The following is a 54754-nucleotide window of genomic DNA, read 5'->3' as shown; positions in this document are numbered from 1 at the left end:
GACCTCGGGCCCGGGCGCGACCAACCTGGTCACCCCGATCGCCGACGCGCAGATGGATTCGGTGCCGCTGGTCGCCATCACCGGCCAGGTCGCCCGCTCGCTGATCGGCACGGACGGCTTCCAGGAGGCCGACATCTCCGGCATCACCATGCCGATCACCAAACACAACTTCCTGGTCAACGACCCGATCGACATCCCCCGCGTGCTCGCCGAGGCCTTCCACCTGGCCTCGACCGGCCGCCCGGGCGCCGTGCTCGTCGACATCCCCAAGGACGTGCTGCAGGCGAACACCACGTTCACCTGGCCGCCGGAGATGCGGCTGCCCGGCTACCGCCCGGTGACCAAGCCGCACGGCAAGCAGGTGCGCGAGGCCGCCCGCATGATCATGGAGTCGAAGTCCCCGGTGCTCTACGTGGGCGGCGGCGTGATCAAGGCCGAGGCGTCCGCGGAACTGCTGGAACTGGCGGAGCTGACCGGCATTCCAGTGGTCACCACCCTGATGGCGCGCGGCGCGTTCCCCGACAGCCACCAGCTGAACATGGGCATGCCCGGTATGCACGGCACCGTGGGCGCCGTTGCGGCCCTGCAGAAGTCGGACCTGCTGATCACCCTCGGCGCGCGCTTCGACGACCGCGTCACCGGCCAGCTCAACTCGTTCGCCCCGAACGCCAAGGTGATCCACGCCGATATCGACCCGGCGGAGATCGGGAAGAACCGGCACGCCGATGTCCCGATCGTGGGCGACTGCCGCGAGGTGATCGCCGAGCTGATCGAGACCCTGAAGGCCGACCCGGCCTCCAAAGGTGCCCCGCTGCTGAACCTTTCGGACTGGTGGACCTACCTCGACGGCGTCCGCAAGCAGTACCCGCTGGGCTGGACCCCGCCGACCGACGGCTCGCTGTCGCCGGAATTCGTCATCGAGAAGCTGGGTGAGCTGGCCGGTCCCGACGCCGTCTACGTCGCGGGCGTCGGCCAGCATCAGATGTGGGCCGCGCAGTTCGTGAAGTACGAAAAGCCGCGCACCTGGCTGAACTCCGGCGGCCTGGGCACCATGGGCTACGCCGTCCCGGCGGCCATGGGCGCCAAGATGGGCGCGCCCGACAAGGAGGTCTGGGCGGTCGACGGCGACGGCTGCTTCCAGATGACCAACCAGGAACTGGCGACCTGCGCCGTCGAGGGCGTGCCGATCAAGGTCGCGCTGATCAACAACGGCAACCTGGGCATGGTCCGCCAGTGGCAGACCCTGTTCTACGAGCAGCGCTACTCCAACACCGATCTGGGCACCCACACCCTGCGCATCCCCGACTTCGTCAAGCTCGCGGAGGCGTTGGGCTGCCACGGGATTCGGGTGGAGAAGGAGTCCGACGTGGAGGCCGCGATCCGCGAGGCGCAGTCCATCAACGACCGCCCCGTGGTGATCGACTTCATCGTCGGCAAGGACGCCCAGGTGTGGCCGATGGTGGCCGCCGGGACGTCCAACGACGAGATCATGGCCGCCCGCGGCATCCGCCCGCTGTTCGACGACGACGAGGCGGTCGCCGAACCCGCCGTCATCCACGAGGCGATGTCACACGAGAAGGCCACGCTGACCGCCCACGAGAAGGCCGCCCAGAAGGGGACCGAAGAGGCATGAGCATGCGAATCGACAACACAGCCACCTTGGTGGTCATGCCGGAACCGAGCGCCAGCGAGGTGGAGGCATGAGCACGACCCACACCTTGAGTGTGCTGGTGGAGGACAAGCCGGGCGTGCTCGCCCGCGTGGCGAGCCTGTTCTCCCGGCGCGGGTTCAACATCGAATCGCTCGCGGTCGGCGGCACCGAGGTCCCGGAGATCTCGCGCATGACCATCGTCGTGACCGTCGAGGACCTGCCGCTCGAGCAGGTCACCAAGCAGCTCAACAAGCTGGTCAACGTCATCAAGATCGTCGAGCAGGACTCCGACGGTTCGGTGGCCCGCGAGCTGATCCTGGTGAAGGTGCGCGCCGACGCCAGCGTGCGCACCCAGGTGATCGAATCGGTGAACCTGTTCCGGGCTAAGGTCATCGACGTGTCGCCCGACGCGCTCACCATCGAGGCGACCGGCACCCGGTCGAAGCTCGACGCGCTGCTGCGGATGCTGGAACCGTACGGAATCCGGGAGATCGTGCAGTCCGGTGTCGTGGCCGTGGGACGCGGACCCAAGTCCATCACGGCGACTCGCTAGCGCTCGCCGCGGTGCCCGCGCTGTGTCCAATGGGCACTCCGCAAGCTCCGTGCCGGGCTGGCGCTCGCGCGGGTAACAACCGCCATACCGGCGGACAACAATATCCCCGGCGCGCTGCGTAGCAACCCAACATCCCCGGCGCGCTGCGTAGCAACCCAACAACCCCGGTACGTTGCGTAGCAACCCAACATCCCCGGCACGCTTTTCGCCGGGGCCAACGCTTAATACAGAGAAATCCGAGAAGGGATAGCAAAAGTGGCAGTCGAGATGTTCTACGACGACGATGCGGACCTGTCGATCATCCAGGGCCGCAAGGTCGCCGTCATCGGCTACGGCTCCCAGGGGCACGCGCACTCGCTGAGCTTGCGTGACTCGGGCGTCGACGTGCGCATCGGCCTCAAGGAGGGCTCGAAGTCGCGGGAGAAGGCGCAGGAGGCCGGTCTCACCGTCGGCACCCCGGCCGAGGTCTCGCAGTGGGCCGACGTCATCATGCTGCTCGCCCCCGACACCGCGCAGGCGTCGATCTTCGCAGGCGACATCGAGCCGAATCTGAAGGACGGCGACGCGCTGTTCTTCGGCCACGGCCTGAACATCCACTTCGGCCTGATCAAGGCCCCGGCCAACGTCACGGTCGGCATGGTCGCGCCGAAGGGCCCGGGCCATCTGGTCCGCCGCCAGTTCGTCGACGGCAAGGGCGTTCCCGCGCTCATCGCCATCGACCAGGACCCGAAGGGCGAGGGCCAGGCGCTGGCGCTGTCCTACGCCAAGGGCATCGGCGGCACCCGCGCCGGCGTCATCAAGACCACCTTCAAGGAGGAGACCGAGACCGACCTGTTCGGTGAGCAGGCCGTGCTCTGCGGTGGCACCGAGGAGCTGGTCAAGACCGGTTTCGAGGTCATGGTCGAGGCCGGTTACGCGCCGGAGATGGCCTACTTCGAGGTGCTGCACGAGCTGAAGCTGATCGTCGACCTGATGTACGAGGGCGGCATCGCGCGCATGAACTACTCGGTCTCCGACACCGCCGAGTTCGGCGGCTACCTGTCGGGCCCGCGCGTCATCGACGCCGACACCAAGAAGCGCATGCAGGCGATCCTGAAGGACATCCAGGACGGCACCTTCGTCAAGCGCCTGGTCGCCAACGTCGAGGGCGGCAACAAGGAGCTGGAGTCCCTGCGCAAGCAGAACGCCGAGCACCCCATCGAGGTCACCGGCGCCAAGCTCCGCGGCCTGATGAGCTGGGTCGACCGCCCCATCACCGAGACCGCCTGAGTCGCAACCATATTCGAAGGCCCACGCCACCGCGGCGTGGGCCTTCGTCGTTCCGGTGCGCTCAGGCGACCTGCTCGACCCTGTGGTCGGGGAGGGGAAAGTAGCTGTCGGACAGCAGGACCGGGCGGAGGTCGCCGGCGAGGGCGGCGGCCAGGAATTGGGTGCAGGAGTGGGGGATGTGCTCCCAGCGGGGGCCGCGGCCCTCGTTGATCAGGACGGTCCAGTCGTCGGGCCGCTCGCCGGGGCGGATCAGCCAGTAGAGCATCTCACCGTTGTCGGTGGTGGCCCAGGGGACGATCCGGGTGCCCGCCTCCGCCAGTTCGGCGGGCTTCGGCTCGAACTCCCACAGGTCTTCCATCTCCTCGGACTGCCAGTCCTTCCAGGTGAACAGGTCGTAGCTGCCGTTGGGGCAGCCGGGCGCCATGACGGAGAGGTAGTCCTCCCAGCGGCTGCCGCCGTAGGTGTCGATGAACTCCTTGTAGTCGGTCGGCAGGCCGAACCCGAGCGCGCGCTCCACGGTGTCCCAGTCCGTATCCGGAGCGGGCGAGGGTGGCGGGACGAGTTGCCGGAGTCGATCCATGGAGGTAGTCACCGGGTCGATTCTGCAGGAGCGGCGACGATCGCTGGCCGGAACGCCGGAAGCGAATCGTATTCGAGCACAACAGATCCAGGACTATTCGACCTCGTCGGGCAAACCGCCCACCCGGTGCGTCAGGGGTTGCCGTAGAGGGCGGCGATGTCCTGCGAGGAGCTCCATCGGCTGTAGGTGGGCGATTGCGGCCAGCCGTCGGGGGAGTCCTGCCACTGCTCCTGCCGACCGTAGGGCAGCAGGTCGATGAGCGGGAAGGTGTAGCTGATCTGTTCGGTGCCGCGGCCGTCGGTGTGCCAGGTGCGGTAGACGGTGTCGCCGTCGCGCAGGAATACGTTGAGCGCGTAGCCCTCTCCGGGTGGCGCGCCGACGTCGGTGCCGAACGAGCTGTTCGCCGTGGAGTACCACGTCATCGTGTTCCCGACCAGCTGCCGATAGGCGAGCGCCTCCTCGATCGTGCCCTGGGTGACGATGACGAACCGGGCGTCGTAGTTGTGCAGGAAGTCCAGCCGGGTGAACTGGGTGGTCAGTCCGGTGCAGCCGGGGCACTGCCACTTCTTGCCGGGCGACCACATGTGGTTGTAGACGATCAGTTGCGAATGATCGCCGAAGATCTCCGCCAGCCGGATCGGCCCGTTCTCGCCCTCGAGGATGTAGTCGGGCATCTCGACCATCGGCAGGCGGCGGCGCTGCGCGGCGATCGCGTCGAGTTCCCGGGTCGCGGCCTTCTCCCGGATGCGCAGGGCTTCGAGCTCCTTGCGCCAGGTCTCCGCGTCGACGACGGGCGGCAGTGCGGTGGTGCTCATGCGGTCCTCCCTGAGGATGTTTGTGGTCCGCAGGTATAGACCGCGTGCGGCGGCCGAGTTCATCGGTTCGTGTCGAGGACACGACAACGGCCCGGCACCCCGTGCGGTGCCGGGCCGTCGCACGGCCAGGATCAGCTGCTTCCGAACCAGCCCGGAGGCACGACCTGCCGCCAGCCATTACCCGGATGATGGTGGCGGCGGTCCCACGGATCGCAGTCATCGTCCCAGCGGTCGTGGCGATTCCATTTGTTGTCCCAGAAGTCGTCCCGGTCCCACTTCCCGTGCCGGTCCCGAACCTCGGTGGTGATCTGATCGCCGACCGTCTCGGCCTGCGCCGGAATCGCAAGAACAGCAAGCGGAGCGGCCACAACGGCCCCCGCAACAGCCACCCGCGCCATGGTGCGCTTGGTGGCATGTTTAGTCATCGAGAACAAGGTGAATCCTTCCAACTCAACTGCACCGCCTGCAGTCTCGCGCATCGCGAGCAGAAGGTCACGGGTGTTGGCACCAGTATCGGGAACAAATACCTCCGAAGGATGAGGCCCCCTGGGTGAACCCCCTGAGCCAGGGCTCCTTAACACCGATGGCTCGCCTACCGGTCGGCAGAGCGCACGTTCCCGCACCCTCTGCACGTTCCCGCACCCCCTACAGGACCCTGTAGGGGGTGCGAGAACACGGAGGGGGTGCGGGGATTCGAGCTCTGCCGACCGGTAGGCGCGCACCTCGCCGACGACGTCCTACCCACCGTTGACGTTACGAGACTCCCCATCCGGATTGCCCGGATCGATATGCCAACTGTGCACCCGCCGAGGATGAATCCTGATCACCTCGTTCGAAAACCACTCCGGCGCAACAGGAATATCCTCAACAGTCACAATCTCCGCGGTCCCCCGGATCTCGACACCCCGCCCCCACCCAGGCTTCACCTCCCGCGGATCATCGGGAGTCATGTCATCCACGACAAAGCTCACGTTCGGGTTCTTCCTGACGTTCCGATACCGCCGAGCATTCGCATGGGCCCACCGATGTCGATGGTGTGGTCGGGATTGAGCCGGAACCCGACGGGAACCTGGTTGGGCTGCTGAGAGGGAGTCACGGTAGCCAGCCGCCCCAACCGCTGAGTCTTCAGGTAGGCAACCTCGGCGTCGTTGAAGGTCATGGTGCGAGGGTAGAAGCTCGAGCGAGGTTGAGGTCAAGGGCGGGAGGGCTTCTGGGTGCGCAGTCTGGTCAGGGCGGCGGTTCACGCGTCGGTCGGTGGCTGCGGTTTGGTCGTAGCCACCTGCAAGTTGTCGATGTCGTCGCTTCCACCGAGCTCTTGCGGAATACGGTGGCCGGTGACATCACAGCCGTACCTGGCGGTGGGTCCGGATACGGTTCTCCGTTGGCTACACCGCAGATCACACACCTATGGCCGCACGTTCGAGCGCGCTCCTCCGCAACGCTCCGCTGATCCTGTTTGTTCGCCAGATTTCAGTGCTGATCCCCTCGCGAAGCTCACGGAGGATAAGCCGGCCGCCGACGTCGCCTTCTTGAACCTGGAGCGTACTCGAGTGACCACCAGGGCTCGCCGTTAGGCGCGTACGCCCCAGCCGGAAGTGCTCGACTGCTGCTCATCTGGTAGCCACCACGCCTTCTTGCTTGCCGTTGACGGTGAGCAGAGTTGTCGAAATGGTGGCAGGCAGATCGGAGTAGACGTTAGTCACTGTGGATACCAAGATCATCTCCTAGTCGGTACGCCTTCTTGATCGAAGTGAGCCTCCGATCAAGACAACACAAAGGACATCACATGGCACCGACAGATTGGCAGGGCTGTACGTCTCACCGAGAAGGAGTCCCGATCCAAGGCCCGCCAAGCTGCCGTGCGTATGCCCTAATCTGATGCTGGCACTGCGGAAAGGTTGGGGGTGGTCTGCGACTGGGGTGGAGGTGCTCCGGGCTCGGTGCAACGCAATTGTAACCATGCTGCGCGCCCCCACCGAAAGAGAAGTGAGTCAGTTTGGGATAGTTTCGCAGCGTGACAAACATATTGGATCAGTCCGATTCATGCGATAAGGCTCTGGAAGAGGTTGCCGATGCGATCAAGAGTATGGATCCTGACGGCAGTCGATGGGCCGATGTCTTCCGCCATACGTACGACATGATCTACAACGGCTCCGAGACCGGCAGGTTCCGCTGGGCTCAGCTTATGAAAACCGAGAAGACTCACTTCGGAACACTATTCGAAATCAATGCTCAGAGAGAGTTTGAGTTCGAGGGTGGAGAAACTACTGACTATCGGATTGCTGGCCATCAGGTCGATGCTAAGTGGAGCCAGGCTGACGGGGGCTGGATGTTACCCCCAGAGGTCTTCGATGAGCTTGCACTGGTCGCCACCGCGAGCGATATTGACGCTCGTTTCTCGCTAGGCCTCGTACGCGTTAAGCCAGAATACCGCCGAGAAGGTGCGAATCGCGATAAGAAGAGTAGCCTCAACTCCGCTGGACGAGCGGCGGTGCGCTGGCTGTGGAGAGACGCTCCCATGCCCGCTAATATCTTGCTGCAACTACCAGGCCCTGTGGTCGATCATATCTTCGCTAATCGCTATGGAACCCAGCGAGTCAACCGGTTGTTTCGCGCTGCGGAAGGGAAGCTCGTCCACCGCAATGCTGTCCGGACCGTTGCGATGCAACTCGATGACCAGAAACGAGTTCGGACGAACGGCGGAGCGCGAACCGCATTGAAGCCGGAAGGGTACATCATATTGAGCAGTTACTACGCTCATATTGCTGAGGGGCTCGGGGTGCCGGTGCCCGATAGCAAGCACTATATATCGGTGCGGGTGGTCCCCGGTGGTGATGGCGACCCGCTAATCGGCGGCACACGATGGAGGCGAGCCAGAGCCGATGAGGTGAGCGGCAATGCGCCGGACCTACCTGACCGTGGTATCCGAGAAGAGTGAGGTAGCCCTAGCCCTGGGTGCAGCGAGCTTCCGCTGCACCCAATCAGGCTGACTCAGCTCACCTTCGACTGGTTCTTCTTGAAATATTCGTGCCGCGTATGGTCATCCTGCCCAACAAAAGCTCGGAAGCGGCCGAGCTTGTATGCCACTGAGCCATCTCGCGCTTTCTCGTCGATCTCGAAGTCGTGGCCTAAGAGTCGGATTCGCCGAATGACTTCAGTATCCTCCAGGGCAAGTCCCGACTTTTCTGATATGTCAGCCGCCGTCATATAGTCCCGGCTGTCGCGCAACGCCCTGTAGATGGGGTCGACGGCCGATTTTTGCTCGCTTGTTTGAAGGATGAAAGAATTGCCTGGCAAATGATTTAGTGCAGCAGCAATTGCCATACCAAGAGCTTTGGCTACAGGGGGAGGAAAAGCATTTCCGATCTGTCGGTATTGGGTGGTCTTCTTGCCGGTGAATTTCCAGCTGAATTCGCTGTCATTCCAACCCTGTATGCGGGCGACCATCTCGGGGGTTAGCTTCGGTCCTCGGTTTGTGAACGAACGGTCGTTTGGGGAGTATGGCTTATCGTCATCGTGTAGTCCATAAGCATCCACCCCCATCTCCTCCCAAGCTCGCTTGGCCCGCGTTGGTCCAAGATCTGCACCACCGTGCTTTTTCGAACCGCCTACGATCGTTGGCGCAATTTTGTTGGCGCGCTTTACCCATTCTTTCAATGATTTGTTATCGCTGAAGACCTTCTTGCGCTCCATCAGATCGTATAGGGTCTCGCCAACTGTCGGTGTGTGCTCAACAGGATCAGGCCATTGGAAGAATGCGAACTCTTCGGGGTGCAGGGCGACAAGTACGAACCGTGGGCGCAATTGAGGAACTCCGTAATCGGAGGCCTGGATAAGCTTCCATTCTGCTTCGTATCCGAATTCCCGTAGCCTGTCGAGAACATGCTGACGATAACCGGCGAAGCGAGGCATACTGAGTCCGCGGACGTTTTCCAGTAAGAGAGCGCGCGGCTTAATGATATCGACCTGTTCGACTGCCCACGCGAAAAGATCGCGTTCGTCGTTCGCGCCCAGTTGCTTTCCTGCGATCGAGAACGGAGGGCACGGAACGCCGCCAGCCAGCAGGTCTATCGGTCGCCGCCCGGCGGTCGGAGCGTAGGTAGCAGGGTTCCACACCGACGTGCTGGCTACATCCCCCCTGAGCACCTTCCACTGGGGGCGGTTGGCCTCCAACGTGTTGGCGGCATTGTCGTCCAGCTCGATTGCGAGCTCGTGCTCAAAGCCGGCGCACTCCAGGCCTAGGGCCTGACCGCCTGCACCCGCGCAGATCTCGATGACACGAAGTTCGGTCACAGCGATACCTTTCGGTGTTGTGGCCGGCGGCGTCCGGGCCAATCGTCAGGAGTATCTTTCCGCAAGGCAAGGTTCCTCGTACAACCGGTGTGGACGTGACTGAGAGCAAAGCAGAACGAGCTCGACGGATAGCCCATGAGCGCGGCGTGTACCCGGCTCCGATGGATGCCGGGCGGTCGCGGAACATGCGAGCGAACCGGCGAGCTGACACCAAACCAGAGGTAGTGCTTCGCCGTGCGCTCCACCGGTTGGGGTATCGCTATCGCAAGGATCTTCGCCTGGATGTCGGCTCGATGAAGGTCCGTCCGGACATCGTGTTCACCGCCCGCAAAGTCGCTGTGTTCGTTGACGGCTGTTTTTGGCATGTCTGCCCCGAGCACGGTCGACAGCCGACGACGAACGAGTGGTACTGGGCGCCAAAGCTTCGCCGGAACGTCGAACGCGACAGAGCTGCCGATGCTGCGTTGACAGGAGCGGGCTGGAAGATTGTCCGCCTCTGGGAGCACGAGCAACTCGAGACCTCGGTGGAGGCGGTTGTGCGTGCGTTGGAGGGTGGACCCGAACATGTGAGCGATAGTAGGGCAGCGGACTGACAAGTTGCCGCTCTTGCCGATTGGTGTCGCAGGAGCTGTCGTCGGCACCTGAGGGCATGTGCCCATGCGAGGCCGAACTCGCGATCGCGCGCTCGGCATCTCGTCCCGTCTATCCCGTGGATTGTCGGAGCCTCGTCCTATCGTCTGTCCAGCACCTGAAAACATTGAGGCCCAAGGAGTTGGGGGCGAGTACATGGAAACCACTACGAACAGCCGTGAGGTTGTGGAGCACTTCACATCGGAGGGGCAGATCGCGCGGGATCAACTGGACTGGTGGACACATCGGCAAGGCTGCGAAACCGTCGCGGAGAAGGTGCTGTCGCACATCACGCGGGTTCCGTACCTGATCGCGGATGATGAAGTTCCGGAACTGAGGACTGAGCATGCGCTGGGCAGGGTGAGGAAGGCCGATGCCGAGCGAGTAGTGCTGATTCGCGATTGGTTCCCGGACTTCGCCTTCACGCACGTATTCAACCTTATGCTCGAAGAGGTGGGGCGGCTCTACAAGTGGGAGGAGTTCTACGAGTGGTGCCAAGGCAGCGCCACGCGGCCCTGGTTGTGGGAGCCGGCTCAGGAGATGGTGGAGAAGGCCCAGTTGCAAGGCTTCTCGCAGCACCAGGCATTGGGTGCTATGAGATGGCGTGTAGGTAACGCTTACTACTCGTTTCTGCGCGAGCTGCATGTGCTTGCCGGGTTGCGGAAGCGTGGCCTGCCGATGCTGTTCCATCCGCTGGCCGATGCCTTGTTTCGCGCTGACGCATGGTGTGAGAACGTTCTGTTGGAACTATTTATCGGCAACCGAACCTTCAAGACTGGCGATGATGGGCGTAAACCCAAGACGGAGGACTATTTCACCGATCAGCCCAAGTTCGAGGTTGTGCGGTTCGAGATGCAGCTGCAACGTACGTTCGGGACGGTTCACGTGCCCGCAGATACAGCGATCGACCGGTGTGCCAGGTTGATTCAAAGCACGATCGACGGCAATAGAGATCCAGAAGTGTGTCGACAGATCGGTAGCTAGTCACAGATTCGCGATGTCGAAACCGTAGATCCGCCAGCCACATACGCGCGCGCCCGATCAAGTATGAGGGAGGAACCGTGAGTTGCCGGATCAACGATCACACCGGCGTCGAGATGGATTCGGCGTGCGGCTGGCATGTGGTGTGGTCGATGCTTGCGGTGGTGGGTATAGCGGCCACGGTCGCCGTCGTCGCAGCGTGCCTTTGGCCGACGATTTCGGTGCGAACTACGGGGCTGACCGGGAGCAACCGGGTGGACGTCGACAGACCACGAAACCTGTTGTACGCCAAGGTCTGTCACAATGCGGGTGGACTCACAACCGACGAGTAGTCCCGCCGACGCTCACTGAGGCGCACGCGGACATGCAACTGCACCTCTGATGTCGTCCCGGCGACTGTCTGCGCAAGGCGGGCTCTCGAGGCGGCAGGCGGCCTGACGCGGGATCGGTCGCGGTGCTGTGATCCGGCGGACAGGCCCGAACCTGGTCCGTGGCCGATGTCGCGAAGAGTGTCGGGAGGGCGGTGGTGCGGTCTGGCCGATCGGGATCAAGCCCCGTCACTTGACCTCATGGCGACCTGAAGCGGCAAGGTGGGGGTAGGAAACCATGAGGAGGTTCGGATGAGTGGGGAGTCGGGGGCTGTTGTCAATCATCATGCTGGGCGGGCGGGGTTTGCTGGGCCGGTTGGGCTGGTGGTGGGGGTGGTCATGTTGGTTGCGGGGCGGCGGCGGGCTCGGGTGGTGGCCGATCTTGTTGGGGTGACGGGGGAGGATCATGTTGTCGATATCGGGTGTGGGCCCGGGGGTGCGGTGGCGGTGGCCGCGCGGCGCGGTGCCCGGGTGACGGGGGTGGATCCGGCGCCGATGATGTTGTGGTTGGCTCGAATCTTCGTGCGCGGGAGGGGGATTCGGTGGGCGGAGGGGAAGGCGGAGAGCCTGCCGGTACCCGATGAGTCCGCCACTGTGGCCTGGGCGATCGCGACGGTGCATCACTGGCCCGAGATCGAGTCCGCTCTGACGGAGGTCCGGCGCGTGCTGCGCCCCGGCGGACGATTCGTGACCGTCGAGCGGCATTCGCCCGCCGATGCGACCGGGCTGGCCAGCCATGGGTGGACCGAGGAGCAGGCGCACATGTTCGCAAACCACTGCCGCACAGCGCATTTCACGGAGGTGCGTGTCGATCGCCACCGCACAGGCCGGTACGCCTTCTGGGCGGTGCGGGCTACCCGCCCATGAGCGATGAACTTTCAAGGAGGAGCGCGGGCCGGTTCATGCCCCACCCCCGAGGCTGCTCACCATCAAATCGGCGAGCGCGGTGACGGCATCGGCGGATGTTGTTCGCCCCCTGTTCAATTCGCCCGCGATCGCCTCAGCCGCCCCCAGGATGCCGACGCAGCGCAGCCGGACCATCTCGGGATCGAGGTCCGAGTGTGGCTGTAGCGAGCCGACCATCAGGTCCACATACCTGTCGTACATCTCCCGCTGCACCGCCTCCATCTCCGGATCTCCTTTCAGCGCAGCGGAAATGGCGGCGAACTCGGGCATGTCGGTGGCGCACTCGAAGTAGACGGAGCTGGCGACGCGGGCCGTCTGCGTGAGGTTCGGTGCGGCGTCGCGCAGTGCCTGGGCGGCCGCCGTCCGGTGGCGTTCCTCGAGCTGCCGGTACAGGGCGATCAGCAGCCCGGGCCGGGTGGCGAAGTGGTCGTAGACGATCGGCCTGCTCACTCCCGCGGCCTCGGCGAGGGTGACCAGGGTCAGGCCGTCGGCGCCCTGGGTGCGCACGATCGCCAGGGCGACGTCGAGCAGTTGCTCGCGCCGGGCCTGCTTGGACAAGCGGGTCATCGATCCTCCCTTGCGGTATCGCCCCCAGTTTAGCTACAAAGTGTAGGTTACAAAATGTAGCTTTACGGACAGGGAGTGGACGTCATGCAATCAGTCCTGGTGATGGGTGGTTCGGGGCAGGCGGGCGCGGGCACGGCCGCCCTGTTGCGGCGCTGGCATCCGACGCTGCCGCTGACCATCGCGGGCCGCGATCTCGGCCGCGCGCAGCGGGTGGCCGACGATCTGGGCGCCGCGACGGCCGTGGTGATCGACCTGGACCGCGGCGATCTCGGGCTCCCGTCGGACGGCGGATACTCGGCGGTGGTCGCGGCGCTGTGGGACCGCAGACTGCACGGGCTCGGCTACGCGCAGCGGCACGGGGTGCCGTACCTGAGCATCTCCAACGGCCTCGTGGACCTCGCGCCGGAGGTTATCGCGGGCGCGCAGCGGGCCGCAAACGCGCCAATTCTGTTGGCCAGCCACTATTTCGCGGGTCTCGTGGTCCTGGCCGCGATGGACTCGGCCGCGCAGTTCGGCCGGGTCGACTCCATCCGGGTCGGTAGCGTGCTGGACGAAACGGATGCCGGTGGGCCCGCGGGGATGGCGGATCTGGATCGGCTGGCGGTCGCCACCACGGCGGCGCTGATCCGCCGAGACGGCGTCTTCACGTGGCTCGCGGAGGCCGACGCGCGGGCCGAGGTGCGCAGCGCCGACGGCATCCTGATGCCCGCCCAGGGCATCGCCCTCCCCGACGTGCCGAGTCTAGGCCTCGCGACGGGCGCATCGAATGTCCGCTTCGACTTCGCGGTGGGCGAGTCCGCGGGCCGCCGCCGCGGTGCGCACCCGTCCGTGGAGGTGCGTATCGAGATCGAAGGACTGGATCACGCGGGTGCACCGCTGCGGGCCGGGCGCCACCTGGAACACCCGCAGGGCCAGCGTCCTCTGACCGCGCTCGGCGTCGCCCTCGGTGTCGAGCGATTGATCGGCCTGCGCGGTGATCCCGTGGCACCCGGAATCCACACGCCCGAAACGATTCTCGATCCGGCGGATGCGGTCGAGCGGATGCGCGAGATCGGCACCCTCGTCACCGATACGCGCGGCGACGGCTGACGCCGACCGTGGTGCATCTCACCCGATGTGGCAGGCAAACCGCAAGCAAAGGCACAATGAGCGAAATGAGAGCCTGGCAGCCGACCCACAGCGGCGACGCGGAGGCCCCCGGCAACGGGGGCCCGGTCACCATCGATGACGTCCGCGCGCTGCGGACACAGTTCCTCGACTTCATGCTCGGCTACAAGTTCGCGATCGATGAGATCACAACCAAGATCAACATCCTGCGCGAGGATTTCAACAACACCCACGAGTACAACCCGATCGAGCATGTGGGATCGCGGCTCAAGTCGCCCGAAAGCGTCTTGGAAAAGGTCCAGCGCAAGAACTACGCGATGAACCTCGCCTCCATTCGGGAGAATGTGCTCGATATCGCCGGGGTCCGGGTCGTCTGCAGCTTCCTCTCCGATATCGCGGTGATCAAGGACATGCTGATCGGCCAGGAGGACATCACCCTGCTGGAGGAGCGCGACTACATCACCCATCGCAAACCGAACGGCTACCAGAGCCTGCACCTGATCGTGTCGATTCCGGTGTTCCGCTCCAACCGCACCGAGCGGATGCCGGTGGAAATCCAGATCCGCACCATCGCGATGGACTTCTGGGCCAGCCTCGAACACAAGATCTATTACAAATATCGCGGCGAGGTCCCCCCGAACCTCCGGGCCGATCTGACCCAGGCGGCCGAGGTGGCCGCCCAGCTGGACGAAAAGATGGAAGCCCTGCACCGGCAGATCGACCACACACTGCGCACCCCGCCCGGCCCGCTCGACTCGATAGACCTCAGCGAGCTGTACAACACCCTCGCGGCACGCCATCCGAACGGTTTGTAGCAGGGCCCGGCGGGACACTGTATGTGTTGTGCTTCAGCGATGAGGGCCCGGATACCGGACCGCACCCCGTCAGCAAGGAGGAGCTGACCGCGGCCTTCATTCCCGCCGCCGGATGGAATATCGTCGGCATCGAACCGGACCGAATTCGGACCGGATTCCACGACGACAACGGCGGACCCGCCTGGTTCGCGACGATCACACGGACAGCGGGGATCCGACGATGACCGACCTGAATTCCTTCGCCGACCTGGTGGCCCTCGACCACGGCCTCAGCGTGGTCGTCACCCTCCGCGCCGACGGCTCACCGCAGTCGACCGTCGTCAACGCGGGAGTCCTCGCCCACCCGCTGTCCGGCGGCCATGTCGTCGGGTTCGTGGCCCGGGGCGGAACCGCGAAACTTGCTCACCTGCGCCACAATTCGACCATCGCGGTCACGGTCCGGGGTGGTTGGCAGTGGGCTACCGTCGAGGGCTCGGCGCAGCTGATCGGACCCGACGACCCCCATCCGGACATCGACAGCGAGCGGCTGCGCCTGCTGCTGCGCGAGATCTTCACCGCGGCCGGTGGCACGCATGACGATTGGGACACCTACGACCGCGTCATGCGCGAGGAACGCCGCACCGCCGTACTCGTCACGCCTGCGCGCGTCTACTCGAATCCGGTTTGAGTCAGCGGCCGATTCCGATGGAGCTCGAGAATGTCGACAGGTTGCAGGGGATGTTGCCCGGGTAGTTGACGCACGGTGGTGGCGCGTCGACGGCGGTTGCCGTATCGGTCGCCTCCGGGGTCAACGGCAGGTGCTCCGCCGCGGCGGGAGCGCTCATCACCAGTGGTGCAGCGATGAGTCCGAGAGTGGAGACCCAGAGTCGCAGGCCGGGTTTCGTCATCGGGCACCTCTCAGCTGTTCGAGTCGGCATGAGCGTTTCATCTTAGGCGCGGCGCGCGGAGCGTGACTGTGCTTCGTCCGTACTCGTCACCGCATCCTCGTAGGCGCGCAGGGTGTCGATGAACGTTCCCCGCTGTTCGGGCGTCAGGGGTTCGAGCGCCACGCGCCAGGCATCGGCGCCGCGCGCCAGCCACCCTCGAATCGACGGCAGCATCTCCGCGGTGACGCTGATGATCTTGCGACGGCGGTCGGCGTCGTCCTCCCGGCGTTCGAGCACGCCCTGCTGGGTGAGATCGCTGACCATCAAGCTGACCGTGGTCGGCGCGAGATCGAGACGGGCCGCGAGGTCGTTGACCGTCATCGGGCCGTCGAACAGCAGATACGACAGCAGCGACAGGTGCCGGGGCGCGAGCGACCGCAGATTCTCGGGCGGCTGCATGCGCTTGGCCCGGCCGACCAGCCGGGGCATCAGCAGCAGCAGCGCGCGGATCGCGTCGTCGGTATCCGGTCCCGTCGTTGACACCCGCACCTCCTCGGATTACCTTTGCCCTCAAAGGTAATTTGCTTTGATTGCAAAGGTACTTTATCGCCCTTTCGCGATCGCTCACCGTAGGAGGCACCGTGCCCGACGCCGGGGAAATCACGAGATGGATTCATGAGTCGGCGCTCCCGCTGGATGTCGTCGGCGCCGACGCGCCACTGCCGGACCCGGCGCTGCTCGCCGATCGGATCGGTGGCGCCGTGGTGGCCGGAATCGGGATGACGGTCCGTGTGGGCCACGAAGTTTCGGTGCTGGCGCATCGCGTGTTGCGGGTGCTGGTGGAGCAGAAGGGATTTCGGGCACTGGCCTTGCTCGATGACGAGGTCGTCGTCGCGGCCATGGACGAGTTCGTCCGCGCCGGTGCCGGTGATCCACGAAAACTGTTGCAGGAGTGCTGGGTTCCCTGGCGCAACACCGAGACCCTCGCGGTGCTCGAGTGGGCGCGTGCCTTCAATCGCGAGCATCCGGACGATCCCCTGCGCCTGTTCGGCCTGACGCCGGAAGCGGCGAGGCCCGAGCACTATGCGCGGGTGTCGCGGTTCGTGGAAGCCGTTGCGCCGCAGCGCCTCGCGGAGCTGAACTCGCACTACGCGCCGATCATCACCGCGCATCGGCTGGGTGAGCATATTCAGCTGGCCGACGGCACGCATCCCGGACGCCCGTTCGCCGACCATGCCGGAGACGCACTGGCACTGGTGGAGTCGCTGCCCGGCTCCCCGGATGTGCTGCGCGCGGCGCGGCTGATACTGCGCTACCACGAGTTCGGCACCGCCTCCGGCCGCCGTGATTTCGCCGCCGAGGCCGCGGATGCCGCGAGCCGGATCATCCAGTGGCACAACAGCACCGGGCACCGGATCGCGTACTGGGAAGGCGTGTCGAATACGGCGGTCGCCGACCGGCTGACCCTCGCGGCGATGTCACAGGAGTTCCCGACCACGGGCTCGCTGCTTCGCGAGCGATTCGGCACCGGCTACCTCTCGATCGCCCTGGCCTTCCACCACGGCCAGCTCCGCGCCGACCTCTCCGTCCCCGCTCCCGCACCGGATTTCGCCGACACCGTCCTCGACATCCCCGAACCCCGGAACTACCTGCTCGATCTGCGAGACGCCCCACCGGGCCCGGTCCACCAATGGCTCCATCACCCCACCAAACTCCGCCTCGTGATCGGCACCTACACCCCCACCCGCGACCCCGACCACCACATCGCAGGCTCCGGCCTGGCCGACTGGTTCGACCTCCTCCTCCGAACCCACACCGTCACCCCCACAACCCCCCTCACCGATCCGCGCTGAGCGTGACAGTGTTACGCACCTACGCCCGGAGGAGTCCGATGAGTCGCTGTTTCCCCGGACCGGCCAGCTCGTCGAGGGTGGTGGCGCGCCCGGCCATCGCCATGAGCAGGGCCTCGCCCGAGCCGCGGACCTGTGGGCCGACGCCGTGGGCCCATGCCAGATCCGTTGCGGTCAGGTGGACGCCGCGGACGCGCCAGGCTCCTCGGATGAGGGGTGCGTAGCGGGTGAAATCCAATGCCGCTCGCAGCCTTCCGGGCGGGATCTCCCGAGGGATGCTCAGTGACCGGCGGATGTCCTGCTGATGAATCATCGCTTCGGCCAAGGCAACTCGACCCCCGAACCGGGCGGTCAATCCCGACGGTTCGAGGTTGTCGCGAATCAGGTCGGACAACTGCCGAGGTGTGCGGTCTCTGTAGTGCGCGATATCGATCTCGTTGCTGTGATGCAAGGACCGGCCTCGGGCCAGCCGGGTGGCGAATTGTACGGGAGTCAGTAGACCGTAGCCGAGCACATGCGCCGCTACCTCGCGCACACGCCATGGCGCACATAGGCTCTCGGCGTTCCACTGGTCGTCGGACAAGCTCGCGATCAGATCGGCGAGTTCGGTGCGCTCCGCCCGCGCCATCGCACGCACATCCATGCGTACCAGTACACCAGCCGACAACGTCGACGAACTCAGCGAGCGGCGGTCGGCTGGGTGGTTGGGGGCTGTGGCATTGCCGGTGTGGTCGGTTGCCAGTTCGGGTTGCGGCCGAGGAGGGCGACGATGTTGTCGATGGTGGGGAGTGCGGGGTCTTGGGGGAGGGGGGTGTGGTAGGCGCCGCCGGGGGCGTTGAGGCGGCTTCCCGGGGCGGTGATTCTCTGGGCGATGGGGAGGGCTCGGGCGGTGAATCTTTCCGGGATCCAATAGGTTCGGTCGAGGGCGCGGGTGAGGTCCCAGCGGTGCACGAGCATGTCGACGTAGTGGATCGACAGCACCTCCTCGGTGGGCATCGGGCCCAGCCACGGCAGCCGCACGATGTCGCCGGTCTGCTCCATGGCCGCCACCCATCGCCCGGCGGTGCGGGCGAAGCTGTCGCGGGGATCGTCGCCGGGGTCGGCGAGCGGTGCGAGGACGGTTTCGATGATCGCCTCGTGCCGTTCGTTCATGTGCCGGATCAGATCCGCGACCGTCCAGCCGGTGCACGGGGTCGGCCGATCGAGGTCGGCATCGTCGAGCACGGTCACGTCGTGGCCGATGAGTGCCAGGGCCATCGCATCCCAGCGCAGCAGCTCGGTCATATTCCACCTCCGATATAACGTACGATCGTTCGCTAACCATAGTATGGCGAACGGCCGTACGCTATAGTTCGGTGCATGTCTCCTCGAAATTCGCGCGCCGAGGCGGCTCGCACCCGGGAGCGGATCGTGGGCGTCGCCGTCGAGGAAGCGTCGCGTATCGGCCTGGAAGGGTTGACGATCGGCGCCCTCGCCGAGCGGCTCGCCATGAGCAAGGCCGGTGTCGTCGGCCCGTTCGGATCGCGGGAGGAGCTGCAGTACGCCGCGCTGGAGCGGGCCGGTGGGATCTTCCGGACGATCGTCATCGACCCGCTGGCCGATACGCCGCCGGGAGTTGCGAGGCTGACCCGGCTGATCGACCGCTGGATCGACTATCTGGCCGAATGTCCCTTCCCGGGTGGATGTTTCGCTACCGCGGCCTCGGCGGAGCTCGACGGCCGCCCGGGTCCGCTGCGCGATCGGCTCCGCAGTGCGGTCGTCGACTGGCGCGCCCTGCTGGCATCCGAAATCGCTGCGGCACAGGCGGAAACCGGTACCGCGCACCGCCCGCCGTCGGAAATCGCCACCGTCCTCGTCGGCATCTCGATGGCGGTCAATCAGGAGATCCAGCTCCTCGACGACCCATCGGCGGCCCGCCGCGGCCGTGCGGCCATGCGCACCGCCGCGGGACTGCCGACATAGTTCCGGCACAGCGAAAGTGGAGGAGCGCGAGTGGAACTGCGTCAGTTGCGATACTTCGTCGCCGTGGCGGAGCGGCGGCACCTCACCCGTGCGGCGGAGGAGCTGGGAATCAGGGCCACGTCGCTCAGCCAGCAGATCATCGCGCTGGAAAGGGAGTTCGGTACGTCGCTGTTCGATCGCACGCCGAGCGGCATGACCCCGACCGCCGCCGCCCACGCGCTGCTACCGCACGCGCGCCGGGCGCTCGACGCCGTGCGGGCGGGGGAGCAGGCCGTCCGGGCGAGCGCCGGTCCGACCCGGCCGTGGCGAATCGGAGTCACGCCCGGTGTCCGCGCCGGGGTTGTCGCGGCACTGCGGAATGCGGCGGGTGACCTCGATGTGCGGGACCTGCCGGTGAGCGAGCAATTGCGGAGGGTGCCGCGCGGCGAACTCGATGCGGCGCTGATCGTGCTGCCCGCCGAGACCGGCGGACTGCGGGTACACACCGTCAGCGACGTGCCGCTGGGGGTGCTCGTCTCGGCCGCCCATCCGCTCGCGGGCGCCGCCGTGGTCGGCTGGAACGATCTGGACGGCCGGGACCTGCTGTGGTTCGACCGCGAGCTGGCGCCGGGCTACCACGACGCCATGCTCGACACCTTCCGTCGAGCGGGGTGGCAGCCGCGGCGGATCCGCCGCGGTCCGCCGCGCCGCGGGCCGGTTCTCGCCGAACTGGCGGTGGGCGATGTGGTCGCCGTCCGCCCCCGCTGGGACGCGACGAGCGGTGCCGTCTGGCGGGAGCTGGCCCACGCTCCCCGATTGCGCCACGCGCTGGTGTGGGATCCGGAACATCGGGACGCCGATCGCCTGTCGGATCTGGCCGTCGAGCTGGCGGGTGAGGCGTAGCCGGACGCTCGTGCGGACCTGCCTCGTGGACGCGGGATCCCTTGTCGCGCTTAGCTGGCCGGGCATACCGCATCTTCGAAGAAAGGCCACGACCATGGCGCTCACGCACTGGGGTTTCCTCTATGTCGCCGACGGATGCGATCCGCATCGCGACATCTCGGTCGTCGATACCGGGACGTGCCGAACCGTCCTGGTCGGGCTCGGCGCACCCGATCAGGCGCCCGGGGCGGCGGCGCGGTTGGTCGCCGACGGTGCGCAACTGATCGAACTGTGCGGGGCGTTCGGTCCGATATGGGCGGCGCGGGTGATCGAGCGGATCGGCGCGGCGATCCCGGTCGGCGCGGTCGGTTACGGCCCCGAGGCGACCGGCCCCCTGCACGCGCTGTTCGCGTGATCGGACCGGACCCACATTCTTGCCTTGACGCCGGTGTCAATGTTCAGCGTCGTGGTACCGAGCGAGGAGGTTGGATGATGATCGGGGAGCTGGCGGGTCGTGCCGGGACGAGCGCGCGCACGCTGCGGTACTACGAGCAGCACGGGCTGGTGCGGGCGCGGCGCTAGAGCAGCGGGTACCGGGTGTACGACGAGGCGGAGGTGTCCATCGTCCGCAAGATCCGGGCGTTGCTCGAGCTGGGATTCGATCTGGCCGTTCGTCACCTGCCTGCGCGCCGGCAATCGCAACGGCGACGAATGCCCGACTCGGTGGAAACCCTGCGGCGCAAGCTCGCTGCGCGGCGACGGGTACTTCGCCGGCGGGCTGCTCACCGAGCAGGAACGCGACGAGCAGATGGCGCTGGCCCGCAAGACCGCCGCGGACTCCGGACGCGATCCCGCCGCCCTGGAGTACACGCGCCGGGGCGCTAGCGACCTGACCGCCGAACGCGTCGACGAACTCGCGGGCCACGGCGTCACGCGGCTGGTGGTGAACTTCATGGCCCCGGACGCCGGACGGCAGCACGACCGGATGTCGGAGTTCGCCGAACGCTTCGGCCTTGCCTCGGGGTAGCGGCCGAACCCCCGACGAGTAGGGGTATCCGGTGCCCGGACCGCGCTGTTACAGTCCCTGCGTTGCAGACGTAAAGCATTGCAGCACAACCTGATTCATCGGAGAGCCGGGATATGCTCCCGGCGGTCGAGCGGGGTGTGGTCATGGCTGGTGTACGCGTGCGTTCTATGTTCTCCGAGAAGGGATTTCGGCGGCGCTGGGCAGTCGGGTGGATGTCCTCGTGTGTCGTCCTCGCGACCATGCTGACCGGGCCTGCGCCCGCAACCGCTGCGCCACTTCCGGTTCCGTACGGGAACCGAGCCATGGTCGACCAGGCCGTCACCGCGTGGGACGGTCCGGTCGCGGGCGCCAACGACTACGGCTGCAGGCCCGGTGGCGAACACTCGAAACCCGTTGTCCTGGTTACCTCGACGTTCCTGTCGGATGCCGTCTCCTGGACCACGCTCGCGCCGTACCTGCACAACCTGGGGTACTGCGTGTTCACCTTCAACTACGGCCGGGAGATCTATGACGTCCCACCGGGTTTGAACGGCATGGACCCCATGGCGCTGTCCGCGCGAACAGTGGCCGCGACGGTGGATCGCGTTCTCGCCGCGACCGGCGCCGACAGCGTCGACCTGGTCGGGCATTCGCAGGGCGGCATGGTGGCCCGCTACTACGTCAACGCGCTCGGCGGGGCGGGCAGGGTGGACCGGATGGTGCTGCTGTCCTCGCCCTACCGGCTGACCGGGCCGCCGGTCGATGTCACTGCGCTGGCGCGTGATTCGATCCCCGCACCGGTGTACGACGCGATGCTCTACAACGGTGTCGTCCCGCCGGTGGCGCTGTTCGGCGCGAACGTCACCGACCCGTGGGCGTGGGAACTCGTCGAACCGCTGCAGCCGGAGATCGAGTACGTCCAGATCACCAATTCCGTCGACGCCTTCGCGTTGCTGGGTGGCATGCCCGCGCCCGCGGGGGCGACCAATGCCGCCACCCGCTATATCGACCGGGTGTGCCCCACGGACCACTCCGAGCACTTCTCTCAGCAGTATTCCCCCACCGCGGTGGCCATGATCGCGACGGCGCTGGACCCCGAGCGCCCGGTCAGCGGGCTGTGCACGGCGATCACCGGGAGCGCGTACTGAACCGGTAGCACGTTTCCGGAAGCGTCCTGGCTCGGACCGGGCGAGTATTTCGAGGAACTCGACCCGAGGAGAGCCATGTGGATCCGACGTTGCGGGCAGGGCCTGCTCGTGCTGGCCGGACTGATCAATACCGTGCCGGTGCCGGGCGTGCTGTCGGCGCGGAAAGCATATGCGGCATACGGTATTTCGCCGTCCGGTCCCGACGTCGCGGTGTTGCTCCGGCACCGCGGCGTGCTGTTCGCGATCGTCGGGATCGCGCTGGTGGTCGGTGCCTTCCGGCCTCGGCTGCGAGCGGTCGCCGCGGGGGCGAATGCGGTCAGCTTCGCCGGATTCCTGGCGCTCGTCCTCGCCGAGCGCCCGGTGAATGCGGCACTGGAGCGGGTGGCGATGGCCGACGCCGTGGGACTGACGGCACTGATGGGCGGACTGGTGATGGTGCGCAAGGGGCAGCGGGAGGTCGTGAAGTGAGAACTGTGGTGCTTGCCGTGGCCGGAATATTCTTCGCGGGCATGGGAATCTACGCGCTGATGCGTCCCGCGACGCTGGCCCGGCCGTTTCGCCTCACGGTCGACGCCGCGGTGAGCCGATCGGAGATCCGCGCGGTCTACGGCGGATTCGGGCTCGCGATGGCCGCGCTGCTGTGGTGGTCGGCGAGCGGCACCGACGACCTGCGCGGCGGCGCCGCGATCGCGGTGGGCGTCGCGCTGGCGGGGATGGCGGCCGGGCGGGTGCTGTCCCGGCTGGCCGACACCGCCACGGCGTTCTATCCGATCTGGTTCTACTGCCTGGTCGAGGCGGCCGGTGCCGTGTGTGTGCTGGCTGTCGCCTGAGCGTGGCACCATGACCACCATGTCCGCCGCCCCGACCGATCGTGCCACCCGGACGGTGTGGCTGTGGGCCGGTCATGCGGCGTATCTGGGGCCGTCGTTTCACCTGGACACGCATTCGACGCCCGTTCACTGTTTCGCGCTCGGGGTCGACGGCCCGTTCACGGTCACGACGCCGGACGGCGGTGCGCGCCGTCGCCGCAGCGTGCTGGTCCCGGCGCGTACCACCCACCGGATCGAGGCCGGTGACGGCCGCATGCTGTTCTTCTACGTGGACCCGCGCTCCGTCCACGCCGATCGCCTGCGCTCCGCGATGACCGACACGTCCGAGGCGATCGCGGCACACCACCGCGCCGAGGACGACCTGCTCGCCGAACTGCACCGACACGCCGACCTCGACGAACTGCATCGGCTCCTGCTGGGCGGCGGCGCGGCGGAGATCGACCCGCGCATCCGCCGAGCCATGACCGCGATCATCGAGGACCCCTCCGGCGACCTCGGTGCCGACGAACTCGCCGCCGCGGCCGGTCTGTCCACCTCCCGCTTCCTGCATCTTTTCGCCGCGGGCGCAGGCACCAGCCTCCGCCGTTACCGGCTCTGGGCACGGATGCTGTCGGTGGCCGCGTCCATCGCCGCGGGCCACGACCTCACCCGCGCCGCCACCGACGCCGGTTTCGCCTCCCCGAGCCACTTCAGCGACACCTTCCGCACCCTGTTCGGCCTCACCGCCACCACCCTCCTATCCCAAGGAACCACCATCGTCACCCGCCCCTAGCGAATCTCGTTCGCTCAGAGAGTTGTTGTGGTGGAAGGGGTTTCGGGGAGGGAGCCTGTTGAGACGTGGAGGGGGGTGCGGTCGGAGGAGTTGGTGAGGACGCAGGCTGCGGCTAGGAGTAGGACGCTGGTTACTGTGAGGACCAGGCCGATCAGGGCTCCTATCCGCGAATCTCGGGATGGGCGTGGGGGAGTCGGCTGGGGTGGGCGGGAGCGGTAGCGGGCCGACAGGTGGCGGACGGCGGGGCGTTCGCAGCAGCGGTGCGCCGACTCGGCGGGATGGGGGTCGGTGCGTACGGGAACGCCGCTGCGGGAACGGGATTCGGGCGCGTGCCGGTATCGGGGTGGGGCGGGTTCGTTCGGTGCAGTCATTGTCATTGCCCCTTCGGCATCGGCTGCCCGTTCTGATCTCTCGCAAGGGTAACGACTTTCGCGCACATCTGTCGCGACATGTTCTCACCGATGGGTAAGCGAGCCGATTCGAGCGGCGGGGCGTCTAGGGTGCCTACCGTGGGCGAACGAGAACTTCTGGAGGCGTATGTCGCCGCGGCCGGGCTGATGCAGCTGTCGACGCTGTGCGAGGACGGCACGCCGGTGGTGTGCACCGTCTGGTACGTGCCCACCTTCGCCCCGGACCGCCTGCACTTCGTCTCCCGCACGGATCGGGTGCACTCCAACAACATTCGGCGCAATCCGGCCGTCGCCGGGGCGATACTCGACGACCCACCGGCCGAACTCGGCCGGACCGCCCGCGGCGTTTCCTTCACCGGCCGCGCCGCACAACTGCCCGGCACCGGGGTCGACGCCGAGATCCGCGCGTTCGTGGCGCGCTGGCCGAATGCGGCCGGAGTGCTCGGCGCCATGCCCGAGGGTGCGTCGCGGATGTACGAGATCGCCGTCGAGAGCTGGGTCCTGTTCGACGAGGCGAACTTCCCGGGCGGCCCGCGCCGCGACATCGCGGCCCGCTGACCACCGGTCAGCGGGTCCCGAATCGCTCGATGACCGCGCGCAGCACGCGGACCACCGGGCTCCACCGTGCCGGTCCGCGCACCGTGCCGGTCACCGCTCTCTCCGCCCGATCGAGGCAGTCCTCCAGGCATGCGTCGTGCATCCGGCGGAAGATGAGCGGCCAGGTCAGCCGGGCCGGGCCGCGCGCGTGGATGGCGAGCAGATGCCGCAGTTCGGCGGATCCGTTCCCGCCGCGATGCACGGTGAATTCGTGGAATCCGTCGAACCCGCGCGGGCCGCTGAACCGGAACCGGATCCAAAGCCCCGGCTGGTACTCCTCGACGGTGTAGCGGACCGGCCCGTGCCCCCCGACCGCGCCGACACCGAGCGGGCGGTCGAAACGCATTGGCGGCCAGCGGTCCTGCGGCCAGAGCCGATCGCCGTCGCCCGCGAGCGAGTCGATCAGCGCACCGACCTCGCCCGCGGTCGCCGGTAGCTCCCGGGAGTGGATATTGACCACGGCCATCGCCATCACCTTCCTTCGCGGAACCGCCGCGCGGCGCTTCTGAAGCGTTCACTCTAAATGAATTAGAACATATGCTCCATATCTGGGAAAGCTCCCGGCGATGCCGATCCCGCTGACAACGCCCCTTCACAGGGCTAGTGTCCGAACACACTCGTGTGCCTCGAGGACAGGAGAGGGCGTTGAGGTATCTACGACTTGGTGCGATCACGGCGGCGGTGCTGGCCACGAGCCTGGCGCTGACCGGATGTTCGTCCGGCGACGGTGATTCCGATGTCGTCACCGTGAACGGCGCGGAACCACAGAATCCGTTGGTGCCGACCAATACCAACGAGAATATGGGCGGCCGGGTGGTGGACCGGTTGTTCGCGGGCCTGAAGTACTACGACGCGAACGGCAAGGCGCACAACGAGTTGGCGGAGTCGATCGAATCGGGCGACCGCCAGCATTACCGGATCACGATCAAGCCGGATCAGAAATTCACCGACGGCAGCCCGGTGACGGCGAAATCCTTTGTGGACGCGTGGAATTACGGCGCGCTCGCCACCAACGGCCAGAACCAGAACTGGGCCTTCTCGTCGATCTCGGGTTACGACGATGTATCGGTGGATCCGCCCCGGGCACAGACGATGTCGGGCCTGAAGGTCGTCGACGACCGCACCTTCACCGTGGACCTGAAGCAGCCGTCGATCGACTTCGAACTCTCGATGGGATTCGCCCCCTTCTATCCGCTACCGGAGTCGGCGTACCGGGATATGAAGGCCTACGGCGAGAATCCGATCGGCAACGGCCCGTACAAGTTCGCCGAGCCCGGCGCGTGGCAGCACAACGTGAAGATCGACCTGGTTCCGAATCCGGGCTATCACGGCGGCAGGCCACCGAAGAACAAGGGCCTGCGGTTCGTGATGTACCAGTCCTACGACACCGCCTACTCCGACCTGCTGGCAGGAAATCTCGATGCCCTCGACACCATGCCGTCGAGCGCGCTGACCACCTACCGGGACGACCTCGGCGACCGGGCCATCAGCAAGCCGACCGCGCAGAACGAGCGCATCGGCATCCAGCCGAACCAGCCGCATTTCGGCGGCGAGGAGGGCCTGCTGCGGCGCAAGGCGCTGTCCATGGCCATCAATCGGCAGCAGATCTGCGACACCATCTGGAGCGGGACGAAAACACCGGCGCGGGACTACACCGCCACCACGCTACAGGGTTTCCGCGGCGATCTGCCCGGCGTGCAGACCCTCGAATACAATCCGGCCGAGGCCGGAAAGCTGTGGGCGCAGGCCGATTCGATCGCGCCGTGGTCCGGCCGATTCGAAATCGCCTACAACACCGACGGCGGCCATCAGGCGTGGCTCGAGGCGGTCGCGAACAGCATCAAGAACACGCTCGGGATCGAGGCCGTCGCGGTGCCGTACCCGACCTTCAAGCAGATCCGCGATCTGGTGCACTCGCGCACCATCGGCAAGGCCTTCCGCTACGGCTGGCAGGGCGACTATCCGTCGATGCTGCAGTTCCTGACTTCGAATTTCCTCTCAAGCTCGGAGACCAATGACGTCGACTACAAGGATCCCGAATTCGACCGCCTCCTCAACGCCGCCCTGGCGGCGCCCACGCCGGAGGAGTCGTATCAGCAGATCGCGCAGGCGCAGACCGTGCTGATTCGCGATATGGCCGACATTCCGATTCTCAACTACGTCTCGAATGCGGGCAGGTCGGAGAAGGTCAAGCAGGCGCCGCTGGCCTGGAATGGGCTTTTCGACTTCGAGAACATCGAGAAATAGGGGGTATCGGAAGGCCCGTGCGATGGGTGTCGCCGCAGGTCGGGAGCCTGCGGCGACGTGAATCTGTTCACAGTGAGGCGGTCTGCGGGGAAGGAAATCGGCGGGGCGGGCGCAATTCGCTGTACCGTCGCATGTGACCTCCGAAGTAATCGCGAAGGCGAACCCCGCCGATGTGACAGCGGTTACCCGGCGCGCGCTGGTGGACCGTGCCGGGGCGTGGTCCGCGCTGCTGTTGGCCGCGGGACCGTCCGCGGTGTTGATGACGGTGCTGCTCTACGGACTCGGCATGGCGCTGGGGCTCGGCACCCCGGCCGCTGTTCCGGTGGGGTGGTTCCTGCTGTGCGCGGCCTGGGGCGCGGGGTGTTTCCTGGGTGCGGAGCGCGGCTGGGCGTTGCCGCTGTTCGGCCTGCGATCCCCGACGGATGCGGAGCGGCTCGCCCTGACCAAGGCATGGCACAGGGTCGCGCACGAGTCCGGAGCGTCCGCTTCGTCCTACTCGCTGTGGGTTCGGACGGGACGCCGCGGTGGTGTTCTCCCGGACCGGATGATCGCCGTGGACGGTGATTCGCTCGCGGGGCTGGGGCGGCGGGAGCTCGAGGCGGTGCTCACGCACGAACTCGGGCACCGGCGGCAGGGCCGGGCGGCGTTGTGGCAGTTCGTCTTCCGCGGGTTCAACGCGCCGGTGGTGCTGGGGGAGCGGGCGCTGCTGGCGGGCCCGGTCGCCGCCGGGGACTGGCTCGCGCAGCGCGTACCGCCGGGCGGCTCCCGGGCCTTCCTCCTGATCTGGACCGCGCTGAGCCGGATCCTGGTGGCCTGCCCGATCGTGGCGATGTCGACCTTGATCGTCGGGCTGGAGGCGGCGCTGCTGTTGCGGCTGGCTCCGGAACTGGCCGCCCTGGCGCTGGTGCCGATCGCCCGCCGCGCGGAGCATCGCGCCGACGCGACCGCTGTGGACCTGGGGTACGGGCCCGATCTCTGTGCCGTCCTGCGGTACCGGGGTGTCCCCGCCGACGAGGAGGCATCGCCGAGCCGGTTGTCCGTCTCGGCCGTCGTACTGGGTACCTCACCCGACGACCGGGTGGCCCGGATCCGCGACCGGCTGGACGATCAGGCGCGCCGCACCCGCGGCGCGTGGCCCCCGGGACGGTAACAGCGGGCCGGTTCGCGTGAGTGCACCCGGCCTCAGTTGCTCGTCGGGCACACCGTATTCGGTTGGGGCGCTGTGAGGTCGATGAGGTAGCGGTCGGCGGTGCCTGTGGTGCAGGCGTTTCGGCGGTAGACGCCGTGGCCCCAGCCGTCGTAGGTGAGCAGCACCGATCGTGGGGTGTCGGCGGCGACATTCGCGGCCCATTCGTACGGAGTGGAGGGGTCGTGGCGCGAGTTCATCAGCAGAACCGTTGGCGGATTGTCGATCTCGGGCCGGTGCGGTGGGTTCGGAGGCGGGGGCCAGGCCGAGCAGATGCTCCCGGCGACCCAGGCGAAGTGGGACCGCAGCGTTCCCGCATTCTGCTTCTGCTCCCGCCACAGCTGTTCCCACTGCGCCTGGTCGCGAATGCCCGACGGCCAGTCCGAACAGGCGATCAGCTCCGGTGCGTCCACCGGCTGGCCGCGTCGCTGCGGCACGGGTGCGGCCACGGGCGTCGGCGGGCGGTTGCTCATGTCGTTCAGATCGGCTGCCAGGCGCGGCCATTCCGGTTCCGTGAGGTGCTGCAGTGCGAGACGGCTCAGCTCCATCGGGCCCACGGCCTTGCCGTCCGGGTTCGACAACTCGCCCCGCGACGCGCGCCCGTACAACTCGTCGAACAACGCGGGAACATCTCTGCCGTGCAGCGTGCACGCCGGATCCCGGTCACACCACGAGACGAATCCGGCGAACGAGTCCGCGCCCGCTCGGGCCTCGCTGGCAAGAAACCCGGGAGTGTCGAGGCTGTGGTCGTCGACGCTGTCGAGGACCATGGCGCGGACTCGCTGCGGGAACAGTTCCAGATATGCCTGCCCGGACATGGTCCCGTAGGACGGCCCGTACACGCTGACCGTGTTCTCGCCCAGGGCATTTCGCAGCGCGTCGACGTCACGTGCGACGCTCGCCCCGTCGAGATGATCGAACAGCGGCCCGGTGTACTGGCGGCAGCTGTCCTGGAGATCGCGTGCGTAGGAGAGGACTTCGGCGAACCGGGCGCCGGTGTCGGGCTCGAGATTGGGCCGTGCCGCGGCCAGACCGGCATCGCAGCGCACCGGATGGCTGCGCTTCACACCGCGCGGGTCGAGACTGACGATATCGAACCGTGCGTGCAGCTCCGGGCTGAAGCGGTCGTCGTGCAGCAGTTCGTCCACGCCGGAACCGCCGGGCCCGCCGGGCAGATGGATCAGCGTGCCGATCCGATCCGCGCCCCGAGTTCGCTTCCGCGCCACCGCCATATCGATGGCCGGACCGCCGGGGTCCGACCAGTCCACCGGCACGGCGATGGTCGCGCACTCCACCTGCGCGTTCTCGGCACAGGGCCGCCAGTCCGGGCTCGGCGCCCGTTTCTCCGCGGTCGTGGTGCACGCGGACAGGGCGGCCGACATGATCGCCAAGGCCAGGACAAGGGGAATTACGCTGCGGCGCAAGTGCATGACCGGAGCGTCCCGCGCCGGGACACTCCGGGACATCACCGTGTGGTGCGATTCCCGCTCACCCTCCGGTATGAGAGATCCGCCCTAGCGGCGCACCTCGTCCACCGCGACCGGCCGTCGGTCACGTCGGGACAGCTCGCAGGCCTCGGCGATGTAGAACGCCTCCAGGGCATCTCCCGGTGTGCACGGGCTTTCGACCCTGCCCGCGGCGACGTCGGTGAACACCGTCAGCTCCTCGGTGTAGGCGCGGCGGAATCGGTCCATGAAACCGGGGTAGGGCGGGAACGGGGATACCGGGTAGTCCGGCTCCACCGAGCGCAGCGGAGCCCGGTCGTCCAGTCCGACAACGGCATTGCCCTTGCTGCCGAGCACCTCGAGTCGCACGTCGTACCCGGCCCCGTTGTAGCGGCTCAGCGAGACCGTCGCCAGCGCACCGTCGTCCATGCGCAGCAGCACCCCGGCGGTGTCCACATCACCGGCATCGGCGAAGAACTGCTCACCGCGGTTGGCCCCGAGTACGAACACCTCGGTCACCTCCCGACCCGTGACCCAGCGGATGATGTCGAAATCGTGCACGCCGCAGTCCCGGAACAGGCCGCCGGACCGCGGAATGTACTCCGCCGGAGGCGGGGCCGGATCGAGGGTGGTGGCGCGCAGGGTGTGCAACCACCCCAGCTCACCGGCGGCGACCGCGGCGCGGGCCGCGGCGTATCCGGCGTCGAAACGCCGCTGGAATCCGATCTGCACCGGCACCGTGGAGTTTTCGACGTGGGCGATGACCGCGAGCGTGCCCGCGATATCGGCGGCGACGGGCTTCTCACAGAACACCGGGATGCCCCGGTCGACGGCCGCGAGGATGAGCTCGGGATGCGAATCGGTGGCGGTGGCGATGACCAGTCCCGCGATATCTGCCCCGAGCACCGCCTCGATATCGGGGGCGAACTCCACGCCGAGCTTGGTCGCCGTGGTGCGGGCGCGCCCCGCGTCGGCGTCGGTGACGACGACTCCCGACACACCCGGGAGCCCCTTCAACGTCTCGGCGTGGGCGGTGCCGATGCGGCCGGTGCCGGCGAGTCCCAACCTGATTGTCATGCGTGACTCCTGTCGGTGCTGCGTCGAGGGCGCCGCGAGTCCCGAAGGCGTTGCGGCTTACCGGGTTTCAACTTCTGGGTGCCGCGGTCGTGGCGCGGACGACCAGCGCGGGCGACACGCGCCGGCGGGCCGGTGTGGTGCGGCCCTCGCGCAGGCGCTCCACCAGCGCCTCCACGGCCAACCGGCCGATATCGCCGCGCGGCTGGTCGATGGTCGTCAGCGCCACGTGCCGCAGCGCGGCCAGTGACGAGTTGTCGTAGCCGACGATGGACACATCCTGCGGGACCCGCAGTCCCGCCTCCTCCAGCGCGGACATCGCCCCGACCGCGTTGAAGTCGTTCCCGCAGACCAGCGCGGTGGGAAAATGGCTGGGCGAGAACACCTTCAGCAGCTTGCGCACCGCGGCCATACCGGCCGCGTCGGTATGCTCGCTCGGAATGACCATGGGTTCGAGGCCGTGGCCGTCCATCGCCGCGAGGTAGCCCTTGCGCCGCGGTGCCGCCGTGAAGGCCGCACCGCCGTCGAAGTGGACGATCCGCCGATGCCCCAGTGCCACAAGATGTTCGACGGCCAGGGCGACGCCGCGCTCGCCGTCGTCGTTGACGGTGTCGATATTGGCGACCGTCGAACTGCGCGATACCAGGACCACCGGGCACTGGTGGGCCGCCTCCCGGATCGCCGCCGCGGGCAGCACCGGCGACAACAGGATGATCCCGCCCGGCCGGAAGGTCTGCAGGCTCTCCAGCGCGGTGCGCTCGCGGGCGGCGCTGCGGCGACCGGTGTTGAGGATCAGCTCCAGCCCGGCCTGCTGCGCCGCGGCGTCCATGCCCTCGACCACGTCCGCGAAGAACGCGTTGCGCAGGTCCGAGACCATCACGCCGACGATGTTGGAGGTGCGGCTGGCCAGCGACCGCGCCATCGCATGCGGTTGGTAGCCGAGATCCTTCGCCGCCTCCAGCACCGCGCGGCGGCGATGTTCGCTCACCTTCGGCGACCCCCGCATGACGAGCGAGACCAGCGCGCGGGAGACCCCGGCCTGCGCGGCCACATCCTCCATCGTCGGTCGCGGCATCGTGGATGGCCTCCTGGGTGGATCGAACGCGGCGGGCGGGCCGCGTGTGCAGCACGTTACAGCGCCGCCGCGAGTCGATCAATAGAGCGCTCTAATCGCCCGTACTCGACATTTTTCGGCCACCCATTTGCCCTGCAGGAGAGACCTTTACCCAGCTAGAGGCTACCTTTCGACACGGGCTCCGGCTCTTGACAGCATCGTGATCCAGGTTACATAGTTGGAGCGCTCCAATACTCCGGAGCGCTCCTCTCGCACACCGACCGGCCGGAGAAGTCCCGATGACCGAACCGCTGCACCCGCTCCGCATCGCCGCCGCACCTATCTCCTGGGGAGTCTGCGAAGTCCCGGGCTGGGGCCACGTGCTCGACGCCGCGACCGTCCTGTCCGAGATGTCCGGGCTGGGCCTGACCGCAACCGAATTCGGCCCGCCCGGATATCTGCCCCGCGAGCCCGCCGCGGTGCGCGGCCTGCTCGCTCCCTTCGGCATCGAGGTGATCGGCGGCTTCCTCGCACTGCCCCTGCATCGCGAGCCCGGCCGCGCCATGGCCGCCGCTCGTACCGGCGCCGCGCTGTTGGCCGCCCTGGGCGCCGAGGTGCTAGTGCTCGCCGCGGCCACCGGCGACCGGGGGTACGACACGCGCACTCGGCTCGGCGATTACGAATGGCGCACCCTCATCGACACCGCCGCCACCCTCGGCGATATCGCCGCCGAGCACGGCCTGCGCGCGGTCCTGCACCCGCACGTCGGCACGCACGTGGAGAACGAGGCCGAGGTGGAGCGCTTCCTCGCCGACTCCGACCTCGACCTGTGCCTCGACACCGGGCACCTGCTCGTCGGCGGCACCGACCCGGTGCGACTGGCCCGCCGCCACGCCGACCGGATCGGCCACGTTCACCTCAAGGATGTGCGAAACGCCCGCGCCGACGAGATCCGCAGCGGAACAATGGAATACAGCCAGGCCGTGCGGCGGGGGCTGTACGCCCCGCTGGGGGAGGGGGATGTCGATATCGACACCCTGGTGCGCTGCGTGCAGGCGGCAGGCTACCGGGGCTGGTATGTGATCGAGCAGGATACGGCGCTCGCGCCGGGTGATTCGGCCGCGGGCCCGACCCGCGACACCGCCCGCAGCCTGCACTATCTGGCGGGCCTGACCGCCGCGCGCGAGTCCGCTCGAACCTAGGTGGAGCCCATGACAACGAAGTCGCGACCAGGCGGGCACGGCCGCCTGCGCCGGATCCTGCCGTGGCTTGCCGCCGGGGCGATGCTGGCCGCGTGCAGCGGGCCGGGCGCCGATGCGCCGGTATCGCAGACGCAGACGCCGGTGGCCGCGGGCACCCTCGAATCCGTCGCGGTCGTCACGCACGGCACGCCCGGCGACGCGTTCTGGAACGTGGTGAAGAACGGCGCCCAGGCCGCGGGCGAGGATCTGGGCATTCGCGTCGAGTACAACTCCGACGGGGACCCGGGCCAGCAGGCCAAGCTGGTCGACAACGCGGTGGCGCAGGGCGTCGGCGGCCTGGTGGTGTCGATGGCGAACCCGCAGGCGCTGCGCCCGTCCGTGGAACGCGCTGTCGCGGCGGGCATCCCGGTGGTGACCATCAACGCCGGCGAGGCCGACAGCGCCGCCTTCGGGGCGATCGGGCACGTCGGCCAGAGCGAGCGGGCCGCGGGCGAGGCGGCGGGCAGGCGGCTGCGGGAGGCCGGAAAGACGAAGATGCTCTGCGTAATTCACGAGGCGGGCAACGTCAGCGCCGCCGAGCGCTGCGGCGGGGCCATCCAGGGCTTCGGCAATGCGGGCACGCTGCAGGTCGACATCAACAACCCGACCGACGCGCAGGCCCGCATCAGGGGTGCGCTGGAGGCCGACCGCTCCATCGACGCGGTGCTGACACTCAACTCACAGATCGCGGCGCGGGCGGTCGCGGCGGCCGGGGAGGTGCGGTCGAGCGCGACGGTGGCCACCTTCGACCTGAATTCCGATGTGGTGGACGCGATCCGGGCCGGAAAGCTGCTGTTCGCCGTGGACCAGCAGCAGTACGAGCAGGGCTACCAGCCGGTGGTGATGCTGCGGCTGTACCGGACCAACCTGAACACCGTCGGCGGCGGCCGCCCGGTGCAGACCGGCCCGGCGTTCGTCGATTCCGGCAATGTCGACGCCATCGCCAAGCTCGTGGCGCAGGGCACCCGGTGACAGGAGCGGATGAGATGAGTGTTGCCACAACCGTTTCCACGCAGGACCCGGCCGGTCCCGAGGTGCGCGCGTCGCTGCTCAACCGGTTGATCGTGCGGCCGGAGATCGGTTCCGCGCTGGGTGCCGTGCTGGTGTTCGTGTTCTTCTCGGTGATCACCGAGAAGTTCCTGAGCCCGCTCGGCGTGGCGACCTGGCTCGACGACGCGTCCACGCTCGGCATCATGGCGGTCGCGGTGGCGCTGCTGATGATCGGCGGGGAGTTCGATCTGTCGGCCGGTGTGATGACGGCGTCCACCGCGCTGGTCACCGCGCTGCTGGCGGTGCACGCCGGGTGGAATGTGTGGCTCGCGCTGCTGGTGTCGCTGCTGTTCGCGCTGGCGGTGGGCGCGCTCAACGGCTGGCTGGTGATGCGGACCGGGCTGCCGAGCTTCATCGTCACCCTCGGCACCTTCCTGGCGCTGCAGGGCGTCAACCTCGGCGTCACCCGGCTGATCACCGGCACGGTGCAGGTGTCGGGGGTCCGCTCGGCCGACGGATACGCCTCGGCCGGTTGGGTATTCGCGTCGACCACCGATCTCGGCGACGCGCGCATCCAGGCATCGGTGGTGTGGTGGATCGTGCTCACCGCCATCGCGGGCCTGGTGCTGGTGCGGACCAGGTTCGGCAACTGGATCTTCGCCGTCGGCGGATCGTTGGCCAGTGCCCGCGCGGTCGGTGTGCCCGCGGTGCGGACCAAGATCATCCTGTTCATGACGACGGCGTTCGCCGGATGGGTCGTCGGCTCCTGCAACATTCTGCGATTCGCCAGCGTGCAGGCGAATCAGGGTGTGGGACTGGAGTTTCAGTACATCATCGCGGCCGTCGTCGGGGGCTGCCTGCTCACCGGCGGGTTCGGATCGGTGGTCGGCGCGGCGATCGGTGCGCTGATCTTCGGGATGGCGCGGCAGGGCATCGTCTTCGCCCGCTGGGACAGCGACTGGTTCATGTTGTTCCTCGGCGTGCTGCTGCTGGCGGCGGTGCTGGTCAACAACGCCTTCAAGAAGCGTGCGGAAAGGGTACGACGATGACGGTCCCGCTGATCGAAACCCGTGGCATCGGAAAGAGTTACGGCGGTGTGGTGGCGCTGCGCGACGTGTCGACGGTCGTCGACGCGGGCGAGGTCACCTGCGTGCTCGGCGACAACGGCGCGGGAAAGTCCACGCTGATCAAGATCCTGGCCGGTGTGCATCGGCACGATGCGGGGGAGCTGCGGGTCGAGGGCGAGCCGACCGGATTCGATTCTCCGCGTGCGGCATTGGACCGCGGCATCGCCACCGTGTACCAGGACCTGGCGGTGGTGCCGCTGATGAGCGTGTGGCGCAACTTCGTGCTCGGCTCCGAGCCCACCGTCGGCGCCGGGCCGTTCCGGCTGCTGGACCGCCGCAAGGGGATGGACATCACCCGGAAGGCGCTGTCGGACATGGGGATCGAGCTGCGCGATATGGAGCAGCCGGTGGGCACCCTGTCCGGCGGACAGCGTCAGTGCGTCGCCATCGCCCGCGCGGTGCACTACGGGGCGAAGGTGCTGATCCTCGACGAGCCGACCGCGGCACTGGGTGTGAAGCAGTCCGGGGTGGTGCTGCGCTATGTCGTCCAGGCCCGGGACCGGGGCCTCGGCGTCGTCCTCATCACCCACAACCCGCACCACGCCTACCCGGTGGGCGACCGATTCCTGCTGCTCAAGCGCGGCAGCATGCTCGGCTCGTACGAGAAATCCGAGATCGACCTGCCGGAGCTGACCCGTCAGATGGCCGGGGGCGCGGAATTGGAAGCGCTGCAACACGAACTGGAGCGGGTGGTGCGGTGACGGAGTTGGAGGCGCTGACCGTGGGCCGGGTAGGGGTGGATCTCTACCCGCAGCAGAGCGGCGTGCCGCTGGCACAGGTGCGGACGTTCGCGAAGTTCCTCGGGGGCACCGCCACGAACGTGGCCGTGGCGGCCGCCCGATTGGGGCGGCGCAGCGCGGTGCTGACCAAGGTCGGGCCGGACGGATTCGGCGATTTCGTGCGAACGGCCCTGTCGGACTTCGGAGTTTCGGCGCGCTACGTGGCGACCGCGCCGAATCTCCAGACGCCCGTGGTGTTCTGCGAACTGAAGCCGCCCGCCGATCCGCCGCTGCTGTTCTACCGCGCGCCGATCGCCCCCGACCTCACGCTCACACCCGACGAAGTTCCGTGGGATGTCGTCGAATCCGTGCCGTTGCTGTGGGTCACCGGGACCGGAGTGAGCGCCGAGCCCGGGCGCACCACCCAGCGCGCGATCCTCGAGCGGCGCGGGCGAACCGGGCATACCGTGCTCGATCTGGACTACCGGCCGATGTTCTGGCCGGATACCGATACCGCGCGCCGAGAGATCGGCTGGATGCTCGATCACGTGAATGTCGTGGTGGGCAACCGCACCGAGGCACAGGTCGTGGTGGGCACCGCGGATCCGGACGAGGCGGCCGATCGGCTGCTGGCGCGCGGCGTGCGGCTGGCGATGATCAAACGCGGTGCCGAGGGGGTGCTGGTGGCCACCGATGCCGAGCGGTGGACCGTCCCGCCCTGCCGGGTGGACGTGGTGTGCGGGCTCGGCGCGGGCGACGGTTTCGGGGGCGCGCTGGTCCACGGCCTGCTGTCCGGCTGGGACCCCCACCGCCTCGCGACCTACGCGAATGCGGCCGGGGCACTGGTCGCCTCGCGGCTGGCGTGCGCGGATGCGATGCCCACCAACGCGGAGATCGAGGAGATGCTGTGCGCCCAACTCCGCACTGATTCGACGGAGGCACCGTGTATTTGACCGATGAACGCTGGCACGAACTGCTGCGGGTGCGGGTCGCCCAGCCCGATGCGATCGCGCGCGCCTATGCCGCGCGGCGCAGGCGGTCGACACTGTTGTCGGAGCGTGGCACCTTATTCCTGGTGGCCGCGGATCACCCCGCCCGGGGCGCCCTCGGCGTCGGCTCGGATCGCACCGCGATGGCCGATCGACGAATGCTGCTGGAACGCTTGCTCATCGCGCTGGACAACCCGTCGGTCGACGGCGTGCTGGGCTCCCCGGACATCGTCGAGGAACTGCTGCTGCTGGACGCGCTGCACGACAAGGTCGTCATCGGATCGATGAACCGCGGCGGACTGGCCGGAGCAGACTGGGAGATCGACGACCGCTTCACCGGATACGACGCGCAGTCGCTGGTCAGGTGGGGCCTCGACGGCGGCAAAATGCTGCTGCGGCTGGTGGATTCGGATCGCGGCACCATCCCGACCCTGCACGCCTGCGCCCGCGCCGTCTCCGAACTGGCCGAGCACGGGCTCATGGCGATGGTGGAACCGCTGCCGTTCCACCGCGACGAGTCCGGATCGCTGACCATGCAGAAGGATTCGTTCTCGCTGCAGCGCGCGGTCACCATCGCCTCCGGTCTCGGTGTCACCTCCGCGTATACCTGGTTGAAGGTGCCCGCGCCGCAGGATGTTTCGGTGCTCGACGCCACCACCCTGCCGGTGCTGCTGCTCGGTGGTGCGCCGTCGGGTGACACCTCGGCCGATGTCGCGTCCTGGGCCAAGGCACTCGGCCACGATGTCGCGCGCGGCCTGGTCGTCGGCCGCAGTCTGCTGTATCCGCCGGACGGGGATGTCGCCGGTGCGGTCGAGTCCGCGGCGGCGATTCTGCGGGAGGCGCAGATCGCATGAGTAAGTTGCATCATCGCGCGGGAACACTGGCCGACGCCGACGACCCGGTGCTGCTCCGCGCCGCAGACGCGGGGTGGGCGTACACGGGACTGCGGGTAGTGCGGTTGTCCGCGGGCCGCGCACGCACCATCCACACCGGTGAGTACGAGGCGTTCGTGCTGCCACTCTGCGGCGGATGCACCGTCCGCGTGGACGATGCGGAATTCGAATTGACCGGGCGGGATTCGGTTTTCACCCGGGTCACCGACTTCGCCTACGTGCCCCGCGAGGCGACGGTCGAACTGTCGGCCGCGCGCGGCGCCGAGATCGCCCTGCCGATGGCCCGCTGCACGCGGCGGCTCGACCCGAAATACGGTCCCGCCGAGAACGTTCCGGTGGAGGTTCGCGGGGCCGGGCAGGCGACCAGGCAGGTCACCAACTTCGGCACACCCGGCGTCTGGGACCACGCCGACAAGCTCAATGCCTGCGAGCTGATCACCCCCGACGGCAACTGGTCGTCGTATCCGCCGCACAAGCACGACGAGGCGAGCGAGTGCGAGGTCGTGAACGAGGAGATCTACTACTTCCGCATCGCGGGCCGCGACGGCATCACCCCGTCCCCGGAGGGGTTCGGCATGCACCGGACCTACACCGCGGACGGCTCGCTGGACGAGAACGTCGCCGTCCGCGACGGTGACGTCTTCCTGGTGCCGCACGGCTACCACGGCCCGTGCATCGCCGCGCCCGGATACCCGATGTACTACCTGAACGTTCTGGCCGGACCCGCCCCCGAACGATCCATGGCCTTCTGCGACGACCCGGCCCACAGCTGGCTCCGCGGCAGCTGGGAGGGCGTGCCTTCGGACCCGCGATGCCCGGTCACCAGCCACGCGGGGCGGTTGCCGCGGTCGGCCACCGGGCATCCGGGCTGAATGATGTCGATCCAGAGGAAGTAAGGGGCCGTCCACATGAGACTGACAACCGCGCAAGCCCTGGTGGCCTGGATGATCGCCCAGCACTCCGAGACCCTCGACGGCCGCGAGGTCCCGCTGTTCCCCGCGGTTTTCGCGATCTTCGGGCACGGCAACGTGCTCGGCCTCGGCACGGCGCTGGAGGAGCGGCGCGACGTGATCCCGGTGTGGCGCGGGCACACCGAACAGGGCATGGCCCTGGCCGCGGTCGGTCTCGCGAAGGCGACGCATCGTAGGCAGGTGGGGGTGGCGACCTCCTCCATCGGCCCGGGCGCGCTGAACATGGTGACCGCGGCCGGTGTCGCGCACGCCAATCGCCTTCCGCTGCTGCTGCTTCCGGGTGACACCTTCGTCAACCGCGCCCCCGATCCGGTGCTGCAGCAGGTGGAGGATTTCGGCGATGCGACCGTCACCGTGAACGATGCGTTCCGCGCGGTCAGCCGCTACTTCGACCGCATCACCCGGCCGGAGCAGCTGCTCGCCACACTGCCGCAGGTGGCCCGGGTGCTCACCGACGCCGCCGACGTCGGACCCGTGACATTGGCCCTGCCGCAGGACGTTCAGGCCGAGGTCTTCGACTTTCCGACGGCGCTGTTCCAGCCGGTCGTCCATCGGATCGGCCGTCCGCGACCCGACCGCGAGACCCTCGCCGAGGCGGCACGCGCGCTGCGGTCGGCGCAGCGGCCGCTACTGGTAGTGGGTGGGGGAGTGCGCTATTCGGGCGCGGGGCGGCGCGCCGTGGAACTGGCCGAACGCCACGGCATTCCGATGGCCGAGACCACCGCGGGCCGCACCCTGGTGCCGCACGATCATCCGCTGTATGCGGGCCCGCTCGGTATCACCGGTTCGGGATCGGCGAATACCGTTGCGGCCGAGGCGGATCTGGTGCTTGCGGTGGGAACCCGGTTGCAGGACTTCACCACCGCGTCGTGGACGGTGTTCGACCCCGGTGTCCGGCTGGTGACGATCAACGCCGCACGGTACGACGCGGTCAAGCACGGCGCGCTGGCGATCGTCGCGGATACCGGTGCGGCACTGGAGGATCTGACACCACTGCTGTCGGACTGGCGGGTGGACCGGGCCTGGAGCGCGCGGGCGAGCGCCGTGCGCGGCGAGTGGGACGCCTACATCGACAAGTTGCGCGCCCCGGCGGCCGGGATACCCAGCTACGCCCAGATCGTCGGTGCCGTCAACGATCTCAGCGATCCGGCCGACTACGTCATGACCTCCTCCGGCGGCATGCCCGGCGAGCTGGTCGGGGGCTGGCGGGCGCCGGGCGGGGAACCGACCATGGACGTCGAATACGGATTCTCCTGCATGGGTTACGAACTCGCCGGTGCCTGGGGCGCGGCGATGGCGCACCGGCGCGGCCTGGTCACCACGATGCTCGGCGACGGCTCCTACCTGATGCTCAATTCCGAGCTGTTCTCGGCGGCCTTCGCCGGACATCCCCTGGTGGCCGTGGTGTGCGACAACGACGGGTACGCCGTCATCGCCCGGCTGCAGGAAGGCCAGGGCGGCAACGCATTCAACAACTTCTACCGGCAGTGCCGCACCAACCACGGCCGCCCGCCGCGGGTCGACTTCGCCGCCCATGCGAGATCGCTCGGCTGTGCGGTGTTCGTCGCGACCGAGCTGGCGGAGTTCCGGGCCGCCTACGCGGGCGCGCGGGCGGCGGCGCTGGCCGAATCGCGCCCGGCGGTGGTGGTCGTGCCCACCCAGCCCGCGGTGTGGACCGAATCAGGTGCCTGGTGGGAGGTGGGCGTGCCCGCGCATCTGCCCGGCCGGGACGCCTACGACGGGGCGAAGCCGCGCCAGGTGCGCTACACGCGCTGACCGCGGCCGAGGCGAACCGCCGACGGCACGCCGTACCCGCCTGGACTGTCGCGGACCGGCTCGTTATCGTCTGCCTGGCTCGTAGGCGAGAAGGTAAGAGAGAGATGGCGCACGGCACGGTCAAGTGGTTCGACAGCAAGAAGGGGTTCGGCTTCATCACCGCCGACGGCGGTGGGCCGGACGTCTTCGTCGACTACACCGCGGTCGAGGGTGTCGGTTTCCGGTCGCTGGCGGAGGGGCAGCGAGTGGAGTTCGAGGTACGCCGCGCCAAGGCCGGTCCCGAGGCCAGGAGCGTCCGCGTAGTGCGCGACTGAGCAGGTGTGTTCTGCATCACCACTCTGTAATTATGTCGCCCACGTCACTTTTCGGCAAATCTGGCTAACGGCTATTTCTGACCTGTCGATATGCGGGTAGTCAGCCAGTTCGGCTGGGATTCAATAAAGGAGAGGTATTCCATGATCCCCGTTATCATCGACACCGGTAGCGCCGCTCTGAACGGCATCCTGAGCACCGCGGGCGCCGCGCTCCACGGCCTGCTGGACACGCTGTGGACCGGTTCCTTCGGCGGCTGAGCTCGCTTGATGGTCGTGTGAATCGACCCTGGGTCGGCCCCGGGTAGTAGCTACCCGGGGCCGACCTATTTTTGCCGGGGGACGTTCGGCGCGGAGTGGAGGAAATCGGCCCGGGGGCCGCATCGTGCCCGTCCGTCGGACTATCACGAACCAATTACAGCGACGTAATCTACGGACCTGAACGATTTCGAGCCGACTCTCCGCAAATCTCGTGCGACTCGAACCCTGGTGGCGGCCCGCGCGCGGGGCATGGCAATGTGGATGATCGAGACCGGTGCTGCCGTTGGTTGGCGGACCCGGCTCGTCTACAGAAGGTATGAAATGGCGCAAGGCGTAGTGAAGTGGTTCAACAGCGAGAAGGGCTTCGGGTTCATCGCACAGGACAACGGCGGTCCCGACGTGTTCGTGCATTACTCGGCCGTATCGGGGTCGGGTTTCCGCTCCCTCGATGAAGGCCAGCGCGTGGAGTTCGAGATCGGCCAGGGCCAGAAGGGTCCGCAGGCCCAGGGCGTCCGCGTGATCTGATCCCAGAACTTGCCGAGAGCCCCGCACCCGAAACGGTGCGGGGCTCTCGTGCGTTTCGGGGCTAGTCGCCGGCCGGGGCCGCGCCGACCTTGCAGCCCGCATCGGCCGGGAAGGGCAGGGCGGCAAGGCGGGTCGTCGCCGGGTCGGCGGGGTGCCCGATCACCGGTGTTCGTGGCGGCGGGGCACTCGGATCCCCGGATCCGCCCGTGCGCAACGACTTTCCGTCCAGATCGGCCACCGGCGCCAGACCCAGCAGATCGAGCACGGTCGGGGTGACATCGATCAGCGAGTAGCCGTTGTACACCCGGCCCGCCTCGAAGTCCGGTCCCCGGGCGATCACGAAACTGGCCACCTCGTAAGGACTTTGGCCGCCGTGGCCGCCCTCGGGCTTGTGCCCGTGGTCGGTGGTCACCAGGATCGTCCACCGCTCGTCGGGATGGTCCGCGCTCCGCCGGGACACCGCGTCGACGATCCGCCCGACCAGCACGTCGACCCGGCTGATCGCGTCCCGATAGGCCTGCGGGTTGCTGGCGCGCAGCCGATGCCCGGCGATGTCGACCTGGTCGAAGTGGGTGAACACGAAGTCGGTGCCCGCGGCGATGGCGGTCACCGTCGCCGCCGCGGTCGCGGTGTCGATATCGGCCTCGCAGCCGTAGGTGCCGAGCGGATTCGAACCGGCCGTGACGATCGTGTCGGCGTGCGGATCGCCGGTGCGTGCGATCGCGGAGATCGTGTCCCAGGTGGCGATCGACGCCGTCTTCCGCTGCGGCGCAGCGCGTTTGATGCGGTTGAAGACCGTCGGGAAACGGCCCAGGTGGGCCGGATCGCAGGTGTCGCCGTTGTCGCAGATGCCGGTGCGGGTGTCCCACACCCCGGTCAGCACCGCCGACCAGGACGGGCAGGACACGGTGGTGTGCGGCGCGATCGAGTAGCGGCTGAGCGTGCCCTCGGCCGCCAGTCGCTGCAGGTTGGGGGTGACCGCCGCCAGCACCTCGCTGTAGAGGCAGCCGTCGATCCCGATCACCGCGACCTTGCCGGTCCCGGGGGACGCCGCCGCCCGCGGCAGTGCGGTGCCGGTGGCGAGCGCGGCGAGGGAGGTCACCAGCAGTGCCGAACAGGTGCGCCGGGTGATGGCCATGATCACACGGTGACCTCGAGAACGGCGGCTATCCAGCGGAAACGGCCGACTTCGCCAAGCCTTCGCGCAAACCTCACGCGGGCGACGGACCGGGTTCACCGCGTTCACGCATCCGACGCATGACGGTTATGCCCGATTCGGACCGTCGTGTCGCCTACTGACGGCGGCCGCCTACCGGGCGGTACCCCGACGCCGAATCAGGCCCATTAAGCTGATCGGCGGTAAATGCCGATCCCATTCCCCAGGAGTGCCCCACAGTGAGCCCAAATGGCCGTCCTGTTGTTCTGATCGCCGACAAGCTCGCCCAGTCGACCGTCGAGGCGCTCGGTGACGGTGTCGAGGTTCGCTGGGTCGACGGCCCGAACAAACCCGAACTGCTCGCCGCCGTTCCCGAGGCCGATGCGCTGCTCGTGCGCTCCGCGACCACCGTCGACGCCGACGTCCTCGATGCCGGTAAGAACCTGAAGATCGTCGCCCGCGCCGGTGTCGGCCTCGACAATGTCGACGTGCCCGCGGCCACCGAGCGCGGCGTCATGGTCGTCAACGCGCCGACCTCCAATATCCACACCGCCGCCGAGCACGCCGTCACGCTGCTGCTGGCCGCGGCCCGCCAGATCCCCGCCGCCGATGCCACCCTGCGCGAACACACCTGGCAGCGCAGCAAATTCAACGGTGTCGAGATCTTCGGCAAGACCGTCGGCGTCATCGGCCTGGGCCGCATCGGCCAGCTGTTCGCCCAGCGCCTGGCCGCGTTCGAGACCAAGATCGTCGCGTACGACCCCTACACCTCCCCGGCCCGCGCCGCCCAGCTGGGCATCGAGCTGCTGAGCCTGGACGAGGTGCTCGAGCGCGCCGACTTCATCTCCATCCACCTGCCGAAGACGCCCGAGACCAAGGGCATGCTGAACGCCGAGACGATCGCCAAGACGAAGAAGGGCGTCGTCATCGTCAACGCCGCGCGCGGTGGGCTGATCGACGAGCAGGCGCTCGCCGACGCCATCACCTCGGGTCATGTGCGCGCCGCGGGCATCGATGTGTACGAGACCGAGCCGTGCACCGACAGCCCGCTGTTCGAGCTGCCGCAGGTCGTCGTGACCCCGCACCTGGGCGCCTCCACCGCCGAGGCGCAGGACCGCGCGGGCACCGATGTCGCCAAGTCGGTGCAGCTCGCCCTCGCCGGGGAGTTCGTGCCCGGTGCGGTGAACGTCACCGGCGGCGCGGTGAACGAGACGGTCGCCCCGTGGCTGGAGATCGTGCGCAAGCAGGGTGCCCTGCTCGGCGCGCTCGCCAGCGAGCTGCCGGTCAGCCTGGAGGTGCAGGTGCGCGGCGAGCTGTCGTCGGAAGATGTTGCGGTGCTGGAGCTTTCGGCGCTGCGGGGGGTCTTCTCGGCGCTGATCGAGGATGCGGTCACCTTCGTCAACGCGCCCTCGCTGGCCAAGGATCGTGGCCTCGAGGCGTCGGTCACCACCGTGTCGGAGAGCCCGTCGCATCGCAGCCTGGTCGATCTGCGCGCGGTGTTCGGTGACGGCCGCACGCTCAATGTCGCGGGCACCCTGACCGAGCCGCAGCAGGTGCAGAAGATCGTCAACATCAACGGCCGCAACTACGACATGCGCGCCGAGGGCCTGAACCTGGCCGTGCTCAACTACGGCGACAAGCCGGGCGCGCTGGGCAAGATCGGCACCAAGCTCGGCGAGGCCGGAATCGACATCCAGGCCGCGCAGCTGAGCCAGGACGTCGACAAGGAGGGCGCCACCGTCGTCCTGCGCATCAACAAGGAGGTCCCGGCCGACGTGCAGTCCGCGATCGCCGAGGCCGTCGGCGCCGCCCGGGTCGCCCAGGTCGACCTGGCCTGATTCCGGCCGAAAGCACATCGGAACGACGACGAGGCACGCCGAACCCGGCGTGCCTCAGTCGTTCCCGCGAACCACGGATTCCACTATGCGGGATGGGCTTGCCCTGGTCGCGGGTGGTTTTCGGGCACCGGATAGGGTGACCGGCGTCTTGGCCGAGGCCCGAAGGAACGGAGCGTTGTCATATGAAGCTGGCTGTCATCCCCGGTGACGGAATCGGGCCCGAGGTCATCGCCGAGGCGCTGAAGGTGCTCGACGTGGTCGTGCCCGGTGTCGAGCAGACCCGGTACGACCTCGGCGCCCAGCGGTATCACGCCACGGGGGAGGTGCTGCCGGATTCGGTGCTGCCCGAGCTGAAGCAGCACGACGCCATCCTGCTGGGCGCGATCGGCGATCCGTCGGTGCCGAGCGGCCTGCTGGAGCGGGGCCTGTTGCTGCACACGCGTTTCGCGCTCGACCATCACGTGAACCTGCGCCCGTCCAAGCTGTTCCCCGGCGTCACCAGCCCGCTGTCGGGCAACCCGGACATCGACTTCGTGGTGGTGCGCGAGGGCACCGAGGGCCCCTACACCGGCACCGGCGGAGCCATTCGGGTGGAGACGCCGCACGAGGTCGCCACCGAGGTCAGCACCAACACCCGCTTCGGCATCGAGCGCGTGGTGCGCTACGCCTTCGACAAGGCGCAGCGGCGTCGCAAGCACCTCACCCTGGTGCACAAGACGAACGTGCTCAGCTTCGCGGGCTCGCTGTGGCAGCGCACCGTGAACGAGGTCGGCACCGAGTACCCCGACGTCGAGATCGCCTACCAGCACATCGATGCCGCGACCATCCACATGGTCACCGACCCGGGCCGCTTCGACGTGATCGTCACCGACAACCTGTTCGGCGACATCATCACCGACCTGGCGGCCGCGGTCTCCGGCGGCATCGGGCTGGCCGCCTCCGGCAATATCGACGCCTCCGGCACCAACCCGAGCATGTTCGAGCCGGTCCACGGCAGCGCCCCCGATATCGCGGGCCAGTCCAAGGCCGACCCCACCGCCGCCATCCTCTCGGTCTCCCTGCTGCTCACCCACCTGGGCAAGACCGACGAGGCCACCCGCATCGAATCCGCCGTCGCCAAGGACCTCGCCTCCCGCACCGGCACCGCCTCCACCGTCGAGATCGGCGATCGCATCGCCGCCGCCCTCTGACCTCCTGCTGCGTCACAACAGCGTGAGAGTTGGTGTGGCGGTGGGGGTTACGGGGTTGAGGTCTCAACCTTGCGGGTGGTGAGGGGGACCAAGGGTATTGCGGCGGTGGCGATTACGGCCGTGACCAGATACGCCGCCGGGAATCCGGAGGCGGTGATCAGGGCGCCGAACAGCGGGGCGACGGCGGCCGACGCCAGGTTCTGGCCGGTGTTCTGGATGCCCAGACCGCGTCCGCTCCAATAGGGTCCGGCGAGTTCGGCGACGGCGGTGAAGGCCAAGCCGTTGTCGGCGACGGTGATGATCGAGGCCGCCACCAGGATCGGAATGGCGGCCCACCACCAGTGCAGCCAGGACGCAACGGCCAAGGCGCACATGGAGATCGCGGCCGCGACGGCGACCGTGCGCAGCGGGCGCAGGCGGCTGCCGACCCGGTCCGACCAGAAACCGGCGCCGATGCGGCCCGCGGCACCCAGCACCTGGGTCCCGGTGACCAGGACACCGGCCACCGCCAGCGACAGCCCGATATCGCGGTGCAGCCACAGCAGCGCGAAGGTCCACACGGTGGCCTGCGGGATCACCAAAAGCACCGAGACCCCGTGGATTCGCCACAGCGTGCTGTCCCCGCGATACGGATTGGCGGGGCGCGAGCCGTCGGTCACCGGCGGGCGCGGCGGATCGATGATCCCGATCCCGCACCCGATGGCGGCCAGTCCGGCCATCGCCGCCGGAACCAGGATGGCGGTGGAAAACCCGTGTGCCGCAGCGATGGTCGGGATCGTCAGCGCGCCGATCCCCACGCCCAGCGGCTGCGCGGACTGCCGGATGCCCATCGCCAGGCCGCGCTGATCCGGCGGGAACCATCCGACGATCACCCGGCCGCTGGCGCCGTTGGTGGAGCCCGCGCCCAAACCGGCCAGGAACAACAGCACTCCCAGCGCGACATAGTCGGTGACGGCCGCCGCGGCCGCACCCGCCGCGAACATCACCAGCGGCCCCGCCACCAGGACGGCCCGCTCGCCGATCCGATCCACGACATAGCCCCACGCGATCAGCGTGCACACCAGCCCCACCGTGGGCATCGCCACGAGCAGACCCGCTGTCGCCAAGGGCATTCCGCGGTCGGTCAGCGCCGGCAGCAGGAACGGCGTGCCGTGCACGATCACCGCGCTCGAACTCTGCGCGAACACCCCGAGGGCGAGCATGACCCACCGTCGGGTGGCGTGCATGGGGGTCACGGTGGTCACATCCTCACCTCTATCTCACATTTTGGGAACTCGGTCTTACTCTATGAACCGATGAACAGGGTACACCCTCGCCGCAGACCACCCGGTCGGGCGCATACCACCAGATGGATAGACTGTCGAGCCATGCGCCTAGGTCGAGTTGCCAGTCCCGATGGAGTCGCGTTCGTCAGCATCGAGGAATCGAGTTCCGGCGAGGTGGCCCGGGAAATCGCCGAACATCCGTTCGGCACCCCCACCTTCACCGGCCGCAGCTGGCCGCTGCCGGATGTGCGGCTGCTGGCGCCGATCCTCGCCAGCAAGGTGGTGTGCGTGGGCAAGAACTACGCCGCGCACGCACAGGAGATGGGTGGTGAGGCGCCGGAGGATCCGGTGATCTTCCTCAAGCCCAACACCGCCATCGTCGGGCCCAATGTGCCAATTGTGCTGCCGCCCAGCTCGTCTCAGGTCGACTACGAGGGTGAGCTGGCCGTCGTGATCGGCCGCCCCTGCAAGGACGTGCCCGCGGCCCGGGCGCGGGACGTGATCCTGGGTTACACCGCCGCCAACGACGTCACCGCCCGCGATCAGCAGCGTCACGACGGCCAGTGGACCCGCGGCAAGGGGTATGACACCTTCTGCCCGCTGGGGCCCTGGATCGAGACCGCCCTGGACCCGGCCGATCTGGAGATCACCACCGAGCTCGACGGCGAGGTCCGCCAGCGCAGCCGGACTTCGCTTCTGCTGCACGATATTCCGAAGCTGATCGAATGGGTCACCACGGTGATGACGCTGCTGCCGGGTGACGTAATCCTCACCGGCACACCGGAAGGTGTGGGACCGATGAAGGATGGGCAATCCGTCTCCGTGACGGTCGAGGGCATCGGCACCCTCACCAATCCCGTTGCCGCCAAACGTTGATCGAGAGAAGGAACATGTCTGACGTACGGGTCCGATTCTGCCCGTCACCGACCGGCACGCCGCATGTCGGCCTGATCCGGGCGGCGCTGTTCAACTGGGCGTTCGCCCGCCACCACGGCGGCACCTTCGTGTTCCGCATCGAAGATACCGATGCCGCACGCGATTCCGAGGAGTCCTACGCCGCCCTGCTGGACGCGCTGCGGTGGCTCGGGCTCACCTGGGACGAGGGCCCGGAGGTCGGCGGACCCTACGGGCCGTACCGGCAGTCGCTGCGCCGTGATCTTCATCTCGATGTGGTGCGGCGTTTGCTGGAGGCGGGGGAGGCCTACGAATCCTTCTCCACCCCAGAGGAAGTCGAGGCGCGGCATCGCGCCGCGGGCCGCGATCCGAAGCTGGGGTACGACAACTTCGACCGCGACCTGACCGCGGACCAGATCGCCGCCTACAAGGCCGAGGGCCGCCCGGCGGTGGTCCGGTTGCGCATGCCCGGCCACGACATCACCTGGCACGATCTGGTGCACGGGGAAACCACCTTCAAGGTCGGTTCGGTCCCCGATTTCGCGCTCACCCGCGGCACCGGCGATCCGCTGTACACGCTGGTGAATCCGGTCGACGACGCGCTGATGAAGATCACCCACGTGATGCGTGGCGAGGACCTGCTTTCCTCCACTCCGCGGCAAATTGCGCTGTATGAGGCGTTGCAGCGGATCGGGGTGGCGGAGTTCACCCCGCAGTTCGGGCATCTGCCCCTCGTGCGGGGGCAGGGCAACAAGAAGTTGTCCAAGCGCGATCCCGAGTCGAATCTGTTCGTCCATCGCGACCGGGGATTCATCCCGGAGGGTTTGCTGAATTACCTGGCTTTGCTCGGCTGGAGCCTCTCCGAGGACCGCGACGTCTTCTCCATGGCGGAGATGGTCGAGGCGTTCGACATATCGAAAGTAAATTCGAATCCGGCGCGCTTCGATCAGAAGAAAGCCGACGCGATCAACGCCGAGCACATTCGTTTGCTGGAGCCGGGTGATTTCACCCACCGGCTGCGGGAGTACCTGACCGCGCACAACCTCATCGGCGCCGAAGTGGACGAGGCGCTTTTCGCAACCGCGGCCGAGTTGGTGCAGACCCGGATCGTGGTCCTCGGCGACGCCTGGGATCTGCTGAAGTTCCTGTTCGTGCCGCCGCGGGAGTTCGCCGTCGATCCCGCCGCGGCGCAAAAGAACCTCGGGCCCGACGCGGCGCCGGTGCTGCGGGCCGCCATTGCCGCGCTGGACGGCGTCGCGGAGTGGTCGGCGGGCGCGCTGGAGGACGCGCTGAAAACGGCGCTGGTGGACGACCTGGGCCTCAAACCGCGCAAGGCCTTCGCGCCGGTGCGGGTCGCGGTCACCGGATCGCACATCAGCCCGCCGCTGTACGAGTCGCTGGAGTTGCTGGGGCGGGAGACGACCATGGCGCGACTGCGGGCCGCCGAGGCCGCCTGAGCCCGAAAACCCTGCTCTGACCAGCCGATTTGTATATTTCAGGGCAGGGTTTGGTAATCTTTCTCTCGGCCCGGAACGAGGTCCTCAGCCCGACGGGGCGGAGGCCGAAAGCCCAGGTCATTGGGGTATGGTGTAATTGGCAACACAGCTGATTCTGGTTCAGCCATTCTAGGTTCGAGTCCTGGTACCCCAGCGGAGAGTGTTGATTCGGCTCGGTTCGCGGTCGAGACGGTCGACCTCCCGGCGATTTGATCGCCGGGGTTCCGGCCGGTTAAGCTGGCCGAGCCTCCTCTAGCGGGAGACCTCCGATTCCGGAGTACATCCTTCCTGGCCCCGTCGTCTAGCGGCCTAGGACGCCGCCCTCTCAAGGCGGTAGCGCGGGTTCAAATCCCGTCGGGGCTACGCGAATGCGAGGCCCATGCCCACCGAGGGCATGGGCCTTTTTCGCTTCGCGGTGTCTTTTGGGGGCGCGGCCCCCAAGCCCCAGCCCGGAGGGGCTTCGCCCCCCGGACCCCCACCCGGTCGTCCCGTCTCGAGTCGCCGAACCCCGTGCCCCGTAGCCGACCGGCTCACCTCCCATCCCCGGCCTGCTCTCGGCCCTATCCCCGGCCTGGCCTCGCCGCTACTCCGGCCTGGTCTCACCTCTCATCGGGCCTGGTCTCACCTGTCGTTTCTGGTCTGGTCTTGCCTGTCGTTTCTCGCCCGGTCTCGCCTGTCGTCCCCGGCCTCGCTTTGCCCTATCCCCGGCCTGCTTTTCGGCCGGGGTCAGTTCTGTGGGGGCCAGGTGGTGCCGCTCAGGGGCATTTCGGGGAGGCCGAGTTTGCGGTGGTCCCAGCTTCGGGTGCGGGTGGCGACGACGCGGATGGCTACTCGCTTGTTCAGCATGGCCTCGACCATCGGGCGCAGGTCGTCGGTGTACGGGCCCGTGTAGCGCTCCCAGACGCTGATGCCGACCTGGAACAGGGCCTCGGGGTCCTCGACGATCTCCGCGCGGCCCTCGATCGAGACCCCGCGCAGCTGGTCGTAGGTGTCGCCCGCCTCCACCAGCACCGTCACCCGCGGGTCGCGGCGGATGTTCACCGCCTTCTGCGACTTGAGCTTGGTCTCGAACCAGATCTCGCCGTTCACCAGGCCGTACCACATGGCGGTCAGGTGCGGCAGGCCCGTCTTGCCGAGCGTGGCCAGCGTCGCGACGCGGCTGCGCTCGAGGAATTCGGCGATCTCCCCGTCCGACATCACGATCTGCGCGCGTTGATTAACTCCCATGCGCCGACTGTACTTTACGGCGTATGGCGAGCGTCACAGAGCGGGCTATCCGTCCCGGCCAAAAGCGCGCCGGGAACAGGGGACGACGAGAGTACGGGCGCCGGGAACAGGTGGCCGGGATCGGGCTACAGGCGCTTGTGTAGCGCGTCGGCGGCCGCGACCAGGTCCGCGGCCCACCGGGCGCCCGGTCGGCGCCCCATGCGGTCGATAGGCCCCGATACCGATACCGCGGCGACCACCGCACCGCCCGAATCGCGCACCGGTGCCGAGACGCTGGCGACCCCGGCCGCGCGTTCGGCGGCGCTCTGCGCCCAGCCGCGGCGGCGCACCTCGGCCAGGGCGCGGTCGCCGAACACCGCATCGGTCAGCACGCTGCGCTGCAGTTCGGGATCCGACCAGGCCAGCAGCACCTTGGCGGCCGAACCCGCGGTGAGCGGCAGCCGGGCGCCCACCGGCACGGTGTCGCGCAGGCCCTGCGCGGGCTCGAGCGCGGCGACGCAGATGCGGGAATGGCCGTCGAGGCGGTAGAGCTGCACGCTCTCGCCGGTGATCTCGCGCAGCCGCGGCAGGATGGCGGCGGCCGCGTCCAGCAGCGGGTCCTCCGCGGTGGTGGCCAGCTCCGACAGGGCGGGGCCGGGGCGCCACAGCCCGTTCGCGTCGCGTGCGAGCATGCGATGCACCTCCAGCCCCACGGCCAGCCGATGCGCGGTCGCGCGGGGCAGGCTCGTGCGGGTGCACAGCTCGTTGAGGCCGCAGGGCTGCTCGGCCGCGGCGTAGAGCACGGCCATGGCTTTGTCGAGCACCCCGATACCGCTATGCTGTCTCATAGAACGATATTAGCGTCTCGAATACTGAGATATGCAAATGCAGCCCCGTGTCGGCAGCCCAGTACGGCGCGGGATCCGAGTGAAAGCGAGATGAAGATGGCCGACCGGCCACGCACCCTGGCGGAGAAGGTCTGGGACCAGCATGTCGTCGCCCGCGGCGCCGGCGAGGGCGACGCGCGCGAACCGGATCTCATCTACATCGACCTGCACCTGGTGCACGAGGTGACCAGCCCGCAGGCCTTCGACGGGCTGCGCGCGGCCGGTCGCCGGGTCCGCCGCCCCGATCTCACCATCGCCACCGAGGATCACAACGTCCCGACCGTCGACATCGACAAGCCGATCGCGGACCCCATTTCCCGCACCCAGGTCGAGACGCTGCGGCGCAATTGCGAGGAATTCGGTGTCCGGCTGTACCCGATGGGCGATCTGGAGCAGGGGATCGTGCACGTGGTCGGTCCGCAGCTGGGTCTGACCCAGCCGGGCACGACCGTGGTGTGCGGCGATTCGCACACGTCCACGCACGGCGCGTTCGGCGCGATCGCGATGGGCATCGGCACCAGCGAGGTCGAGCACGTGCTGGCCACCCAGACGCTGTCGCTGCGGCCGTTCAAGACCATGGCGATCAATATCGACGGGCAACTGCCGGACGGGGTGACGAGCAAGGACGTGATCCTGGCCGTGATCGCGCAGATCGGCACCGGCGGCGGCCAGGGCTATGTGCTCGAATACCGCGGCGAGGCCGTGCGCGGCATGTCCATGGAGGCGCGGATGACGATGTGCAACATGTCCATCGAGGCCGGTGCGCGCGCGGGCATGGTGGCACCCGACGAGGTCACCTACGAATTCCTGAAGGGCCGCCCGCACGCGCCGCAGGGTGCGGACTGGGACGCCGCGGTCGAGGCGTGGGAGGCGCTGAAGACCGACGAGGGCGCCGAATTCGACGCCGAGGTGCACATCGACGCGTCGACGTTGACCCCGTTCGTCACCTGGGGCACCAATCCCGGACAGGGCCTGCCGCTGGGCGAATCGGTGCCGAACCCGGCCGATATCGTCGACGAAACGGCGCGCGAATCGGCCGAGAAGGCCCTGCGATACATGGATTTGGAGCCCGGAACTCCGCTTCGGGAGGTCAAGGTCGACACCGTATTCGTGGGCTCGTGCACCAATGGCCGCATCGAGGATCTGCGCGCGGTGGCCGGGGTTTTGGACGGTCGCAAGGTGGCCGACGGGGTGCGGATGTTGATCGTTCCGGGATCGATGCGGGTGCGGGCGCAGGCCGAATCCGAGGGGCTGGGCGAGATTTTCACCGCCGCCGGGGCGGAATGGCGTCAGGCGGGCTGCTCGATGTGCCTGGGGATGAATCCCGATCAGCTTTCCCCCGGTCAGCGCTGTGCGTCGACATCCAATCGCAACTTCGAGGGCCGACAGGGCAAAGGCGGCCGCACGCATTTGGTTTCGCCGCTGGTCGCCGCGGCGACCGCGGTGCGCGGAACGCTGTCCTCACCTGCGGATCTGGTCCCGGCTGCCGCCGGGAAAGAGTAGGCCCGCCGGGAAGCGCAGGACCGCCGGGAATGAGTAGGACCGGCGGGAAGCGCAGGCCCGCCGGGAAAGAGTAGGACCGGCGAAAGCCGGGATCCGCACCTATAAACCTTCACCAGCCAGGAGAACCGATGGAACCGTTCAAGGTACACAAGGGGATCGGCGTCCCGCTGCGCCGATCCAACGTCGACACCGACCAGATCATCCCCGCGGTCTATCTGAAGCGGGTTACACGAACGGGATTCGAGGACGGGCTGTTCTCGGCCTGGCGCTCGGATCCGACCTTCATTCTGAACACCGAGCCCTTCAACCGGGGATCTGTCCTGGTGGCCGGTCCGGATTTCGGCACGGGTTCCTCACGAGAGCATGCGGTTTGGGCGCTCATGGACTACGGCTTCCGGGTCGTGATCTCCTCGCGCTTCGCCGACATCTTCCGGGGCAACGCGGGCAAGGGCGGCCTGGTCGCGGCCCAGATGTCACAACATGATGTCGAATTGCTCTGGAAGTTGCTCGAGGAACGGCCCGGCCTGGAATTGATCGTGGACCTCGAGGCACGCACGGTGACCGCCGGAACCACCGTGTTGCCCTTCGATATTGACGACTACACCAGGTGGCGCCTGCTCGAGGGGCTGGACGACATCGGGCTGACACTGCGCCGGGAAGAGGCCATCGACGCCTTCGAAAAGGCAAGGCCAGCTTGGAAACCCACCACCATTCCGGACGCTATTTCGCAGGCGTAAACAGTCCTGGGTGTTAGCTGGGAGCTACCAATCGCAGTTGCTGTGCGTGTGCCACGCCACATGAAATTTGGCGTGGCACATAGACTCTTGCCCATTGAGGGTTTACCGTGGTACCTAGTCGGTCCGACGACGGGCCATTAGTCTGCGGAGGATTCAATGAACAAGGCGGAACTGATCGACGTTCTGACCGAAAAGTTGGGTACTGACAGGCGCACGGCCACTGCGGCAGTCGAGCAGATTGTCGACACGATCGTGCGCGCTGTGAACAAGGGTCAGAGTGTCACCATCACCGGATTCGGTGTGTTCGAACAGCGTAAGCGTGCGGCGCGGGTGGCGCGTAACCCCCGCACCGGCGAAACCGTCAAGGTGCGGCCCACCTCGGTGCCGGCCTTCCGTCCGGGTGCGCAGTTCAAGGCGATCATCGCGGGCAAGCAGAAGATCGCCGCGGCCGGTCCGGCCGTGAAACGTGGTGTGGCAGCGCCGGTATCGGGTACGGCCAAGAAGGCGGCCAAGAAGACCACGGCGAAGAAGACGACGGCCAAGAAGACCGCCGCCAAGAAGACGACGGCCAAGAAGACCGCCGCCAAGAAGGCTCCGGCCAAGAAGGCCACCGCCAAGAAGACGACGGCCAAGAAGACCGCCGCCAAGAAGACCACGGCCCGGAAGACCACGGTCAAGAAGGCGCCCGCCAAGAAGACCACGGCCAAGAAGACCGCGGCCAAGGCGACCGCCAAGAAGACCACGGCCAAGAAGGCGCCCGCCAAGAAGACGGCGGCAAAGCGTACCGCCGCCAAGCGGACCACGCGTCGCTGACGGCATCGCGAAAGCGGGCCCCCGCCCCCCGGGCGGGCGGCCCGCGGGGGGGGGGGGGGGGCGGGGGGTGGGGGGGGGGGGCGGGGGGTGGGGGGGGGGGGGGGTGTGCGGGGCGGCGGGGGG

General features: G+C 67.7%; 59 protein-coding genes, 2 tRNA genes and 1 pseudogene (1 of these 62 cut by a window edge). 44 read left to right on the top strand and 18 right to left on the bottom strand.

What is annotated here, in order from left to right; all coding sequences use genetic code 11:
• The 3 genes from QH290_RS16895 to ilvC all read left to right on the top strand — a co-directional run.
• Window positions 1-1633, top strand: partial view of an acetolactate synthase large subunit gene (locus QH290_RS16895; protein WP_280265711.1) — the 3' portion only. 317 nt of this gene lie to the left of the window's left edge; 1633 of the gene's 1950 nt are visible here — the last part of the coding sequence; the start codon falls outside the window, past its left edge; it ends in the stop codon at window positions 1631-1633.
• A gap of 67 nt (window positions 1634-1700) precedes the next feature.
• On the top strand, window positions 1701-2204 hold the full coding sequence (ilvN, locus tag QH290_RS16890) for an acetolactate synthase small subunit (protein WP_114699642.1): 504 nt from the start codon (window positions 1701-1703) through the stop codon (window positions 2202-2204).
• A 267-nt stretch (window positions 2205-2471) separates the two neighbouring features.
• Window positions 2472-3473, top strand: a complete 1002-nt coding sequence (gene ilvC / locus QH290_RS16885; RefSeq protein ID WP_280265741.1) for a ketol-acid reductoisomerase — start codon at window positions 2472-2474, stop codon at window positions 3471-3473.
• A gap of 61 nt (window positions 3474-3534) precedes the next feature.
• Here the strand turns inward: ilvC and QH290_RS16880 are convergent, their stop codons facing one another.
• From QH290_RS16880 to QH290_RS16860, 4 genes are all read right to left on the bottom strand, one after another.
• Window positions 3535-4065 (bottom strand): SMI1/KNR4 family protein, encoded by a 531-nt coding sequence (locus QH290_RS16880; protein ID WP_280265712.1) that lies wholly within the window; start codon window positions 4063-4065, stop codon window positions 3535-3537.
• A 119-nt stretch (window positions 4066-4184) separates the two neighbouring features.
• Window positions 4185-4868, bottom strand: a complete 684-nt coding sequence (locus tag QH290_RS16875) for a DUF899 domain-containing protein (protein WP_280383828.1) — start codon at window positions 4866-4868, stop codon at window positions 4185-4187.
• 131 nt (window positions 4869-4999) lie between these two features.
• Window positions 5000-5293, bottom strand: coding sequence for a hypothetical protein (locus tag QH290_RS16870; RefSeq protein ID WP_280265714.1), 294 nt, complete (start codon window positions 5291-5293; stop codon window positions 5000-5002).
• 542 nt (window positions 5294-5835) lie between these two features.
• A complete protein-coding gene (locus QH290_RS16860; protein ID WP_280383824.1) occupies window positions 5836-6027 on the bottom strand; it encodes a PNPOx family protein in 192 nt (63 codons plus the stop codon).
• Between the two features lie 855 nt (window positions 6028-6882).
• Between QH290_RS16860 and QH290_RS16855 the strand changes: the two genes are divergently transcribed.
• The gene (locus QH290_RS16855) at window positions 6883-7806 is read left to right on the top strand and encodes a NaeI family type II restriction endonuclease (RefSeq protein ID WP_280383822.1); all 924 of its coding nucleotides are present in this window, start codon (window positions 6883-6885) and stop codon (window positions 7804-7806) included.
• A gap of 53 nt (window positions 7807-7859) precedes the next feature.
• Here QH290_RS16855 and QH290_RS16850 read toward each other — a convergent pair whose 3' ends face one another.
• Entirely contained in the window at window positions 7860-9161 is a 1302-nt protein-coding gene (locus QH290_RS16850) for a DNA cytosine methyltransferase (RefSeq protein ID WP_280265717.1), read from the bottom strand.
• Between the two features lie 161 nt (window positions 9162-9322).
• Here QH290_RS16850 and QH290_RS16845 point away from each other — a divergent pair, with 161 nt between their 5' ends.
• From QH290_RS16845 to QH290_RS16830, 4 genes are all read left to right on the top strand, one after another.
• On the top strand, window positions 9323-9754 hold the full coding sequence (locus QH290_RS16845) for a very short patch repair endonuclease (RefSeq protein WP_280265742.1): 432 nt from the start codon (window positions 9323-9325) through the stop codon (window positions 9752-9754).
• A 193-nt stretch (window positions 9755-9947) separates the two neighbouring features.
• Window positions 9948-10775, top strand: a complete 828-nt coding sequence (locus QH290_RS16840) for a hypothetical protein (protein ID WP_280383820.1) — start codon at window positions 9948-9950, stop codon at window positions 10773-10775.
• Window positions 10776-10852: 77 nt separating this feature from the next.
• Window positions 10853-11104: a hypothetical protein gene (locus tag QH290_RS16835; RefSeq protein ID WP_280383818.1), complete on the top strand. Its 252-nt coding sequence runs from the start codon at window positions 10853-10855 to the stop codon at window positions 11102-11104.
• A gap of 288 nt (window positions 11105-11392) precedes the next feature.
• Entirely contained in the window at window positions 11393-12007 is a 615-nt protein-coding gene (locus tag QH290_RS16830; protein WP_280383816.1) for a class I SAM-dependent methyltransferase, read from the top strand.
• A 33-nt stretch (window positions 12008-12040) separates the two neighbouring features.
• On the opposite strand, the gene QH290_RS16825 is transcribed toward QH290_RS16830, so the two are convergent.
• Window positions 12041-12613, bottom strand: coding sequence for a TetR/AcrR family transcriptional regulator (locus QH290_RS16825; RefSeq protein WP_280383814.1), 573 nt, complete (start codon window positions 12611-12613; stop codon window positions 12041-12043).
• 84 nt (window positions 12614-12697) lie between these two features.
• On the opposite strand from QH290_RS16825, the gene QH290_RS16820 reads away from it, so the two are divergent.
• The 4 genes and pseudogenes from QH290_RS16820 to QH290_RS16805 all read left to right on the top strand — a co-directional run bounded on the left by QH290_RS16820 (window position 12698) and on the right by QH290_RS16805 (window position 15202).
• Complete coding sequence (locus tag QH290_RS16820) at window positions 12698-13702, top strand: saccharopine dehydrogenase family protein (protein WP_280265721.1); 1005 nt, start codon at window positions 12698-12700, stop codon at window positions 13700-13702.
• 65 nt (window positions 13703-13767) lie between these two features.
• Window positions 13768-14535: a GTP pyrophosphokinase gene (locus tag QH290_RS16815; RefSeq protein WP_280265722.1), complete on the top strand. Its 768-nt coding sequence runs from the start codon at window positions 13768-13770 to the stop codon at window positions 14533-14535.
• 2 nt (window positions 14536-14537) lie between these two features.
• Window positions 14538-14759, top strand: a pseudogene (locus QH290_RS16810) (hypothetical protein); the annotation flags it as partial.
• Window positions 14756-15202: a TIGR03618 family F420-dependent PPOX class oxidoreductase gene (locus tag QH290_RS16805; protein ID WP_280265723.1), complete on the top strand. Its 447-nt coding sequence runs from the start codon at window positions 14756-14758 to the stop codon at window positions 15200-15202. The pseudogene QH290_RS16810 and the gene QH290_RS16805, both read left to right, overlap by 4 nt.
• A gap of 1 nt (window position 15203) precedes the next feature.
• Here the strand turns inward: QH290_RS16805 and QH290_RS16800 are convergent, their stop codons facing one another.
• Window positions 15204-15422 (bottom strand): hypothetical protein, encoded by a 219-nt coding sequence (locus QH290_RS16800; RefSeq protein WP_280383812.1) that lies wholly within the window; start codon window positions 15420-15422, stop codon window positions 15204-15206.
• A 42-nt stretch (window positions 15423-15464) separates the two neighbouring features.
• Window positions 15465-15944, bottom strand: coding sequence for a MarR family transcriptional regulator (locus QH290_RS16795; RefSeq protein WP_280383810.1), 480 nt, complete (start codon window positions 15942-15944; stop codon window positions 15465-15467).
• 98 nt (window positions 15945-16042) lie between these two features.
• Between QH290_RS16795 and QH290_RS16790 the strand changes: the two genes are divergently transcribed.
• Window positions 16043-17254, top strand: a complete 1212-nt coding sequence (locus QH290_RS16790; protein ID WP_280383808.1) for an erythromycin esterase family protein — start codon at window positions 16043-16045, stop codon at window positions 17252-17254.
• 19 nt (window positions 17255-17273) lie between these two features.
• On the opposite strand, the gene QH290_RS16785 is transcribed toward QH290_RS16790, so the two are convergent.
• Together QH290_RS16785 and QH290_RS16780 are read right to left on the bottom strand one after the other, a co-directional pair.
• Window positions 17274-17894: a maleylpyruvate isomerase family mycothiol-dependent enzyme gene (locus QH290_RS16785; RefSeq protein WP_280265727.1), complete on the bottom strand. Its 621-nt coding sequence runs from the start codon at window positions 17892-17894 to the stop codon at window positions 17274-17276.
• A gap of 35 nt (window positions 17895-17929) precedes the next feature.
• A complete protein-coding gene (locus QH290_RS16780) occupies window positions 17930-18535 on the bottom strand; it encodes a TIGR03086 family metal-binding protein (RefSeq protein ID WP_280383806.1) in 606 nt (201 codons plus the stop codon).
• A 75-nt stretch (window positions 18536-18610) separates the two neighbouring features.
• On the opposite strand from QH290_RS16780, the gene QH290_RS16775 reads away from it, so the two are divergent.
• The 10 genes from QH290_RS16775 to QH290_RS16730 all read left to right on the top strand — a co-directional run bounded on the left by QH290_RS16775 (window position 18611) and on the right by QH290_RS16730 (window position 24798).
• The gene (locus QH290_RS16775; RefSeq protein ID WP_280383804.1) at window positions 18611-19213 is read left to right on the top strand and encodes a TetR/AcrR family transcriptional regulator; all 603 of its coding nucleotides are present in this window, start codon (window positions 18611-18613) and stop codon (window positions 19211-19213) included.
• Window positions 19214-19243: 30 nt separating this feature from the next.
• Window positions 19244-20095 (top strand): LysR family transcriptional regulator, encoded by an 852-nt coding sequence (locus tag QH290_RS16770; RefSeq protein WP_280383802.1) that lies wholly within the window; start codon window positions 19244-19246, stop codon window positions 20093-20095.
• 94 nt (window positions 20096-20189) lie between these two features.
• Window positions 20190-20489, top strand: a complete 300-nt coding sequence (locus QH290_RS16765; protein ID WP_280265731.1) for a DUF6506 family protein — start codon at window positions 20190-20192, stop codon at window positions 20487-20489.
• A gap of 74 nt (window positions 20490-20563) precedes the next feature.
• The gene (locus tag QH290_RS38095) at window positions 20564-20656 is read left to right on the top strand and encodes a MerR family DNA-binding transcriptional regulator (protein WP_280383800.1); all 93 of its coding nucleotides are present in this window, start codon (window positions 20564-20566) and stop codon (window positions 20654-20656) included.
• A gap of 226 nt (window positions 20657-20882) precedes the next feature.
• Window positions 20883-21101 carry a hypothetical protein gene (locus QH290_RS16755; protein WP_280265733.1) on the top strand — a complete coding sequence of 73 codons (219 nt, stop codon included), beginning with the start codon at window positions 20883-20885 and terminating at the stop codon, window positions 21099-21101.
• A 302-nt stretch (window positions 21102-21403) separates the two neighbouring features.
• The gene (locus QH290_RS16750) at window positions 21404-22228 is read left to right on the top strand and encodes an esterase/lipase family protein (RefSeq protein ID WP_280265734.1); all 825 of its coding nucleotides are present in this window, start codon (window positions 21404-21406) and stop codon (window positions 22226-22228) included.
• A gap of 75 nt (window positions 22229-22303) precedes the next feature.
• On the top strand, window positions 22304-22696 hold the full coding sequence (locus QH290_RS16745; protein ID WP_280383798.1) for a hypothetical protein: 393 nt from the start codon (window positions 22304-22306) through the stop codon (window positions 22694-22696).
• Window positions 22693-23058: a DUF4345 domain-containing protein gene (locus tag QH290_RS16740; RefSeq protein ID WP_280383797.1), complete on the top strand. Its 366-nt coding sequence runs from the start codon at window positions 22693-22695 to the stop codon at window positions 23056-23058. Before QH290_RS16745 ends, QH290_RS16740 begins: the two co-directional genes overlap by 4 nt.
• A 10-nt stretch (window positions 23059-23068) precedes the next feature.
• Window positions 23069-23830 (top strand): helix-turn-helix transcriptional regulator, encoded by a 762-nt coding sequence (locus QH290_RS16735; RefSeq protein WP_280383795.1) that lies wholly within the window; start codon window positions 23069-23071, stop codon window positions 23828-23830.
• A 509-nt stretch (window positions 23831-24339) separates the two neighbouring features.
• Window positions 24340-24798 (top strand): pyridoxamine 5'-phosphate oxidase family protein, encoded by a 459-nt coding sequence (locus tag QH290_RS16730; protein WP_280383793.1) that lies wholly within the window; start codon window positions 24340-24342, stop codon window positions 24796-24798.
• 7 nt (window positions 24799-24805) lie between these two features.
• Here the strand turns inward: QH290_RS16730 and QH290_RS16725 are convergent, their stop codons facing one another.
• A complete protein-coding gene (locus tag QH290_RS16725; protein WP_280383791.1) occupies window positions 24806-25303 on the bottom strand; it encodes an SRPBCC family protein in 498 nt (165 codons plus the stop codon).
• A 179-nt stretch (window positions 25304-25482) separates the two neighbouring features.
• Between QH290_RS16725 and QH290_RS16720 the strand changes: the two genes are divergently transcribed.
• Both QH290_RS16720 and QH290_RS16715 read left to right on the top strand, forming a co-directional pair.
• Window positions 25483-27084: a peptide ABC transporter substrate-binding protein gene (locus QH290_RS16720; RefSeq protein WP_280383788.1), complete on the top strand. Its 1602-nt coding sequence runs from the start codon at window positions 25483-25485 to the stop codon at window positions 27082-27084.
• 133 nt (window positions 27085-27217) lie between these two features.
• On the top strand, window positions 27218-28234 hold the full coding sequence (locus tag QH290_RS16715; protein ID WP_280265919.1) for a M48 family metalloprotease: 1017 nt from the start codon (window positions 27218-27220) through the stop codon (window positions 28232-28234).
• 32 nt (window positions 28235-28266) lie between these two features.
• On the opposite strand, the gene QH290_RS16710 is transcribed toward QH290_RS16715, so the two are convergent.
• The 3 genes from QH290_RS16710 to QH290_RS16700 form a co-directional block, all read right to left on the bottom strand.
• A complete protein-coding gene (locus QH290_RS16710; protein WP_280265918.1) occupies window positions 28267-29700 on the bottom strand; it encodes an alpha/beta fold hydrolase in 1434 nt (477 codons plus the stop codon).
• An 84-nt stretch (window positions 29701-29784) separates the two neighbouring features.
• On the bottom strand, window positions 29785-30792 hold the full coding sequence (locus tag QH290_RS16705; RefSeq protein ID WP_280383785.1) for a Gfo/Idh/MocA family protein: 1008 nt from the start codon (window positions 30790-30792) through the stop codon (window positions 29785-29787).
• A 67-nt stretch (window positions 30793-30859) separates the two neighbouring features.
• The gene (locus QH290_RS16700; RefSeq protein ID WP_280265916.1) at window positions 30860-31864 is read right to left on the bottom strand and encodes a LacI family DNA-binding transcriptional regulator; all 1005 of its coding nucleotides are present in this window, start codon (window positions 31862-31864) and stop codon (window positions 30860-30862) included.
• A gap of 278 nt (window positions 31865-32142) precedes the next feature.
• Here QH290_RS16700 and QH290_RS16695 point away from each other — a divergent pair, with 278 nt between their 5' ends.
• The 10 genes from QH290_RS16695 to QH290_RS16650 all read left to right on the top strand — a co-directional run bounded on the left by QH290_RS16695 (window position 32143) and on the right by QH290_RS16650 (window position 41646).
• Entirely contained in the window at window positions 32143-33045 is a 903-nt protein-coding gene (locus QH290_RS16695; protein ID WP_280265915.1) for a TIM barrel protein, read from the top strand.
• Between the two features lie 9 nt (window positions 33046-33054).
• A complete protein-coding gene (locus QH290_RS16690; RefSeq protein ID WP_280265914.1) occupies window positions 33055-34056 on the top strand; it encodes a substrate-binding domain-containing protein in 1002 nt (333 codons plus the stop codon).
• Between the two features lie 14 nt (window positions 34057-34070).
• Window positions 34071-35123, top strand: coding sequence for an ABC transporter permease (locus QH290_RS16685; RefSeq protein ID WP_280265913.1), 1053 nt, complete (start codon window positions 34071-34073; stop codon window positions 35121-35123).
• Entirely contained in the window at window positions 35120-35902 is a 783-nt protein-coding gene (locus QH290_RS16680; RefSeq protein WP_280265912.1) for an ATP-binding cassette domain-containing protein, read from the top strand. The genes QH290_RS16685 and QH290_RS16680 overlap by 4 nt, the downstream gene beginning before the upstream one ends.
• Window positions 35899-36873 carry a 5-dehydro-2-deoxygluconokinase gene (gene iolC / locus QH290_RS16675; RefSeq protein WP_280383783.1) on the top strand — a complete coding sequence of 325 codons (975 nt, stop codon included), beginning with the start codon at window positions 35899-35901 and terminating at the stop codon, window positions 36871-36873. The genes QH290_RS16680 and iolC overlap by 4 nt, the downstream gene beginning before the upstream one ends.
• A complete protein-coding gene (locus QH290_RS16670) occupies window positions 36864-37763 on the top strand; it encodes a Cgl0159 family (beta/alpha)8-fold protein (protein ID WP_280265910.1) in 900 nt (299 codons plus the stop codon). The genes iolC and QH290_RS16670 overlap by 10 nt, the downstream gene beginning before the upstream one ends.
• Window positions 37760-38674: a 5-deoxy-glucuronate isomerase gene (iolB, locus tag QH290_RS16665; RefSeq protein ID WP_280265909.1), complete on the top strand. Its 915-nt coding sequence runs from the start codon at window positions 37760-37762 to the stop codon at window positions 38672-38674. The genes QH290_RS16670 and iolB overlap by 4 nt, the downstream gene beginning before the upstream one ends.
• 36 nt (window positions 38675-38710) lie before the next feature.
• Window positions 38711-40549, top strand: a complete 1839-nt coding sequence (gene iolD, locus QH290_RS16660; protein WP_280383781.1) for a 3D-(3,5/4)-trihydroxycyclohexane-1,2-dione acylhydrolase (decyclizing) — start codon at window positions 38711-38713, stop codon at window positions 40547-40549.
• Between the two features lie 104 nt (window positions 40550-40653).
• Window positions 40654-40863 carry a cold-shock protein gene (locus QH290_RS16655; protein WP_280265907.1) on the top strand — a complete coding sequence of 70 codons (210 nt, stop codon included), beginning with the start codon at window positions 40654-40656 and terminating at the stop codon, window positions 40861-40863.
• Window positions 40864-41442: 579 nt separating this feature from the next.
• Window positions 41443-41646, top strand: coding sequence for a cold-shock protein (locus tag QH290_RS16650; RefSeq protein ID WP_187687559.1), 204 nt, complete (start codon window positions 41443-41445; stop codon window positions 41644-41646).
• A 61-nt stretch (window positions 41647-41707) separates the two neighbouring features.
• Here QH290_RS16650 and QH290_RS16645 read toward each other — a convergent pair whose 3' ends face one another.
• Window positions 41708-42784 (bottom strand): alkaline phosphatase family protein, encoded by a 1077-nt coding sequence (locus tag QH290_RS16645; protein ID WP_280383780.1) that lies wholly within the window; start codon window positions 42782-42784, stop codon window positions 41708-41710.
• 257 nt (window positions 42785-43041) lie between these two features.
• Between QH290_RS16645 and serA the strand changes: the two genes are divergently transcribed.
• Entirely contained in the window at window positions 43042-44640 is a 1599-nt protein-coding gene (gene serA / locus QH290_RS16640; RefSeq protein ID WP_280265905.1) for a phosphoglycerate dehydrogenase, read from the top strand.
• Between the two features lie 182 nt (window positions 44641-44822).
• Complete coding sequence (locus tag QH290_RS16635; RefSeq protein WP_280265904.1) at window positions 44823-45830, top strand: 3-isopropylmalate dehydrogenase; 1008 nt, start codon at window positions 44823-44825, stop codon at window positions 45828-45830.
• A 47-nt stretch (window positions 45831-45877) separates the two neighbouring features.
• On the opposite strand, the gene QH290_RS16630 is transcribed toward QH290_RS16635, so the two are convergent.
• Window positions 45878-47074 carry an MFS transporter gene (locus QH290_RS16630; protein WP_280265903.1) on the bottom strand — a complete coding sequence of 399 codons (1197 nt, stop codon included), beginning with the start codon at window positions 47072-47074 and terminating at the stop codon, window positions 45878-45880.
• Window positions 47075-47197: 123 nt separating this feature from the next.
• Here QH290_RS16630 and QH290_RS16625 point away from each other — a divergent pair, with 123 nt between their 5' ends.
• The 4 genes from QH290_RS16625 (at window position 47198) to QH290_RS16610 (ending at window position 49848) form a co-directional block, all read left to right on the top strand.
• Complete coding sequence (locus QH290_RS16625; protein ID WP_280265902.1) at window positions 47198-47971, top strand: fumarylacetoacetate hydrolase family protein; 774 nt, start codon at window positions 47198-47200, stop codon at window positions 47969-47971.
• 14 nt (window positions 47972-47985) lie between these two features.
• Complete coding sequence (gene gltX / locus QH290_RS16620) at window positions 47986-49446, top strand: glutamate--tRNA ligase (protein WP_280383777.1); 1461 nt, start codon at window positions 47986-47988, stop codon at window positions 49444-49446.
• A gap of 121 nt (window positions 49447-49567) precedes the next feature.
• Window positions 49568-49639 (top strand) — tRNA-Gln (locus QH290_RS16615).
• Window positions 49640-49775: 136 nt separating this feature from the next.
• Window positions 49776-49848, top strand: a tRNA-Glu gene (locus QH290_RS16610).
• A gap of 363 nt (window positions 49849-50211) precedes the next feature.
• Here QH290_RS16610 and QH290_RS16605 read toward each other — a convergent pair.
• A complete protein-coding gene (locus QH290_RS16605) occupies window positions 50212-50712 on the bottom strand; it encodes a pyridoxamine 5'-phosphate oxidase family protein (RefSeq protein WP_280383775.1) in 501 nt (166 codons plus the stop codon).
• Between the two features lie 125 nt (window positions 50713-50837).
• Entirely contained in the window at window positions 50838-51539 is a 702-nt protein-coding gene (locus QH290_RS16600; RefSeq protein ID WP_280383773.1) for an IclR family transcriptional regulator, read from the bottom strand.
• A 96-nt stretch (window positions 51540-51635) separates the two neighbouring features.
• Here QH290_RS16600 and leuC point away from each other — a divergent pair, with 96 nt between their 5' ends.
• The 3 genes from leuC (at window position 51636) to QH290_RS16585 (ending at window position 54631) form a co-directional block, all read left to right on the top strand.
• Window positions 51636-53081, top strand: a complete 1446-nt coding sequence (gene leuC / locus QH290_RS16595; protein ID WP_280383840.1) for a 3-isopropylmalate dehydratase large subunit — start codon at window positions 51636-51638, stop codon at window positions 53079-53081.
• A 128-nt stretch (window positions 53082-53209) separates the two neighbouring features.
• Window positions 53210-53818: a 3-isopropylmalate dehydratase small subunit gene (leuD, locus tag QH290_RS16590; protein WP_280265898.1), complete on the top strand. Its 609-nt coding sequence runs from the start codon at window positions 53210-53212 to the stop codon at window positions 53816-53818.
• Window positions 53819-53974: 156 nt separating this feature from the next.
• Window positions 53975-54631 carry an HU family DNA-binding protein gene (locus QH290_RS16585; RefSeq protein ID WP_280383771.1) on the top strand — a complete coding sequence of 219 codons (657 nt, stop codon included), beginning with the start codon at window positions 53975-53977 and terminating at the stop codon, window positions 54629-54631.
• Window positions 54632-54754 lie beyond the last annotated feature (123 nt).

It is taken from the genome of Nocardia wallacei (assembly GCF_029869545.1).
In the GTDB taxonomy this organism is placed as follows: domain Bacteria; phylum Actinomycetota; class Actinomycetes; order Mycobacteriales; family Mycobacteriaceae; genus Nocardia; species Nocardia wallacei_A.
The sequence above is the reverse complement of the archived record's forward strand: the minus strand, read 5'-3'. Positions and strand labels throughout refer to the sequence as shown.

Coding starts and splice junctions, on each gene's coding strand:
- iolB (WP_280265909.1), top strand. CDS start 37,760: ATGAGTAAGTTGCATCATCGCGCGGGAACACTGGCCGACGCCGACGAC.
- QH290_RS16750 (WP_280265734.1), top strand. CDS start 21,404: ATGGTCGACCAGGCCGTCACCGCGTGGGACGGTCCGGTCGCGGGCGCC.
- QH290_RS16765 (WP_280265731.1), top strand. CDS start 20,190: ATGGCGCTCACGCACTGGGGTTTCCTCTATGTCGCCGACGGATGCGAT.
- QH290_RS16725 (WP_280383791.1), bottom strand. CDS start 25,303: ATGGCCGTGGTCAATATCCACTCCCGGGAGCTACCGGCGACCGCGGGC.
- QH290_RS16700 (WP_280265916.1), bottom strand. CDS start 31,864: ATGCCGCGACCGACGATGGAGGATGTGGCCGCGCAGGCCGGGGTCTCC.
- QH290_RS16815 (WP_280265722.1), top strand. CDS start 13,768: ATGAGAGCCTGGCAGCCGACCCACAGCGGCGACGCGGAGGCCCCCGGC.
- QH290_RS16805 (WP_280265723.1), top strand. CDS start 14,756: ATGACCGACCTGAATTCCTTCGCCGACCTGGTGGCCCTCGACCACGGC.
- QH290_RS38095 (WP_280383800.1), top strand. CDS start 20,564: ATGATGATCGGGGAGCTGGCGGGTCGTGCCGGGACGAGCGCGCGCACG.
- QH290_RS16710 (WP_280265918.1), bottom strand. CDS start 29,700: ATGCACTTGCGCCGCAGCGTAATTCCCCTTGTCCTGGCCTTGGCGATC.
- QH290_RS16870 (WP_280265714.1), bottom strand. CDS start 5,293: ATGACTAAACATGCCACCAAGCGCACCATGGCGCGGGTGGCTGTTGCG.
- ilvC (WP_280265741.1), top strand. CDS start 2,472: ATGTTCTACGACGACGATGCGGACCTGTCGATCATCCAGGGCCGCAAG.
- QH290_RS16695 (WP_280265915.1), top strand. CDS start 32,143: ATGACCGAACCGCTGCACCCGCTCCGCATCGCCGCCGCACCTATCTCC.
- QH290_RS16625 (WP_280265902.1), top strand. CDS start 47,198: ATGCGCCTAGGTCGAGTTGCCAGTCCCGATGGAGTCGCGTTCGTCAGC.
- QH290_RS16825 (WP_280383814.1), bottom strand. CDS start 12,613: ATGACCCGCTTGTCCAAGCAGGCCCGGCGCGAGCAACTGCTCGACGTC.
- gltX (WP_280383777.1), top strand. CDS start 47,986: ATGTCTGACGTACGGGTCCGATTCTGCCCGTCACCGACCGGCACGCCG.
- QH290_RS16860 (WP_280383824.1), bottom strand. CDS start 6,027: ATGACCTTCAACGACGCCGAGGTTGCCTACCTGAAGACTCAGCGGTTG.
- iolD (WP_280383781.1), top strand. CDS start 38,711: ATGAGACTGACAACCGCGCAAGCCCTGGTGGCCTGGATGATCGCCCAG.
- leuD (WP_280265898.1), top strand. CDS start 53,210: ATGGAACCGTTCAAGGTACACAAGGGGATCGGCGTCCCGCTGCGCCGA.
- QH290_RS16745 (WP_280383798.1), top strand. CDS start 22,304: ATGTGGATCCGACGTTGCGGGCAGGGCCTGCTCGTGCTGGCCGGACTG.
- QH290_RS16680 (WP_280265912.1), top strand. CDS start 35,120: ATGACGGTCCCGCTGATCGAAACCCGTGGCATCGGAAAGAGTTACGGC.
- QH290_RS16685 (WP_280265913.1), top strand. CDS start 34,071: ATGAGTGTTGCCACAACCGTTTCCACGCAGGACCCGGCCGGTCCCGAG.
- QH290_RS16755 (WP_280265733.1), top strand. CDS start 20,883: ATGGCGCTGGCCCGCAAGACCGCCGCGGACTCCGGACGCGATCCCGCC.
- ilvN (WP_114699642.1), top strand. CDS start 1,701: ATGAGCACGACCCACACCTTGAGTGTGCTGGTGGAGGACAAGCCGGGC.
- QH290_RS16635 (WP_280265904.1), top strand. CDS start 44,823: ATGAAGCTGGCTGTCATCCCCGGTGACGGAATCGGGCCCGAGGTCATC.
- QH290_RS16600 (WP_280383773.1), bottom strand. CDS start 51,539: ATGAGACAGCATAGCGGTATCGGGGTGCTCGACAAAGCCATGGCCGTG.
- QH290_RS16655 (WP_280265907.1), top strand. CDS start 40,654: ATGGCGCACGGCACGGTCAAGTGGTTCGACAGCAAGAAGGGGTTCGGC.
- QH290_RS16780 (WP_280383806.1), bottom strand. CDS start 18,535: ATGACCGAGCTGCTGCGCTGGGATGCGATGGCCCTGGCACTCATCGGC.
- QH290_RS16830 (WP_280383816.1), top strand. CDS start 11,393: ATGAGTGGGGAGTCGGGGGCTGTTGTCAATCATCATGCTGGGCGGGCG.
- QH290_RS16650 (WP_187687559.1), top strand. CDS start 41,443: ATGGCGCAAGGCGTAGTGAAGTGGTTCAACAGCGAGAAGGGCTTCGGG.
- QH290_RS16775 (WP_280383804.1), top strand. CDS start 18,611: ATGTCTCCTCGAAATTCGCGCGCCGAGGCGGCTCGCACCCGGGAGCGG.
- QH290_RS16605 (WP_280383775.1), bottom strand. CDS start 50,712: ATGGGAGTTAATCAACGCGCGCAGATCGTGATGTCGGACGGGGAGATC.
- QH290_RS16645 (WP_280383780.1), bottom strand. CDS start 42,784: ATGGCCATCACCCGGCGCACCTGTTCGGCACTGCTGGTGACCTCCCTC.
- QH290_RS16785 (WP_280265727.1), bottom strand. CDS start 17,894: ATGGATGTGCGTGCGATGGCGCGGGCGGAGCGCACCGAACTCGCCGAT.
- QH290_RS16840 (WP_280383820.1), top strand. CDS start 9,948: ATGGAAACCACTACGAACAGCCGTGAGGTTGTGGAGCACTTCACATCG.
- QH290_RS16845 (WP_280265742.1), top strand. CDS start 9,323: ATGGATGCCGGGCGGTCGCGGAACATGCGAGCGAACCGGCGAGCTGAC.
- QH290_RS16585 (WP_280383771.1), top strand. CDS start 53,975: ATGAACAAGGCGGAACTGATCGACGTTCTGACCGAAAAGTTGGGTACT.
- QH290_RS16690 (WP_280265914.1), top strand. CDS start 33,055: ATGACAACGAAGTCGCGACCAGGCGGGCACGGCCGCCTGCGCCGGATC.
- QH290_RS16735 (WP_280383795.1), top strand. CDS start 23,069: ATGACCACCATGTCCGCCGCCCCGACCGATCGTGCCACCCGGACGGTG.
- QH290_RS16875 (WP_280383828.1), bottom strand. CDS start 4,868: ATGAGCACCACCGCACTGCCGCCCGTCGTCGACGCGGAGACCTGGCGC.
- QH290_RS16800 (WP_280383812.1), bottom strand. CDS start 15,422: ATGACGAAACCCGGCCTGCGACTCTGGGTCTCCACTCTCGGACTCATC.
- leuC (WP_280383840.1), top strand. CDS start 51,636: ATGGCCGACCGGCCACGCACCCTGGCGGAGAAGGTCTGGGACCAGCAT.
- QH290_RS16705 (WP_280383785.1), bottom strand. CDS start 30,792: ATGACAATCAGGTTGGGACTCGCCGGCACCGGCCGCATCGGCACCGCC.
- QH290_RS16820 (WP_280265721.1), top strand. CDS start 12,698: ATGCAATCAGTCCTGGTGATGGGTGGTTCGGGGCAGGCGGGCGCGGGC.